The sequence below is a fragment of the Shewanella sp. NKUCC05_KAH genome, from assembly GCF_019345585.1.
GTDB classification, from domain to species: domain Bacteria; phylum Pseudomonadota; class Gammaproteobacteria; order Enterobacterales; family Shewanellaceae; genus Shewanella; species Shewanella oncorhynchi.
On the sequence record NZ_JAHKQZ010000007.1, the window covers coordinates 115,344 to 173,014 of the forward strand.

Genomic DNA, 57,671 nt, shown 5'->3' on the forward strand with positions numbered 1-57,671 from the left:
GAAGCCACTAATCAATGCATGTAACTTCGCTAGGGACGCCGGGGATTTCCAAAAGGGAAATAGGCGCTTTTCCCCTTTTGGTCGGGTGTGGGGTGAAGCCTCACGACGTTGATTTTGACTTTGATTTAAAAAATAAAAACTCGGAGGGGCTTATTAGTAATATAAAAAAGGTGTGACACTTAGCGTGTCACACCTAGATAATTAATTCTTAAATTATAAATATCAACAACAAATAATTAGAAGCGATATTCAACACCGATACTGGCTTGATTAAAGTCTGTATCTGTTTTCCCGCCATTGGCGACGCTATCGACATTAATATCTGCATCATACCAAGTGTACTCAGCATTAATTAAAAATCGATCTGTGACTTTAAATGCCACACCGGCGCCGGCGAATACACCTTCGCCATCGTCATTGCCAGAAAAACCGACGACGTCATAATCTGTCGAATACCATAACTGACCACCTTTAGCATATAGCTCTACTCGGTCTGCAATGGGAAGCATGACTTTAAGGGCTGCCGTGTAACCATCGGTTTCGGCATTGGCTAAACCATTACCATAATCACCAAAGTTAATGTAACTACCTTCAAGAGCAAGGTATTTATTAAACTTATAACCAACAAGGCCCTGCATTACATCACTATTATCATCAAAATCATCATCGCCATCGACTTTTAAATAACCGTAGTTAGCGCCGACATAGATTCCGTTTTCTGCGGCATCACTGTTGCTCATGTTATCAGCATGAGAATATGCACTAAAAGAGGCTAAAGAAATAATGGCAGCTAAAGTAAGAATGGGATTTTTCATAAAGTACTCCTAGTTAATTATTTAAATACACTAAGGACATTACAAAAATAATGCCAACCTCGCAAAACCACACTCAGATCAATACGCAATGAAAATAATAACCATACTTATCAAAACCATATATATATTTCAATCTTTTAAATTAGAGTTAACTATTTTTATAAAACACATGAAACTTTTTTCATACTTACACTAAAGCCATGCTAATTCTGTCTTAATGTATTTATTGCCTGTGAAATTGTAACTATTTCATAGGTAACAAAATAAACACACAAAATCATTACATTTAATTAATTCCATTATCATTTATATTGTGCGACTTACTTATTAAAGCAAGTTTATTAAAGCAAGCTTTAACGGGAATACTGTGCGGCAGCGTTATGAACAAGAGTTATGGATGACGAACAGATTATTAAACATGGACGTTATTTGGCAAGGAATATCCAAAAGGGGAACTGGTACCTTCCCCTTTTGGTCGACTCTTGATGAAAAACAGAAGTGAAGCCCACTACTTTAATTTGGCTTTACATAAAAACAGACTGAAAGAGAAGCGAGATTTAACGAGTCACAGTCACATTATGAGCAGACCTTCTGTTACCAACCTTCAACAGAAGGTCAAATCTTCACGCAAACAAACAGCGCGTTACCTGATGCTAAATCCCACGGGACAATTCTTTCATAATCGTGTTCGAAAACATGCACTTCAAAATAAGGTGCTAACAGTTCCTGCAGCTCAGTGAAGCTGGTAGCGACCATAGCATGTTGGTCTTGCCATTGCTCAATACTGTGGACTTCTTGTAAACCCACTTCTTGCAAACCTGCGGCGTGTAACCCAGCTTCCAGCGAGCCTAAGCCTTTCATATCAGAGACAGGTAAAGGCGAGACCTCAGCAAACGGCTGACTGCTTTTGGCAATACTCAACTTTAATGACTGTTTCTCACCTTGCCCACTGTAATGCCAGCCGGATTCGAAGGCGAAATGACTACCATCAAACTCGGCAAAATGCTTAACCGAACTTGTGTTATCGATTCTGTGCTTATCGACAGTATTAAAACAAAACAGCCCACCGTCATTAAGTGCGCTATGCACACTGGCGATACAGCTTTTAAGGCGTTCGATGCAAGCACTGTAATGGATGGAATATAAAAAACAGGTAATCAAATCGACGCGCTCTTCTAAATAAAAAGCCGTCATATCTTGGAGGTTAAACTGAGCTTCAGGACAACGACGCATGGCCATGTCTAGCATAGGCTGATTGATATCTAGGCCACTGCACTGATAACCAAGGTCGATAAAATGCCGCACATGTGGACCAGTGCCACAGGCTAAATCAAGATGTTGCTTACCATTATTGCCGAGGAACTGATGCAGACGATGGATGCTCGCGCTCTGTTGCTGGTAGTTGATATCGGAACACATTAAATCGTAATAACCGGATAAATCGGTATAGAGCGCGTTGGAAGACATAGTAGCGAATAGGTAACAAGGGCAATTTTAGGTGGCGCATGATATATCAGTTAGCCGATATCAGAAACAAAGAATTATCCATCGAGTCTTAGCACGTGTTATCACTCTAATCGTGCAACGATATCAATCCACCTAACCATTTACTTTGGGGCGTGAAAGCCCAGCTCTTCATAGGAACTTAAATATTCGAGTTGTGGTTTGGCAAAATAATACCCCTGAAAATACTCAATCCCTATTCCAGCGAGATAATTAAGTTCGGCTTCAGTCTCAATGCCTTCGGCCAAAACTCTTGTATTAAGCTCTAAACAAATACGCAGTATTTCATCCACGGCTAACTGCTTTTCTCTATCAAGATCGATATCACGGATCAAGGTCATATCAAGTTTTAATACTTGAGGGCGCAGGGCTTCGAGCCAGCTTAAATCAGCAAAACCACTGCCAAAATCATCGATTGCCGTGATAAAACCACGCTTAGCATAGCTCTCGAAGATACGGACTAATTTTGCCCGATCGACAATTTGCTCGCCCTCAGTCACTTCGAACATGATGTTGTGAATATCAAACCCATACATGTCGGCGGCTTCAATCGTCGCGCGGATACAGGTCTCAGGGTTATATACGGCATTAGGTAAAAAGTTGATACTGAGCATCTTATCGAGTCCCAGCTTTGAAGCGGTTTCTATCGCTTTAACACGGCAAGCCTGATCAAAATAGTATTTATTATTTTCATTAATCCGCTCAAACACCCACGCAGCCCCTTCACCATCAGGGCCTCTGACCAGAGCTTCATAACCGCTAATCTCACGACTAGGCCAATGGATAATAGGTTGAAATGCCATTCGAATTTCAAATCCTAATGACTTACCACTTAAGCAATCCATGCAAGTTTGTTGCTTTATTCGAGCGGGAAAATCCATAAACGGCCTCCTAAACATTAACCTTACTAGTGTGAGGATAAATACTTAAATTTGCCAGTTTTTACTGTTCATCATCCTAATAAAATCCATCACATATAGAGTGAAGAATGCTATTTCCAAAAATATAAAACGATTGTAAACGGCATAAAAAGTAAAGAATCCGCCTTCTTAGAAGGCGGCTTTGACTTGCCCCTGGAAGGGGCTATTCCAAAAACTACATCATCTGCAACGACAATTGAGCCTCATGTTCCTGATCTTGTTTATCTTGATGGCGCACATATCGTCTAATGATTTCTTCATTAACACCTACTGTATCTACAAAATAACCTCTGGCCCAAAAGCTATTGCCCCATAGCTTTTTACGTACATGAGGGAGTTTATTGAATAGCCTTATCGCACTTCTTCCTTTCAATACTCCCATCAGCGTTGATACTGACAGCTTCGGCGGGATTATGACTACCAAGTGAACGTGGTCTATCTGAACGTTTAATTCTAAAACCTCACAACCCTTCATATTGCAAAGGATATAAATTGACCTGTATAACTCCTTACCAAGGTTTCCTTTTAAAATTTTAAAACGGTACTTCGGAGTCCAAACAATATGATATTTGCAACGCCAATAAACATGTGATGAACTTCTATAATCGCCCATGCTTTTCGTTTCCTCTTACTTGTGGTGAATAAGAAGTCTCTTTTAGCATGGGCGTAATTCAGGCTATAGCCTCAAGGAACAATCACCACCGCCAGAGGCGGTGGTTTTGGGATGACAATAAAATGGATGAATTCCAATAGGAGCTTCATCCATCACCATAGGCCTCTGACTGATTTACTTCAGTTTATAAATCACTTCAACTCTATCTTCTATGCTCACTTGGCCGTACTGATAGCTCTCGGCGGCGCCCATGGCATCGGCTTTAGCGCTCATGCGTAACATGACCGGTTGCACAGGGCGTTGATCGTAATAACGGATCTGCCAGATCTTACCGAGGTTTTCACCAAAGCCTTTAGCCAAAGATTCGGCTTTTTGTTTGGCATCCACAATCGCAGCTTGACGTGCTTTGGCGACGCATTCAGCTTCTTTACTCGACTTAAGGGCGATGTTATTCACCCGATTCATGCCTTCTTCTAAAGCTGAATCTAAGATTGCATTCAAGCGGCTTAAGTCTGTTACCGTCACGGTAATTTGGCGACTGGCAGTATAACCCGTCAGCTCAGGTGCCTTATCCTGCACATACACATATTGCGGTTGAAGATTTAAATTCGCGCTCTGGATCTGATCTTTAGTCACACCCGCTGCGGTGAGACGGGCGATAAACTTAGCCACGGCGGCATCGGAATTGTCTTTGGCGGCTTTAGCGGTTTTTTCGGTCACAGCCACTTCCACATTCACATCCGCCATATCAGGCTCGACTTGGATTTGGCTCACACCCATGGTTTCAATATGCGGGAAATCGACCTCAGCGGCGAGTACCGCTGGCGCCATAAACGCGCTAGAAAAAAGACCACCCGCCACCAATACCGCTAAAAGAGAATTTTTCATAACTTACTCCAAAATAATGTGCTTATACCTAAACCACTTCAAATAGAACGCATATTCAAAACGAGACGGCTAAAACGACTGTGTCGCTTATTTAGCGCTTAGGCTATCAGTAAAAAGTGCCAATACTTGTGCCAATATGTAACAGCATCAAGAAATTGTCTCTTGCCCCTATAAACGCGGCCAATTTTAAAAAGGGTTAATTTTTCTGAAAAATGTTTAGCGCTTTTTATCCAGATGAGTTCGACCTTGGATCTTTGGCTTGTCTTCCTATATCCACACCCAAAATAGGCCTTAGGGTTAACTGGCATATTCAGCGCCCCAGTTGTACACTTTTCAGCCAAAGCTACTGTACCTTTTAATCACTTCAGGTATAATCCGCCAACTTTTTTAAGGCGGCTTATACCTCAGCGAGAAACCATGACAGTTGAAACTTTTAAACCCAAGCAAACGACCACGCTTGATATCCCAGTCAAAACATTAGAAGCAGCAAGCACTAATGCTGTTGCCACTGGGAATCGCATCGGTTTCGTGTCTTTGGGCTGCCCAAAAAACCTCGTGGATTCAGAGCGTATTCTGACTCAGTTACGCATCGACGGCTACGAAGTCACTAATAGCTACGACAATGCCGACTTAGTTATCGTCAATACCTGCGGCTTTATCGATGCTGCGGTGGAAGAATCTCTGGATGCTGTGCGTGAAGCCTTAGAAGAAAACGGCAAAGTGATCGTCACTGGCTGCCTTGGCGCCAAAGAAAACCAAATCCGCGAAGTGCACCCAGATGTATTAGAAATCACTGGTCCACACAGCTACGAAGCGGTGTTAAAGCACGTTCACAAATATGTGCCTAAGCCAGAGCACAACCCTTTTACCTCGTTAATCCCACAAACTGGGGTTAAGTTAACGCCTAAACATTACGCTTATTTAAAGATTTCAGAAGGTTGCGACAACCGTTGTACTTTCTGCATTATTCCTTCGCTACGTGGCGACCTCGACAGCCGCCCAGCGGGCAGCATCTTAGATGAAGCTAAGCGTTTAGTGGAATCAGGCGTACAAGAAATTCTAGTTGTAAGCCAAGACACCTCGGCCTACGGCAAAGACAAAGGCGGTCGTACCGATTTTTGGAACGGTATGCCAGTCAAGCAAGACATTACTAGCCTAGCGCGTCAACTGGGTAAAATGGGCGCTTGGGTGCGTCTGCATTACATCTATCCCTACCCATGGGTTGACGATTTGATCCCGCTAATGGCGGAAGGTTTAATCCTGCCGTATTTGGATATTCCAATGCAGCATGCTAGCCCGCGCATTCTCAAGATGATGAAGCGTCCAGGCCGTGTTGACCGTCAGTTAGAAGCGATTCAACGCTGGCGTGAAATCTGCCCAGATCTAGTGATCCGCTCAACCTTCATCGTCGGCTTCCCAGGTGAAACCGAAGAGGATTTCCAAATCCTGCTCGATTTCTTGAAAGAAGCTCGTCTCGACCGCGTAGGTTGCTTTAAATATTCTGAAGTCGATGGCGCTGTCGCCAACACCATAGCCGAGCTTATCAGCGAAGAAGTGAAAGAAGACAGATACCACAGATTTATGGAACTCCAAGCCGAGTTCAGCGCCGAGCGTTTAGCCCGTTTCGTTGGCCGTACTTTAGATATTCTGATTGACGATGTCGACGAAGAAGGCGCCATTGGCCGCAGCTTCGCCGATGCACCTGAAATCGACGGCATGGTGTTTATCAATGGTGAAACTGAGCTGGAACCCGGTATGTTGGTTCGTGCCCGCATCACCCATTCAGATGAACACGATCTGTGGGCTGAAGTGGTAGATGCTGACTCCCAAGACTAAGCTGTTCTGATACAGGACAGGCTATGACTCAAAAAGCGAACCTCTGGTTCGCTTTTTGTTTTTTATCATTCGATGCACCGTAAACATTAACACTGCGAATGCTTCAGCATCCTTACTCCACTGTTTTACCTCACTATTTATTTCACTTATTTATCAACGGCTAGGCTGTGACGTTATGAATTAAGCATCGGGTCCCAACATCTTATTGGCATCGACCCACAGCTCGAACTCTTCTGCCGTGACAAACTCAAGTTCTAATGCCGCTTGGCGCAGTGTCTTGTGCTCACTATGGGCTTTTTTAGCTATCTTAGCGGCCTTTTCATAACCGATATGTTGATTCAGTGCCGTCACTAACATGAGTGAGTTTTCCACATGCTTAGCAATTTGCGGCTCGTTCGCCACTATGCCGACCACGCAATGATCATTAAACGATTGGCAAGCATCCCCCAATAAGCGCCCCGATTGCAGCACATTGGCGATAATCATCGGCTTAAACACATTAAGCTCAAACTGACCATTGCTGCCGCCAATCCCAACGGCGACATCATTACCCATGATTTGCGCACACACCATAGTCATAGCCTCGACCTGAGTCGGGTTCACTTTTCCTGGCATGATCGACGAACCCGGTTCATTTTCAGGCAGTAATAACTCACCAATACCACAACGCGGACCAGAACCTAACATCCTAATATCATTTGCGATCTTCATTAAACTGACCGCCGCCAATTTATAGGCCGCCGACAGAGCGACCAATTCATCGTGGGCAGCAAGGGCAGCAAACTTATTCGGCGCCGTCACAAAGGGCAAACCCGTGAGTTTTGCGATATTGTCCGCCACCTTAACGGCGTAATCCTTGTGTGTATTCAGCCCAGTGCCGACGGCGGTCGCACCTAAGGCTAACTCGGCCACCCGCTTAAGACTGTGCTCAATACCTTCGATGGCATGACTTAACTGCGCGGCGTAACCCGAAAACTCTTGGCCTAAGGTTAACGGTGTTGCATCCATAAAATGCGTGCGACCGATTTTAACGATTTGCGCAAACTCCTCGACCTTCTTCTGTAAACTCTGCTGCAATAACCTCATGCAGGGCAAAACGAGCTCAACGGCTTGGCGATAGGCGGCAATGTGCATGGCGGTGGGAAAGGTATCGTTGGAGGATTGCGAGCAGTTAACATCATCATTGGGGTGCAAGCATTTAACCGCATCGATAAGTTGCCCACCCGAGAGCACATGGCCGCGATAGGCAATCACCTCATTGACGTTCATATTGGTTTGGGTGCCCGAGCCCGTTTGCCAAATCACTAAAGGAAATTGCGCATCGAGTTCGCCTGCAATCAGCTCATCGCACACTTGGGAAATCAGTTGAGCTTTATCTTGGAGCAAGACGCCAAGCTGTTGATTGGTAATGGCGGCGGCTTTCTTTAAATAGCCAAAAGCGTGGATCACTTCGACGGGCATAGATGCCTCAGCACCAATACGAAAGTGCTGCCGCGAACGCTCGGTTTGTGCGCCCCAATAACAATCGACGGGGACTTTCACCTCACCCATAGTGTCGTGTTCAACTCGATATTGCTGTGCCATGTGCATCTCCTTCGCTAAAACGCTCTAAGCGTTCACCATACTCGCTCAGGGCGAAAGTACAATTAACCTCCAACAAGGAGTATCAATAATAAGGCTGATTTAAGCGTAAAGATTGGCGTAAAGGCAGGTGGAGGAGCATGAATTGGTAGGATTTACGAGGCACTAACACAGCAGACTAAAACAGCGAACTAAAGCAGTAAAAAAGCAGATTAACAAAAGCGCAGACCTAGAAAGTCAAAAAGGGCATCGCCCTTGTGCTGATGCCCCTTTCGGTTTTGTGCTTTACGATCGTATGATCCTTTGCCCTTTTTCGCTTTCTCGGTGCGGGTCCTAAACAAGGGACTCGTCACTAACGCTTTGAGTGCGTTGTCGGTAATGGTGCCTCGACCACTTTCGTGTTCTAAGGGCATATTTTGCGGTTTTTGCTTAGTCATTTTATGCCTCACTGCTTAATGAAAGTTAAGCCCATAGCCTAACAGCGCAAACTATAACGCAATCAAATCAGATGTACAGAGTTTGTGCACTCCAACATAAAAAATGACTTTGACTAGTAGGAAAGTATGATAGATTATTCAAATAAAAATAATATATTAGCTTAATAATCAATAAGATTTTATTAATAGGTTTAGTGAGTGGATTTTGCCATAACCTTTATTGGCACTCAGGTTACACTTTGTAATCGACAGATAAGGAGATCAATTTGACATCCGCGTTAGTCGCTCAATCTTGGCTCGGTGCACTGCTTTTACTGATAACGCTTCAAGCCCCGCTTGCCAGTGCTTTTTCCAGTTCAGATTCCTGCGTGATGACTATGGGGTATCGCACCAGCGAACGCTTACCCTTTATCGGAGACGAGTCCAATAACACGGGATTTTATCACGAACTCTACCAAGCGGCGGCGAACAAGATTGGCTGCAAACTCAATGTGGTGCGCGCACCTAAATTACGTATTCTGCGGGATCTCAAACTCGGCAATATCGATTTTTATCCCGGCCTTAATTTCACCGAAGAGCGGGCTCAATACGCGCATTTTATCCCCAATGGACTTTCACAACGTGCGATTGGCATTAGCCGTGCTGGCGCCGCCGATATTCGCTCCATTGAGCAGTTAGCCCATAATGAAATGACCCTCTTAATCGCTCCCGGCAGTTACGACTTTGGCGGCTTACCCGACAAAATCAAGGTACGCAAACCGCCTGAGTTAACCGTCCCTAAAGCCTTGGATTATTTACTTTCAAACCAAGGTGACTTTTTTATTTATGATCAAACCACTTTGTATTATTACCTCAAAAATCGTGACCAAAGCCAGTTTAAACTCCACTATCACTACAGCGAATTACCGCAGGAAATGTACCTCGGTTTCTCGAAAAAAAGCCGCCACTACCGCGGTAAACACAACCCCAACTATCGCGCCGATATCCCCATCAGCCCAGATAACAGTCCCACAGTGTTAACACCAGATTCTAAAGTCTTTGAATTTGCCAAAGCACTCGCCGCCATGGATTCCCAAGGTGAAACTCAGCGCTTGTATAGCAAGTATTTTGGCTAGCTTAAATCACAAAAAGTACCGCTAACGCAGAGTTCTATTGGACCTCTTATCAATTGAGGTACCAATAAAGAGCTAAGAGAATCATGCCTAACTGATTAAAAAGTGGAAAACTTGTCTTCTGCTCAAGCCATATTCTGATGTTTTAACTCGCTTTGTTACCCTCTGCGACAATATGCCGCACCTGCCACACTGAGATGCTCTTTATAATGCAGCGCAATTAATCCAAGTGAATGGAAGACAATAAGATGGCTGCAAATTCTGCGTATTTATCTCACCCGTTTAAAACTTCAGTAATTTCCTCATCCCTCGCAATCGCCATGGGTTTATCACTAGCGCCACAGGCCATGGCTGACGACAGCGAATTAGCCAATATTGAACGCTTAGAGGTCCATGGCCAACAGACCGAAAACCGTAACGCCTTAGGTTCGGCTGAAAATCTACTGAAAGGGCAAGGAGTCGATTTCTCCGAAGCGGGCGGCGTATCGGCCCTACCTATCCTCAATGGCATGATGGGCGATCGCATCAAAGTGCTGGTCGATGGTGCGGACATTACTGCCTCCTGTGCAAACCAAATGAATCCACCGCTGTCCTATATTTCCGCCAATCAAGTCACCGCAGCCGAAGTGATTGCGGGCGTATCGCCAGTCAGTGCCGGTGGCGACAATATTGCGGGCGTGATTAAGGTTAGCAGCCTTAACCCTAAATTTGGTGAAAGCGATAGCATCAAGTGGAATAGCGGTGATATCTCAACGGGATATCGCAGTGTGAGCGACACCTTGCTACTCGGCACCAATGCCACAGTTGCCAGCAAAAATGTCAGCCTTAGCTATCAAGGCGCCTATGAAGATGCCAACAGCTATAAAGATGGCAATGGCGATAAAGTCATAGATACTCTATACCGCGCACAAAACCATGCACTGACAGCCGCATGGCGCGATGAGACTCAAGAAGTTGCCATCAAATTGACCCACCAAAATATTCCATTCCAAGGTTTTGCTAACCAATATATGGATATGACGGATAACAAGAGTTACGGTGCCCTCGCCCGTTATCAACTCAAACTCGACGATGACGGTGAATTCAGTGCCCAAGTAAACTGGCACGGCGTGAAACACGAGATGGGCTTTTTCACCCCAGAAAAAACCGGCAAGATGCCAATGAACACTGAAGGTGATGACTACAGCTATCAACTACACTGGCGTTTGCCAATGGGTGATGACAGCACCTTACTGGTCGGCCAAGAATACTATAGCTACCAGCTCGACGATGTTTGGCCTGCGGTGCCTGGCACTATGATGGCGCCCAATGACTACATCAACATCAACGATGGTGAACGCCGCCGCGCCGCCGTTTATGGCGAATGGCAGCAAGATTTAAGTCAAAGCTGGTGGTTATCGGCGGGCGTTCGCTTTGAGTATGTCACCACCAATACAGGTGAAGTCCAAGCCTATAGCAACATGCCTATGATGGGCATGCCCAATGTCGACGCAGAAGCGGCAAAAGCCTTTAATGCGATGGACAGAAAACGTGATGATAATCTTATCGATGCCACCTTACTGGCACGCTATCAATTATCGACCAATCAACAACTTGAGTTTGGTTTAGCCCGCAAGAATCGTGCACCTAATCTGTACGAACGTTACAGCTGGGGCCGCGGCACTATGGCGACCACTATGATAGGTTGGTATGGTGATGGTAATGGTTACGTAGGTAATCCGGATCTTAAACCAGAAACCGCCCATACCCTGAGCGCAGCCTACAAATATAACGATGATAGCTGGCAAGTCTCGACCACAGCTTGGTACACAGCTGTGACTGACTATGTCGATGCCGAAGTCATTGGTAGCTTCAATCGCACCAGTTCGCCTGATGGCAAACGCAATATTCTCCAATTCACTAACTTAGATGCCAATCTCTATGGCGCACGTTTTAATGCGCTCTACCAGTTTGCCGAAACCAGCACAGGTAAATGGCAAGTGTTAGGCAAAGTGAATGTAACCCGTGGCGAGCGAGATGAAGGTGATGAACCTTTATATCAAATCAAGCCGTTGCAAACTGAGCTGGCACTGCAACATCAGTTAGGTCAATGGGAAAACAGTCTTTCATGGCAATGGGTTGCGACCAAAGATCGCGTAGATGACCGCCGCCTTGAAAATGAAACCGACAGTTACTCCTTGCTCAATTTGAACAGCAGTATGAAATGGCAGGATCTGACTGTCACCTTCGCCGTGAATAACCTGTTCGACAGCTACTATGAGCTGCCACTGGGCGGCGTAAGTGTAGCGGAATTTAAGGCCGATAATACCTATGGCTTTAACCAAATTGCCGGTGCAGGTCGCTCGTTCGAACTCAGCGCAAGCTATGCATTTTAACGACTGATTTTAAAGGCACTGTTTTTAACAACATCGTTTTTAACCACATGGTTTTTAACGGCGCGGATTTTTAGGCCGAACAGCTCTAATCCGAACGTTAAACAAAAAGGGCAAGCAGATTAAGTGATTAATCGCTTGCCCTTTTTATGCTCAAACCACATTCATGCTACCAAGACTAAAATACTAGCACTAAAGCACTGAGACGACTTAAGCGCGCTATGCAGCACGGCGAAACGAGTGAGACTATGGATTAGTTACCCGCAATCTTCATTTCAGATAACAAGATACCGCCGGTACGAATCGATGAGCGCAAATCAAAATCCTTACTCACGGCTTGCACGCCACGGAACATCTCTTTTAAGTTACCCGCAATAGTGATCTCTTCCACTGGATATTGGATCTCACCGTTTTCAACGTAGAAACCCGCCGCACCACGGGAATAATCGCCCGTTACCATGTTCACGCCTTGGCCCATGACTTCGGTCACAATCAAACCTGTGCCCATGTCTTTCACCAATTCGTCGAAGGTTTGGCCAGTGTGGCCGAGCGTCCAGTTATAAATACCGCCCGCATGGCCCGTGTTGGTTAAGCCTAACTTGCGCGCCGAGTAACTGGTCAGCAAATAGGTTTCTAACATGCCGCGGTCAATAATGCGTCTGTCTTGGGTCGCCACGCCTTCACTGTCGTAGTTCGCGCTTGCCAATGCGCCCAGTAAATGCGGCTGCTCTTCGATATTAAACCAATCGGGGAAGATTTGGGTGTTGATCGAATCCAATAAGAAACTGGATTTACGGTATAAACTGCCACCGCTGATCGCTCCGATAAAGTGGCCGATTAACCCTGTGGCGATATCTGGCGCTAATAAAATGGGTAAACGCGTCGTAGCGATCTTGCGCGCACCGAGGCGGCTTACTGTCTTCTCGGCGGTCTTTAAACCTACCGTTTCAGGTGCAAGCATCTCGCTGAATTTACGGGCGATAGTGTAATCGTAATCCCGTTGCATATTGCCTTCGCTATCTTCACCGATCACGCTGCAACTCAAGCTATAACGCGAGCTGCAATAACCGTTTAAGAAACCGTGGCTGTTGCCATACACTTTAACCGCAGTGTGAGCATTGGCACTGGCGCCGTCGGAATTATTGATACGTGGATCGGCATCGAGCGCCGCAGTTTCGGCGCGGATCGCCAGTTGCGCTAACTCATCGGGGGAAATATCTTGTGGATAATACAGTTGAAGATCGCGGATCTGATTTGCCATCAAGGCTTTATCGGCAAGACCACTGAATGGATCGGGAGAAGTATAACGGGCGATATCGTCGGCCGCTTTCACCGCTAAGGCGATGGCCTCTGGACTTAAATCCGACGTCGATGAACTGCCCTTGCAACCATCGCGGTAAACCGTAATTCCTAAGGCACCATCTTTATTAAATTCAACGGTTTCAACTTCTTTTAAACGGGTAGAAACCGACAAACCTTGTTGTTTACTGATCGCCACTTCGGCAGCGTTCGTTCCTAATTTGTTGGCATATTCCAGCGCCACGGCCACCGCATCTTTCAGCGCGCCCAATTCACTATCGATTCTGTTCAAAGACACAAAGCTACTCTTTCGTTGTCGGCAATTGCCGTAGCATAACAAACACAAATCCCATTCACATTAATTATTAGTGCCGGACTATGGGCTAAGGCACATTCACCTAGGCGATTTTTGGCTGGAGATGTTATTATTAGCCAGTTATTTACTTGAGGTTTTATCTATATGAAGATTGTTGGTGATTCAGAACATTTTAAACAGCCCTACGACATAGATGAAGATTATGTCAGCAGCAAAACAACGGACAAGCGTGATAGCGAAGCCGTGCAAAAAGTCGGTATGGAGCTTGTTTCACTGAGCAAGACTCAGCTAGATAAAATCGAGCTGGATGAGTTTTTGTACGACGCTATCCTGCAAACACGCAAAATCAAAGTCAATACTGAGGCGTATCGTCGCCACATGCAGTATATCGGCAAATTGATGCGTAATTTTGATATTGAGCCAATCAAGGCTTCACTCGCTATCGTGTTGAATAAAAACAACAACGAGACCGCTAAGTTACAAATGTTCGAAAAAATGCGTGAACGCTTACTCACCCAAGGTGATGATGAGATTCAAACTGTCGTCGAGCATTATCCGCAATTAGACAGACAAAAACTGCGTACTTTGGTGCGTCAAGCCACCAAAGAACTGGCCAAAGGCCCAGAATCAAAATCATCTAAAGAGCTGTTTAAATATCTACGCAGCGAAATCCAAGACTAATTAACTTCAGCCCCACAAGGATGTTGCTTATGCGACTTAGCAAAACGTTATCGGTATTTTCTTGGGCATTACTGGGCGCATTAGCGCTCAGTGGTTGTAATGGCGCAGCTGATGGCACCGACACTGGCGGAACAACAGACAGCTACAGCTTAACGCTGGGCTATAAAACTGTAGTTAACGGCAAGTGCGCCGATGCAACCACCAATTTAAGCTTTGCCTCCGATACGAGTTTTTGTGCCGTCGCTACCTTAAAAAAGGGTTCGAGTAAACTTAGCGGCCAACTGATTAGCTTCGCTGCGACCTTAGGTACTGTTGCGCCAGCAACAAAACTCACCAATGCAGATGGCGTTGCTGAAGTCATCATTTCTAACCCGACATTAACAGCGGAAGCTGGTACGGTAACGGCGAGCTATACGCCGCCTGATGCAGACGCATTAACTGCAAGCCGTAACTACGAGTTCGTTGGTTCAGGCAATGGCAACACCATTGAAACACCCAAACTCAGCGCCAGTATTTTAAGCAGCTCAGCCTTAGTCACTCGCTTTAAAGTCGATGAGTCGGTGCAATTACAAGCCATATTGCTCGATAGCGAAAGCAAAGGTATCGAAGGCGCTAAAGTCACCTTTACTGCAGGTTCAGCGGCGCTCAATCCTGCCAGTGCACTGACCAACACTCAAGGTATTGCGCAGGTACCCTATACGCCAAGTGCAACTGAATTAGGGGCAAATGCCTTAACGGTCACGGTGGACTATCAAGGTCAATCGCTGCAAACCAGCAGTTTGTATGAAGTGTTGAGTAAAGATGCCGTCAATCAAGAAGGCACGCTGAAACTCGGCTCATTCAATGGTGCAGTCTTTACCGAAGGTCAATTGGCGAGCACCTTAACGGCCGATGCCAATGGCAAATATAAAATCAGTGCAGGCGGTAGTTTTGGTGTAAGTGCAAGTTTAGTATTAGAGGCCAATGACGGTACTATTACCCGAGTCCAAACACCCTCTTCCATCAGCTTTAGCTCAGATTGCACCAACAGCAATAGTGCGACACTCGATACCCCAGTTACGACTTTATCGGGTAATGCGAGCTCGACCTTCCAAGACACAAGTTGCAGTGGCAACAGTGAACGTAGCGACCAAATCATCGCCACGACAGTGGCTGGCAACCAGACGCTAACGGCGAATTTCCCGTTCACACTGCAACGCCAAACGCTTGCTAGCTTAAGTTTTGAGTCGGCAGAGCCTGCACAAATTCGCATCAAAGGTGCGGGCGGCACAGGTTCAAGCGAATCCTCTTTAGTCAGCTTCAAAGTCACCAGCGCCAATGGCCAACCCGCAGCGCAACAGAATGTCAGCTTTACCTTAGATACGGTTGTCGGTGGTTTAAGTTTTGCCAATGGCACTGCGAATGCGCAAAGCCTGACTAACTCCCAAGGTATCGCCAGTGTGCGCGTATTATCCGGTACAGTACCCACGCCAGTGCGCGTAGTCGCTACTGCAGTTGATACTGATACTAAAGAAGTCATCACTAGCCAATCGGAGCAACTGACCGTCAATACCGGCTTGCCGCAACAGCTTGGATTTAGTTTAGCGACGAGTAATGCCAACCCTGAAGCGGGTAATATTGATGGTGAGAAAGTCACAGTGACAGCAAGACTGTCTGATAGTTTTGGCAACCCTGCGCCCAATGACACAACAGTTAACTTTACCAGTGAAGGTGGCCAAATAGAGCCAAGCTGCTTAACTCAAAATGGTGTCTGCAGTGTGACTTGGACATCAAGCGATCCAAGGCCTCAAAACCATCGCATAACAGTATTAGCCTACGCTTTAGGTCACGAAACCTTTTTCGACACCAATGGTAACAACCAATTTGATACAGCCGATGGTAGTGCCATTGCAAAAGCTTGCTTGATAAATGGCGTTCCTGTGGCTTGCAGTGGTAACGGCTTAGATATTGAAACCTTTCATAGCTCAGGCTTTAGCGATCTGCCGACAGCCTTTCGCGATGATAACGAAAACTTCGCCTATGATAGTGGTGAACGCTATTTCGATAACCTCGCTAGCGACACCTATAAAGGTGCCGATGGCAAGTTTAATGGCCCTCAATGTCAAGGCGCACTCTGCGGGACAGGACAAGCGAATAAGACTTATGTTCGTAAAGCAGTTGTGATGATAATGTCTGGCTCAAAAGCTTATTTCTCCCTATGGCAAGATGGTGTCAAAGTATATGAAGATCGCCTAGGTCAAAATATTCTCAACAATCTTGAGTCTTTAACGGCAATTCCTGCAGGGCAAACATCCGAATTTACCGTAAAGTTCTACGACAGTGCCGATCAAATTATGCCCTCTAGTACAACGCTTAATATCGATGCGGATAAAGGGGAATTGCTATCAACGACCTATACTGTCCCTAAAACAAATAGTGCAAATGCAGGCTTGACGGACTTTTCCCTCAAGAATACTGAAACCGCTAGCAGCCAAGTGGTACTAACTGTGAATACACCAAGTGGCGTTGAAACCTTGCTTAAGTTCAATGTGTTGCTGCAATAATAACGAACTGATAGATAATAAAAAGACCCGCGAATGCGGGTCTTTTTATTGGAAGATTTTATTAGAGGATGACAACCCACGCCCCTTCGATCTACTACACATCTTTAGTTATAGCTGTGCATCTATGAGCCATGACTCTCACTAATTTTATAACTCTTAATTTTATAGCTCTACTGCACGGCGTAAACGGAAACTCCGTAAAGCCAAATACAATGCTCCCACAGCCGCCCATATAAGCCCCAGCTCTAATGATTGTGACTCTAAGTTCACCCAAAGCACACCAATAGTGCCGGCGCCACACAAGGGTAATACTAAGTATTGTAAGTGGTCTCTAAAAGATTTATTACGCTGCTCCCTTAGATAAAACTGCACAATCACGGATAAATTCACGAAGGTGAACGCCACTAAAGCGCCAAAATTCACTAAGGCTAAGGCCATTTCCAAATCAAATGAGACGGCAGACAGCGCAAGCGCACCCACCAACAAGACATTAAATGCAGGGGTTCGCCATCTAGGATGGATATAAGCAAACCCTTTACGTGGCAACATATTATCCCGCCCCATCACATATAAAATCCGTGCAACCCCAGCATGGGCAGCCATACCGGATGCCAATACGGCAACTGTGGTCGCGACTAATACGATGGACTGGAATAGATTACCACCCACATAGAGTGCAATTTCAGGCAATACCGCATCAAGCTGTTGAAAGCGGGAAATATCGGGGAAATAGAGCTGCAAAAAATAAGACACTCCAACAAAAATCACGCCACCGAGCAAAGCCGTCAACACAATCGCGCGAGGAATAACACGTTGAGCATCTTTAGTTTCTTCAGTCAGTGAACTTAACCCGTCAAAGCCGAGGAAGGAGAAACACAGAATCGTCGCCCCTGTGAATAATGGCGCCATCGCCATATTATCGGCATAAAATGGTCGCACACTCGCGACGACACCTTCGCCTTCACCGAAGGAAATGCTATAGGCCATTAGACCAATGAACACCACAATAATGGCGATCTGTGCAAACACTATCACCCCATTAAAGTTCGCGACGAGATCAATCCCCTTGAGATTAAGCAAGGTCATTATGGTCACAAGAGCGAAAATAAAGATCCAAGGTTCGACGCTGGGAAACATGGCGGTTAAATAGATTTTTGCGAGCAACATATTGATCATTGGCATAAACATATAGTCCAGCAGCGATGACCAACCCACCATAAAACCAACATTCGGGTTAAAGGTTTTTTGAGCATAAGTGTAGGCTGAACCCGCATAGGGATATTTACGTACCAAATGACCGTAACTAAACGCGGTAAATAAAATCCCCGCCAATGCGAATAGATAAGACGTAGCCACATGGCCAGAGGTGATCTCGGAAACAATACCAAAGGTGTCAAAAACGGCCATCGGCGTGAGATAGGCAAGCCCCATCACCACCACTTGCCATAAGTTGAGGGTCTGCTTCAAACCTAGATTTTGTTGGCTCATCAGCACACCCCCATTGTACAGGGTTGAACACCTAAGCACGCATCTGCAATTAGTTTTTTCTTGCGGCTAACCGTCTGCACTCTAGGTTTAATGGCTAACGCAACAACTTGATTTACAACAACTACCGACAATCCGGTACACAACAGCCCCATTGGTCTTTCCTCAGTAAAATAGGTTCAACTGAACCTCATATCATTTCCGGATGTTTACCGGCCTCAATTGTTTTAAAACACATACGCCATAAATAAAAAATAACCGAGATACTGAGTATCTCGGTTATTTTTTCGGCGCGCATTCTCCCCCAAAACCAACAAGAAGACAACCCAATAAAAATATTAAGTGATCCGCAATCTGTGATGGCTTAGTGAAAAACGACAGAATCCAAGTACAAGACTTGATATCAGCTCACGATCCTTAATCTGCTTTAATCAGAACCAATATCTCCCTTTGTCGATACATTAGAAGAATCACCAGCAGCACTGCGCAGCAAGGTTTGTAATTGTTGTAGCTCGAGTCTGATGGCTTTCAACTCCTCGTGCATTTGTCTTTGTTCCTGCTCCAAGACTTGTTTGTCCCGCTCACGCTCTAATGCATGCTCTTCGTCACTGAAGGTTTGCATGGTATTGACGATAATCGCAATAAACAAATTTAGCATAGTGAAAGTAGCCACCAGAATAAATGGCACGAAAAATACCCAAGCATAAGGGTAAACTTCCATCACTGGCCGCGAAATTCCCATAGACCAGCTTTCAAGCGTCATTATTTGAAATAGGGTATAAAACGAATCAGCAATGGTGCCAAACCATTCCGGAAACGTACCCCCAAAGATTTTGGTGGCGATCACCGCAAACACATAATAAATCAACAGTAATACCGTGGCGATCGATGCCAATCCTGGAAGTGATCCCAACAGAGCTGACACGACCCGTTTCATTGATGGCACAATTGTTAACACTCTCAGCACCCGCAACACCCGTAGCGAACGCAGTACAGCCAGAGGCCCAGATGCAGGGATCAGTGCAATCACTATCACGGTAAAATCGAACACACTCCAAGGGTCTTTAAAAAATTTCCCCCTGTAGGCATAAATCCGCAGCAATAACTCCACGACAAATACACTCAGCAACACCTTATCAAGACTCATCAACAAAGTACCGTATTGCGCCATCAGGCTGGCTGAGGTCTCCATACCTAACTGCACCGCGTTGATTAAAATCAATGTCAAAATAAAATGACCAAACCAGTTTTGCTCAACCAAGCTAATCACTCGTGCCTGCAAACCCGTTGGTGCGTTAAGTAAAGATGTACTCATGTCGACTCCTATAATCACAATTGCGGCGATTGTAGCGAGTGCGCTTTCAGATGCCCAGTTTTTACGGTGGGTTAAATAACAACAGGGTTAAATGCAGTGGATTGAGCAAGATTTAGATAATATGAACAGCAACTTTTATGAGGGGGTGGGTAAAACATCATTACGTCCTCAGTAAACGATTAACACTCGCCAATAAATATAAATCTAAGGTATCGCTAAAAACTAATGGGTATCAATCAGCAACAACTTCGTTCTTCGCTTAATCCCTAACATCGCTAGGCCGAAAAAGACCGCAAATAAGCCCCATAGTTGCAGCCATTTTGGCATCACACTCGCCCAACTTGCACCCATTTGATTGAGTTCTAGCATACCCATAATCGCGGGTACGGCAGGAATAAACTGTGAGCCGAGTACTAAAGGTTCTGGGATCAGTGCTATCGGCCACACAAAACCTGACACGAATAGAATAGGCATAGAGATCAGCAGTAGCACTTGGGTGGGTAAATCGCGGCGGGTGAACAAGGTACTCATGGCAACACCTGCAGCGGCGGTAGCCAGTAAAAACGGCAATAACCACAGCGCAACTAAGCCAAGGCTCGCTTGAATACTCACGTTATACCAGTGATAACAATAGCCCACATAAAAGCTGGTAAAGAAGATATAAATCAACATGAAAGCAAGAATACGACCACAGACTAATTGCACCGGTGACACCTGCTGCCAATACCCTTTATGCCGCCATTGCCCAGCCCCTAAAATGCCAGTACCTATGAGTAAGGTTTGGTGCAAAATCAGCAAGAACAGTCCAGGTACTACATAGGGCGTATAACCTAGGCTCTGGTTAAAAGCAGGCACACTGTTAAGATGAAGCGAGTTTAAACTCTCTTGGGCCTGCTTAGGATTTTGTCCTTGAGCAAGCATGCCAATCAATTGCACTTGTTTTCCCGCATCCATTCCAGCGCTAACTAAGCCTTCAACAACCGCGGAATAAATCAAAAAGTAACTAGCATCACCGCCATAGCTTAGCGTCACACCTTTACCGAGCAATAAATCGCGGCGGAATCCTTCAGGGATCACGAGTAAGCCGTGGGCTTTACGCGTCTCAATAAAACGCTTCGCCTCGGTAATCGAACCGACTTGACCTATGACTTGAATTTTTGCGCTGGCATCGGCATGACGGATCAATTGACGGCTTAGGGAAGAATGATCTAAGTCCACCACGATCAGTTGTTGCTCGGTCGGCACTTGATTCAGATAGGGCAAAGGATACAAAACCGAATAAAATAGTACACCGCCAAATAAGGTCACAGCGATCGCTTTATCGCTAATAATGGCCTTAAATTCAGTGAGGATCAGTCGCCACAGACTGAGCTGACGTGGTGTGTTTGCGTGTTCGCTATTGGATAAATTCATCCTATTGCCCCTTCGCAGATATAGCTGCGTCCGAGTCATAAACCGTCACTGAAGCATTGGTGTTAACTGTGGTAGGCAGTAATTTACGCGACAGGAAATATATCAAAGGTATCAGACAGATAAAGCCCCAATAACTGGTGATTTGGCTCGCCACACTTGGCCAAGTGGCGCCATAACTCACGATACTAACATGGGACTCAATATAATGGCTCGATGGCATGATAAGTCGCCACCACTGGGCTAATTGCGGCATTTCGTGAGTCGGGAAAGTAATGCCCATAAAAGCAAACGCTGGCGCAAATAAAGCGGTACAAAAGCTGATGACCCGCGCACTGTCACGCATCACTACAAATATTAATAACACTAAGCTCCAGACTGCCAATAACATGACTAATTGCGCGAGCAATAATAGGGCTAAACTCCCCGCCATCGGCAGAGCAAGATACAAATACAGCCAAGCTAAAATAAAGCCGCCCTGCAGCATCAATATCGGCGTAAACAGCACCATTTTCGCCCACACCTTAGGCCAAAAATGTTCAGTTAAGAGATTCGACATGCCATCGGCCTGAGTGGTCGGCGCTAAATGCAGCTCTCGATTTAAGCTGTTTGCCATCACTAACATAGATAACAACTGCCACAGCGCAATCAGCACTGGCGGTACTAAGAAACCTATGTAGTTGTTATTTCGGTTAAACAAGGCTGTTGTTTGGCTTTTGACTGGGCTTAAATTCACTGCGACTTGGGATTTCGGTGTACCATTTGCGAGCTGCTTTAAACCCGCCACTTGCTGTAATCCGTCGCCTAAACTCAGCTGAATTTGGCTTGAGAGTAACTTACCCACCAGCAAAAATTGACTGTTGTAGCGCACATCAATTGTAGGCTTATGGCCTGTAAGTAAATCCTTTTTCATATCATAGGGAAAAACCACAATAGCGTAGACTTTCGCCTGTTGCATCGCGCTTATCGCCGAGGATAAGTCGGTAAAACTTTGCGGATCGGTAACTGGGTTTGCCTTAAGCTGACGGGTCAACATGCGGCTCAATTGACTATGATCTTGGTCAACAATCGCCACGGGCAGTTGCCTTGGCAGACCTGCACTGAACAACCACCATAAGCATAAAATCCCCAGTAGTGGAATATAACTTATCAGCGCTAACTGCCAAGGGTCATGCCATAGGGCACGCAGCTCACGACGAACTAACGCTGTGAGCAACGCCATAAAGCTTATGCTCGATGGCTGTGATTCGCCCTTAATCATGTCCGCCGCGTTGGCGTGAGGCGTACGTTCAGTCACGACTTTTACTCACTGCGCAGCAGCACAGACATGCCGACACGCAGATCGGTAATCGGCTGGTTTGGACGCAATTCCACCTCAAAGGTACGCATATCAAAATCATGGCCACTTTCAGTCGAACGCCAAGTGGCAAACTCACCCATCACACTGATATGGGACACAGTAAAATCCACATCCTGCCCGAGTGCCGGAATCGTTAATTGAATTGTTTGACCTTTTTTGAAACGTTTAAGTTGGTCTTCTCGCACTTGGAACACGGCCCAAGCATCCTGCATATCAATCAAACTGACAATCGGAAAACCACTGGGTGCCAATTCACCCGCCTGTAACAGCACGTCGCTGATCTCACCCGATTTAGGTGCGCGCATTTGGCTATCTTCCATAATGGCGCTGACTTCTTTCACTGCACCTTCAGCCTTACGGGCATTACCTGCTGCAGCCACTTTGGTTTCCGTCCGCGCGCCTTCTTCTGCCATTTGATACATGGCTAAGGCAGCTTGTTCTGTGTATTTTGCAGCTTGCCATTGGGTAAAGGCTTCATCGCGTTTTTGTCTTGCCGCCACACCTTCGTTAAATAAATTTTCGACTCGGGTATAAGTGGTTTTAGCGAGCGTTGCCGCCGCCTGCGCCTTGAGCCATTGCTCCTTGGCTGCCATCACTTCTTGACTGCGAGCACCGTTGTTGGCTTCTAGCTGCATCGCCTTAGCGGCATCACGGCCACCTTCGGCCTGCATTAACTTTGCATCTAGCTCAGGACTGCGGATCGCGAATAATAAATCCCCTTGGGCCACACTATCACCGCGGCGCACGAGCACTTGCTCGACTCGGCCTGGCACCTTGGACGAAACATTGTACTCACGGGCTTCAATCTGGCCCTGCAACAAACTCGGCTGCGGGCTATAAGCGAGCTTAAGTCCATAGGCTAAGATAAGGCCTAATGCGACCAACGCCACAAGGGCAAGTATTCTGTTAGCGCGCATTGTTTGTCTCCTGCACTTGGGTAGGGGCTGTGGTACGACCGATAAATTCATCTAGTTGACCACTAATGGCCATTAATCTGGCATAGGCTTGCACGTAACGATAACGGGCAGCCAATTGCTGAGTTTTCACTGCGCTCAGTTTCAGTTCCGCATCGACTCTGTCGATAGAGGTTGAAAGCCCTTGATTAAAGGCGACTTCCCTAAGACGCAGGTTTTCAATAGCAAGTTCGAGCGAAGTATCGAGCGCCGTCACTTCTTCCTCGGCCTGTAATAATTGGCGATAGCTTTGATCCACCAGCAGGCTCAAGTCTTGTTTAGTTTGTGCCTTGGTATAACGAGCTTGTAAGAGTGCACTTTTCGCCGCTTCGACCTTACCGCTACGACCATCGCGGCTGATCAGTGGCACATTGACCCCAACCCCAACCATCCAGTCAGGTGTGATGCTCGTCAAGAGTGTGTCTTCTTCATACAAGGTGTAGTTACCGAAGAGGAAAACCGTTGGATGGTATTTACCTTTTTCCAACGCTATTAAACCGTTCGCTTGCGTTTCTTTCGCTTCGAGCAATTTGAGCGCCGGATGTTGACTCAGAGTAATTTGGCTGAGTTGAGCGAATGAAGGAGCCTGCGGCAATACAAATAAGGGAGAATTTGTGCTCACCTGACTTTGCTGTAGCATACGTGCCAGCGCGATCACTGCCATTTCGTGTTGCCGACGAGCACTGCCTAAATTGACTTTAGCATTATCTAGGGCGACCTGCGCATTGAGGCGCTCGACCTTAGCAATTTGCCCTTCGCGCTCTAGTGCTAAAGCATGATCAACATGCTTAGCTAACGAGCCAACCAGATCAGTCTGAGTATTCACCAATGCCAACGTCACATCGACAGCGTAATATCTATCCACCAGCAAGGTAAATAAATCACGCGTTGCCAATTGTAATTCTTGTTGCTTCTCGGCCACCATAGCCGCGTGTATACCTTGAGCCGCAGTGATCTGTCCGCCCGTATAAATCGGCCACATTGCCTGTAAGCTGGCGCTAAAAATATCTTGTTCACTTAAGGGCAGCGGCGGAATACCCGCAATAATGCCGCCAAGCGATGGCGGGATAGAAATCACAGAATTTAATTCTTTCAGATCAAACTCAATCGGTTTATCCAAATGAATATAGTTACCGCGAATGTCTAATGAGGGCAAATTTAAGCTCTCGCCCGCCTCTTGTTCACCCTTAGCGCGGTTAACTTCCTGCGATTGCGCTTGCAACTTGTCGCTCACCTTCAGCACTTGCTGCCAAGCATCAGTAAAGCTAATCGGCTGAGCATAGCCAGCCGAAGGCAATGATAATAGGCACAGCAATACCACACGTGATAGTTTCATTAACACCTCTAGAGTAGTTACTCTAATTTCCTTTGCGAATGATAACATTCATGGTGGGCAGCGACTAGAACCCATAAGCGTAAGGTTCTAGGTTTTATGCTGTTCCGCCCACGGTAAGCTTATCGAGTTTTAGGGTCGGTTGACCCACACCCACAGGCACACTTTGACCATCTTTACCACAAACGCCCACACCTTGATCTAAAGCCATATCGTTACCGACCATAGAAATCTGGCTCATAGCCTCAGGGCCATTACCGATTAAAGTGGCCCCCTTAATGGCTTGAGTCACTTCACCATTTTCAATCAAATAGGCTTCGGATGCTGAGAACACAAACTTACCCGAAGTGATATCGACTTGGCCACCACCAAAATTAGGGGCGTAAATCCCCTTCTTCACTGACTTAATAATCTCACTGGGATCAGACTCACCGGCCGTCATATAAGTATTGGTCATACGTGGCATAGGCAAATGCGCGTAGGATTCGCGGCGACCGTTACCCGTTGGCGCAACACCCATTAAGCGAGCATTGAGTTTGTCTTGGATGTACCCCTTTAAAATACCGTCTTCAATCAATACGGTTCTTTGGGTTTGTACACCTTCATCGTCGATGCTGAGTGAACCACGACGATTGGGCAAGGTGCCATCGTCGACCACAGTCACTAACTTAGACGCAACTTGCTGACCAACCTTGCCGCTAAAGGCACTGCTGCCTTTACGGTTAAAGTCGCCTTCTAAACCATGTCCAACCGCTTCGTGGAGCAATACACCGGGCCAGCCATTACCTAATACCACTGGCATTTCACCCGCAGGTGCATCGATGGCATTTAGATTGACCTGCGCTTGACGCACGGCTTCGCGGGCAAAGGCGAAACACATAGGTAAACCAGTGTCATCGCTTGCCATTAAAACACCGTAGTCATGACGACCACCACCACCGGCGCCGCCACGTTCACGTTTACCGTTTTCTTCCAAAATCACGCTACAGTTAAAACGCACCAGAGGACGGATATCGGCCGCAAGAGTGCCATCACTCGCAGCAACGAGGATTTCTTCGTGCACACCAGCAAGGCTAACCACCACTTGAATAATCCGGCTATCTAGACTGCGAATAAAAGCATCGGCTTCTTTCAGCAGGTTGATTTTTTTGACTTCTTCCATCGCCGCAATCGGATCTAAGCTGTCGTATAACGCCAATGCTTTTTGACGTTTAAAGGCTTGTACCTGAGTCTGCTCACCCGCACTAGCAATGCCACGGGCAGCCTGTACTGCAGCGCTTAAGGCGGCAGGAGTGATGTCGTCGGCATAGGCAAAACCCGTTTTCTCACCGCTGATGGCCCGCACGCCCACACCGCGTTCAATATGGAAACTACCGTCTTTGATGATGCCGTCTTCCAGCACCCAAGATTCGTGGCGACTACCTTGAAAATAGAGATCGGAATAATCGATTTTGTGCTGATGTATGGTGTTTAGATAGGTTTGCAGGCCATCTAACGCTAACCCATTCTTCAATAAACTTTGCTCTACTTGTGCTAAAAATGGCATCTATGCTCTCTTTGACCCCAAGGGATCTTGATATTCTGAGTGTAAATTCGGTGTACTAATTCTATGTGTTAATGCTGCATATCGACTCAAACGCAAATTCAGCATTTCAACTCATCTGCTGGCTATTGGCGCATTATTTCAAGCTTGGTTCAAGGAAACGATTATGCTGCATGACGGGCATTTTACTGCGAATACTGTGCAGTTCGGTTAAGTCGACCTCTGCCTGTACCCAACCTGTACCGGTTTTGAGTTCAGCCAAAATATTCCCCCAAGGACCGACTATCATGCTCTGCCCCCAGGTTTCTCGGCTCCCTTCATTATGCTGCCCCCATTGCGCCGCTGCGAGAATCACACATTGGGTTTCAATCGCTCTTGCCTGTAACAATACTTGCCAATGGGCTTCCCCCGTCACCTTAGTGAAGGCAGAAGGAACAGTAATAATCTCAGCCCCCGCAAGGCGCATCGCCCTAAACAAGTCGGGAAAGCGTAAATCATAACAGATGGTTAAGCCAATTTTGCCAAAAGGTGTATCAATAACACTAATGTGATCACCGGGGCAGAAGGTTTCGCTCTCGCGATATTGTTTTGTACCATCGGCAACATCCACATCAAAAAGGTGCAGTTTATCGTAATGCCCTAAAGTATCACCTTTATCATCAAACAGATAACTGCGGCTATAGACACGACCATCCTCAGCCAACACCGGAATAGTCCCCGCGACCATAAACACCCGATACTTGGCGGCCAGTGCACTTAACGCCGATTTGAGCGGACTCTGATGGACATCGCCCGCATAAGCAAGTTGCTGACTTTCATGGCCACCAAACAGTAAACTGCATTCGGGTAACACGACTAAATGGGGCGCATCGGCATCCCGTTTGAGTTCGTTAAGCTGCGATTCGATAAACTGCAGATTGGCGCTGACGTCGCGACTGCTCTGACATTGCAACAGGCTGATGTGCATTCTGCTCTCCCTGAATTTGCTTAATCGGTTCTACTGCTGGTTGATTCTCTGGTGTGGCAGGCGTGTTCGGCGCTTCAGGCGAAGGCGTCGCTTGAGGTTGCTCCCGCTTTAAATCGAGCGCTTTAATTTGATCTGTTGCTGGCTTTAGCTCTTCTGACTTTGATTCTTCAGATCTGGCCTCTTCAGGCTTAACGTCTTGTGGCTCGAGCGCTTCTGGTTGTGTTGCTTGAAGCTGTTGCTCAGATTTAGCGTTGCTTGGTTTGACTTCAGTTGACTGAGCTTCAGTTAACTTAGTTTCAGTTGGCTTAGCTTCTGTTAATTGAGCCTCGGTCGATTTAGTCTCTACCGGCTGAGTGATATCGGCGTTATGACTCGCGGCTTCGGTCGGCACCGCTGGGCGCTCAACGCCAACCACAGGTAAAATAGATTCTGGAATTTCAATCTCTTTACTCTTTCGCTCTAACTCTTCGACCACAGGCTCAGCCATAGTCCCAGTCACCCGAAAACGAATTTCTGAAATCACTTCAATCACAGGCTCAAGCACTTTTGTTAGGGCAAAGGCCCCCAGACCCAGTGTCCAAGCGCTGGTACTGAGCAATACGACAGTCGGCACACTTGAGGCCAACTGCGGCACAAAGCGGATATCGTAATTCAAACTTTCAGTGGTGAGATCCGTATAGCCACGCACCTTCATATTACCCGCGATGGCATCCATTTCAGTGTCAGTGGTTTTCACCACGCCATTATCAATCTGCAAATTGCCATTGAAAGAATTGAAATACATGCCCTGACCGAAGACATCGGTGAAATCCAGCGACAGTTTACGCACCAAAGAATCTAAACTGAACAGGGAGAAAATCCGTGCGCCCTTGTCACTCACCTGAGATAAGTGGCCTTTGCCTAAGTTGAATTTCACCTTGCCATTTAAGGTTTCGAGGGAGAAGGCATAGGGAGCACCTTGCCAAGATAAGTCCGCATTAACCTTCAAGGGGGCTTCATTAACGCCAGGCTCTATACCCAATTGAGCAGATAGATAACTAAACTGAGTGGCATTTAACTCAACACTGAGGTCAGTTTTATTCTGTCCAGCCAGTTGCTGCCAAATGCCACTGCCCTGCAAATTGACATTGGGCGTAGTCAAAGACAATGTTTGAATCTTATATCCTGCCGCTTGTGGGCTCGCCTGCAAAACAAGCTTTCCAAAGGATTTATCGAAAAAACGAAAATCTTCCACATTCACTGCCACGGGCGGTAAGTTAGTGAGCACTTGATCACTGGCAAAATCGGCATCCGTGTTCGACTTTACCTTAGGTGAAAAATAAAATTTATTCGCCACAACTTTGAGACCTTGAGTTTTCCAATTTGGATAGAAATCGATCCAACCGTCAAATTCGTTGGCAACGGTATTAAAACGCCATCCCGTCTCGTTAGGCTTAGCATTAAGCCTAAGCTCCGTCAGTTCTTGCCCTAAAAGATCGAGCCGACCGATATGAGAATCGATACTCGCCACCGCGGGGAATAAACTTTTATGTGGAATATCATCAACTAAAATGCCCGTTTTCGGTATTTTCTCTTGACCAACAAAGGCATTAATCACAGGTAACCATTCGGCTAATTTGGCCTTACCGAGATCGATTTGAATATGACCTTGTTCCGTATTTCTGGCTTCATCCTCATCAAATAAACGCCCCAATAACAAGTCAAAATAACTAAAATTTGCACCTTTATCGGCATCAAAACCACCGATAAACTCGGCATGACTGGCAAGTTTGACATCGAGCGTCGCATTATCTTGATCACCAACAAACTCAGCGACTAAAGGTCGTGGTTCATTTTCGGGTTTAGCAAAGTATCCTGGAAGTAACAGTTGCGTCCCCAGCATATCCGAAGTCACTTTGGCTTGGATTTGATAACCTTGCTCAGTAAATAGCATAGTCATAGCACCGTCCCAACTGATTTTTCCTTGATAAAAATCACTCAAGGGATTGTGCAATTCATCGGGGAGACGGCTGAGATCCCAACGACTTTTCAGCGAAAGATTAAGGCCAAAATCTTTACCTTTAGGCTGAGCGTCGAAAGTTAAACTGAGCGGTTGTTCGAACAAGCGCGCTTTAATGCCTTTTCCTGTCACAACCTCATTCGCAAAGTCGACTACACCAGTCACGCCATGAAGTTGAAGCCCTGGCTGAGCAATATATACAGGCGTATTATCAAAACGGATTTGACCACGAATATCTTCAGCTTCACCTTCATACAGTGGAATGCTGATGTCTAAAGTGCCAGTAACAGCACCTTGCACTTGCACGACATCTAAGGTTTTGCCTACTGAGCTCGCCAAAGGTGAGGCTTGTAACACCTTAGTCGCCGCACTGCCTTGAGTAGCCAGTTCGGCTTCAATCCTTAGCAGCGTCTGTTCACCAATGGCGGGAATAAATACATGGGCACCTGTGGCATCCACATTCATCAGTTTGCCTTGGTTTAACCAAAGATCCATACGGGTATTTTCAAACAAAGCGTTAAGGGACAGATCTGTGACCGCTGGCCAGTCGGGTTGAAACTGAAATTGGGCATCTGTTAAGGTAAATGCTGCCTGAAACACGCCGCTATTATCGTCGAAGGGAAAACCACTTAACGAACCACGCCAAACAACTTGCGCATCTTGGGTCTGACCCGCTTTAAGCCCAGTATCCAAATACTCAGCCAGTGATTCACCCATCGCCTTATTGGGGAAATACTTGTCGGCATTAGCCACATTGTTGATACGAACATTGGCCGCCAGCGCCATGTGTGCAGCACCGCTAAAGTCCAAATTCAATGCCGCATCAACACCGATATCTTCGTTTTCAAGCTGCAACTGAGGCACATTTAAACTCAGATGTTCAGTATCGAATTGACCATCAATTGGCGCACCATTGAACACTAATGGCGCCGAAAATTCATCACCAAAATCAAGAGTGTACACTTGTTCAGGTAGAGAGAAATACAACGTCTTATCTTGCCAGCGCAGGTTCACATCTACAGGATGAGTATTGGGAATACCGTCAACCTTCTGCCAATGCAACTGCTTCACTTCGGTACTGGCGAGCAAAGGCTGGTCGGCTTTTTGATACAGGCGGATTGGTCCAATATTCGCCTCGGGAGCTAACGCATGCCATTGACGTAATACGGCTCTATCGACTCCAGGAAATAGCGGCAGCAGCGGCAATAGACTCTGAGTATTAACTTGATTCACATAGGCAAATAATTCATCGTTTTGACGCTTCGCGGCCAGCGTTAATGCCGGCCAATGCTCACCATTGGTGACAAAATCCAGTCCTGAACTTTGCACTTCCCAACCCGTCTCCTTTGGCTGCCAGACAATATCGCCCGCTTGAATTTCAAATTTCTGCGGCTCTTGCTTTAATGTCCATTGCAGCCAGCTCGGCTCAAAATGAACCATAGCAGAACTGATGCTGCGGTCGGCAAACGTAAGCCAAGCCTTAAGATTGACAACCCCTTCTAAGGGTAACTTTTGAGTGGAATCATAGGGATTAGGCTGACGTGAAGCCCATTCACCTAAATCCAAAGAGTTAGCCGCCAAATAAATCTGCCCAGTCAAACTGTCGGGATTTGCACCATCGCCCTTGATATCTAACTGTAATCCGAGAGACTCATGCTTAGAGGCATTATCATCGAGATACAGTTCCCCTGCACCGCGGTGACGTTCACCCTGATTGCGCCAGTTCAAATGACGGATATGGATCGGGCGAAACTCTTGGTGCATGCTCAGCAATTGCACTGTGGCATTGGTTAAGGAGAATCTATCGAGTTGTTTGAGTAACAGGGCATAAAGCCAATCGAGTTGCGGGGCTTTATTAATTGTGGCGGGATCGTTCTCGGTAAGCTTATCCATGTCTAAAGCGACATGGACACCCTCAAAATTGACATCTTCGATTCGTGGGGTGAGCGTGAGCAGCGATTGCCAAAAATCTAACTTCACTTGTACGTTCTTGATCATCAAGGTCACAGGCAGTTGTTCCTGTGGCGGGATCACTAAGTCATCGATGTTAATTGCAGGACCAAATGCCTGCCAATGGGCGGATAACTCCCCCACTTGCACATCGACTTTATATTCGCTTTTTACGTAATTCACCAGTTGCTGGCGAACTTCATCAACCTGCGGTAATAAACCACGGATCAAACTGACGGCAAGCGCAAACAAGACCAAAATAAGCGCCAGAAATTGCCAACAAAAACGGCTAAATTTTTTTGCAGTAAAAAACGTAGCCACTACATCATCACCACATCGTATTTGTGCTGTGAGTACATAGGCTCATTTTGCAAACGGATGCGTTTACCTATGTAAACCTCAAGTTCAGCAATAAGATGATTATCATCGGTATGCAGACTTTGATACACGGCAGGCGAACAATACAACAAGAACTCATCAGCATCGTAGGCACGGTTTAAACGGATTATTTCGCGAAAGACCTCATAGGAAACCGTCTCGACTGTCTTCATGCTCCCCGTGCCATGGCAGGCCGGACATTCGCCACAGACGACATGCTCTAAACTTTCTCGGGTACGCTTACGGGTCATTTCGACTAGACCTAACCCCGAAAAACCACTCACATTGGTTTTCACCCTGTCTTTAGACAAAGCGCTGGTTAAGCTACTAAGAACACGAGCCTTATGATCCGCCGTCATCATGTCGATAAAATCGATAATAATGATGCCGCCGAGATTACGCAGACGTAACTGCCTCGCTATCGCTTGGGTCGCTTCGAGGTTGGTATTAAAAATGGTTTCTTCAAGATTCCTATGCCCCACAAAGGCGCCGGTATTGATATCCACAGTCGTCATGGCTTCGGTTTGATCTATGATCAAATAGCCACCAGACTTGAGCTCGACTTTACGGCCGAGTGCACGTTGAATTTCGTTCTCCACATCGTAGAGATCAAAAATAGGCGCAGGTCCTGAATAGTGCTCAATCTTATCGGCAATCTCTGGCATAAACTCCTGCGCAAAAGACTGCAACTCGGCAAAAGTGCGGCGAGAATCCACTTGAATACGGTCCAGCTCAGTACCGACAAAATCACGCACAATGCGCACAGGTAAGGCTAAATCTTGATACAGGAGCGACACACCACTGCGTTTACGTCGCTCACTCACCTTTGACCAAACTCGGCGTAAAAATGCCGCATCTTGGGATAACTCATCTTCCCCTACGCCTTCGGCGGCGGTGCGGATAATAAAACCACCGTCATCATCAACATAGGGCAAAGTAATTTGTTTGAGGCGACTGCGTTCTTCTTCTAGTTCAATACGCTGGGAAACACCAACATGGCTAGAACCTGGCATAAAGACTAAATAACGGGAAGGCAGCGTGATATCGGTCGTTAGGCGTGCGCCCTTAGTCCCCAGCGGATCTTTAACCACTTGCACCATAATGTCTTGCCCTTGACGGACTAACTCGGCGATATCACGAACAACGAAATGACCTTTCTCAACATCGGCGACACACTCAGTGTGCGGTACTATGTCGGACGCATGTAAAAAAGCCGCTTTATCTAAGCCAATATCGACAAAGGCGGCTTGCATACCGGGTAACACACGGCTGATTTTACCTTTGTAAATATTACCCACTAAACCCCGTTTCATCCGGCGTTCAATATGGACTTCTTGCAGCACACCATGCTCAACTAAAGCAACGCGCGCCTCAGATGGAGTTACGTTGATCAGTAATTCTGAACCCATCTTGCGCTGTATTTTATTTGGATTTAAGCGACTGGTATTCACGACTCACCCCATTCGGGAAACTAGATTAATTAATCGAAGTTACAAACTCTCTAAGCATGAAAACCGAATAAAGGAACAAGGTCAACGTCATTGGAGTACTCGATTCAGAGCCCTAAACGCCAATAAGGTTCATTCTAACCTCAAGCCAAAATCGCAATATAAGCAACCAGCAGCAGTTAAATAAAGCCAACTTCGGCTAACAACTCACGCGTTTCAACCAGAGGTAAACCTACAACGCCAGAATAACTGCCTTCAATTGCAGCCACAAAGCAACCGCCGAGCCCTTGTATGCCATAACTGCCCGCCTTATCCATGGGCTCTTTTGAAGCCACATAAGCCTCAATGTCAGCTGTCGATAAAGCGCAAAAACGCACTTGTGTTTCGACTAAGCGCACTGAGGTTTTTAAGGTTGAGTCAGACTCGCCTGCTTTGTAGGTCAGTGCCACAGCCGTCATCACAGTATGCGTTCTGCCAGACAGTTCACTGAGCGTTTGCTTAGCATCGGCCACATCCAGCGGTTTACCTAATATTTGATTTTCAAGCACTACGATAGTATCAGAACCTAATACAGCAGGCTGTGACATATCTGCGCATAATGCCAGTCCAGCTTGGGCTTTTTCAGCAGCTAAACGTCGTACATAATCCCTTGGCGCTTCGCCCTGTTGCACAGTTTCATCAATATCAGGTGCCACTTGCGTGAAACTAAACTCAGGACGACCGAATCCAATCTGTGCCAATAATTCTTTGCGACGTGGCGAAGTTGAAGCTAAAACTAAATCCACAGTTAACGAACCTTATAATGACGTCGAACCCGACGTAAAATCCAAAATATCCAAGGCCAGATCACTAATCCTGAAATCGCAGGTAAAAATAGATCCGTTTTGAAAACCGCCTCTTGCATCACAAATTCCACCCAGTAAATCACTAAGTGATAAATACAAATCAGTAGCATGATCACTAACGACTGCTGCCATTGAGGGAAGTTTCGCAGACGCTGGCAATGCAAGATAGCAATATAAATAACCAAAGACATGGCTAAAGAGCGCACACCTAAGGTGGCTCCCAATAAAATATCTAATACTAGGCCTAAAACCCATGCGGTTAAGATGTTGTATCTGTGGGGTAATGCGATAGACCAATAGAGAACAATCATTAATAGCCAGTCTGGACGCCAAGCATCAACAGCACTTGGTAAAGGCATGATCTGGCTGATCACGCCGATAAATAATGTCACCCAAACAATAAAGCGCCCATTGGCGGCCTGAAAACTCATTAATGCACCTCAGCCACAGGAGGAGTGGTTTCCGTTGACGGTTTGGTCGCAGGCGCGGTCACAGGTTTAGAAGCCTTTGCTGGCGTGACACTTCCGCCAGCAGGAACAGCGCTATCTGCTTTTGGTACATTATCGCTCGATGAATGATCCGCAGCAGGCACGGTAGGCTGACTCGGTAAAGTCACACCAGAATCGGGGGATGGCCAAATCAACAATAAATAACGAATACGATCTAAAGCCGCTAAAGGCTGGGCGGTAACTCGAGCGTAACTTTGACCATCTTCAGTCAACACTTCCATTACCCGCGCGACCGGATAACCTTCCGGGAAACGATTCCCTAAACCTGAGGTGACCAGCAAATCGCCGACACGAATGTCGGTACTCTTGGCCACATGGCGCAGCTCTATTTCATCTAACTCACCCGTACCATTGGCAACAAGGCGCACATCATTACGGGTGATACGCACAGGTAATCCGTGTGATACATCGGAGAGCAATAACACCCTACTGGTCATTTCACTGACTTGTACCACTTGGCCAACAACCCCTTGGGCGTCGACCACAGGCTGCCCAACAAATACACCACTGCGTGAACCATGGTTTAACACCGCATAGTGATGGAAAGGATCGCTAGCCACCTCCAATACTTCAGCCACCATTTTGCGCGAATCAAGGTAGGCTGGTGAGCCCAACAGTGCGCGTAAACGTTCATTTTCTTGGCGTAAGTGTTCGAAACGCTGTAAGCGTTCACTCATCAGCAATTGCTGCCTGAGCAGCTCTTTATTCTGCAACGCTAACATATTGCGGGTGGCAAAACTTTCAGACGACCAGTCAAGCGCAACACCGGGCACGCTCGCTAAATACTGCAATGGACTAAAAAAAGAGGATAACGATTGCCGTACAGGATCGAGGCGATGATTAGCCACGAGCAAAGCCACCGACAAAATAATTGCCAGTGTCAGACGGAATTGGTTTGAAATACCACGAACAAAAATTGGCTTCATAGGAAAGCTAAGGCGGTGATTAACCGCCCCATACCGAAGTTAAATTAGGTTTCTTCGGAGAACAGATCGCCGCCGTGCATATCAATCATTTCGAGGGCTTTACCACCGCCACGTGCTACGCAGGTCAATGGATCGTCCGCCACCATTACAGGAATTCCGGTTTCTTGCATTAATAAACGGTCTAAATCACGCAATAAAGCGCCGCCGCCAGTTAACACCATACCGCGCTCAGAAATATCTGAAGCTAATTCTGGTGGAGATTGTTCTAACGCCACCATAACAGCACTTACGATGCCAGATAATGGCTCTTGTAAGGCTTCTAAAATTTCATTGCTGTTCAGTGTAAAGCTACGAGGTACACCTTCTGCCAAATTACGGCCGCGGACTTCGATCTCGAGCACTTCATCGCCAGGATAAGCAGTGCCGATAGTGTGCTTGATACGCTCAGCCGTAGCTTCACCAATCAAACTCCCGTAATTACGGCGGACATAGTTGATGATCGCATCATCAAACTTATCACCGCCGATACGGACTGAAGACGAATACACTACACCATTAAGTGAAATAATCGCGACTTCAGTGGTACCACCACCGATATCCACCACCATAGAGCCGGTCGCTTCAGATACCGGTAAACCCGCACCAATCGCAGCTGCCATTGGCTCTTCAATTAAATACACTTCGCGAGCACCAGCGCCCATGGCTGATTCACGAATAGCACGGCGTTCTACTTGAGTAGCACCAACGGGCACACACACAAGCACGCGTGGACTTGGACGAAAAAAACTATTGTTGTGCACTTGTTTAATAAAGTGCTGCAACATTTTCTCCGTCACATAAAAATCTGCAATAACACCGTCCTTCATTGGACGGATAGCTTGGATATTGCCAGGCGTTCTGCCTAGCATTTGTTTAGCTTCTGTGCCGACCGCGGCAACAGATTTCTGACCGGAGCCACTACGCTCACCACGTATAGCAACAACAGAAGGCTCATTGAGGACTATGCCTTCGCCACGAACATAAATTAATGTGTTAGCTGTACCCAAATCGATCGATAGATCATTAGAAAAAATGCCGCGTAGCTTCTTAAACATGTAACTAGCCTGTATTCTGTGGAGTCAGAAGAAAAGAAAAATCAGCTAACTTTATCAATGCCACCCTGATTCCACAAGACCGAGGAGGTTAACAATCGCTAATGAAGTGATTTTTTTTCAAATCGCCACGTAAAAAACAGTATTTAAGCGGAAAATACTGTTTATTGACGAAAATATCAGCAACAAAAAACGAGTAAACACACAATTCAGCAACAAATATCAAACTAAGGCATTGCATTTAGAATCTGTTACAAGCGTTTTCGTCGACTTCTAATAAGTAAAATGGCAGCCCATTTCAAGGGAAAGCCTGAGTTCAATTTAATGAGAGAAATAACTCAGATTAGTTTACCTCACGCCAATAGATTATTTTGTCATGCCCTCGATAACGACCAAAATACGCACTTGCCCGCGGTTCAGTGACCGCTGTTGGCGATACGCCATTCCAATTCCAGTACCATTCTAGCCATGTCGGCACATCCAAGGGCGCCGTCACTTGGCCGCGGTATGGCAACCCACTTGTTGTAACGGCTTGCCAGAGCAACTCAAATTTGCCAGCTTGGAATGTTGCAGTCCCGCCAGAACGCACAACACTTTGTCCCGCCACTAAGTCGGGATCAAAATTGTAACCAAGAGCGGAATTATCAACCTGCGAACCCAAAGCATACACTGCCGTTGTGCAGCTATCGGCAGTATTTAAGGCCCAGCTGCTGCCATTCCAATATTCGGCTCGAGTCGGCATACGCAGTATTTCTGTCTCAGGACCATAGGTGTTATCCATCACTACACGGCCATGACGAAGGGTTTGAGTGCTGATTTTCTTAGCATTACAGTTAGTGCAAGTACCTGTTGATGCCGCATCCATGTCTGGTGAGGCCACATAGCTGTAAAGCCCATTCGGCCGAGGATCGTTATCCATCAATTGCACGCCAATATCGAGCAGCTCGAAGGGACCATCCTGATACAGATTCGTCGCCACATTTGGGGTCACCCGACTAAAGTTAGCTTGGTAAGAAGCATCAACCGTCGCCACACCTTGATTCCAACTATCAGCCTTTATAGGTAAGGCACTTAAGCGACTCTGTAAATCAACACCATTATTGTTGTTTTCTCCCACCAGTTTTGCCGTGGCAAGGGAAAATGGCGGGAAATAGTTTTTCGTTATATCCCCCGCGATATTTAAAGCACTGAGCTCCATCGACATAGGGAACAGCTGATCCATATAGCTAAAGCCGCCACAGGCAGGTATGACCGATACGTTACTGACTAAAAATCTATCGGGCACAAAACGGCCAATATTAGCTGAATATCCAATTGGAATATTTAAGCTGCTTGCCGTCCCTAAATAATTTGGGCTAGCCTGCGCTGCAATTTGGAATACTCCAACTTCGCTGATGGTCTGATTGCTGATGGTATTGAGATTATTGGCCTGCGCCGAGTGGCTGTAGGATGCCACGCCTAACGCCCCATCAAGTCCGCCGTTGGCAATGCTTGGCGCAACGACTTTACTGGCAAGCTTCATCTGCGCATCACTAAAGTTAGGCGTGGATAAGTTGCCCGAACAAAAGTCCGGATCGCCATCTTTTTCCCATGCCATCGCTTGCACCGTCATGCCGAAACTTTGTCCGGCTTTACGGTAAGCATTGCAGCTCATATTCGTACTTGGGCAACTGGCACTGGCGTCCACCGGCTTAACACACAATCCCGCTGGTACGCTGACAAATTGGTCTGAACCTGCCATGGCTAAGCCCTGTTCATCACCAGTACCTGCATATTTTGCATCTAATTGTAACTTACCCGCATCGGGATAATTCACTGAAATACTTGCCTGTCCGTTAGTATCAAACACCAGATTAACCGCCGTAGGCGAGGCGCTCGAACTGCCAATTGCTGTATTGTTGATAGTGACGGCTTTAGGTGAGATAGGCGCGCTTGGCGTTTGGTAACTGCTCCAGAAATTCAGCGTTTTGGTCTGGCTTTGGAAACTTGGGACACACTGCTTCGTCACATCGGATTTTTTCACCGCTTTGACTAACACTTGCTCGGGGCGATTCGCACGCTTATCGGGTACATCGAATACAAACCCACTGTCGGCAAAGGTGAGTGAACAATTGTTTTCACTCAAGCCACCATTACCAATACGGCAAAGGGTTTTGCTTAATGGTTTGGTGGTGGGATTAGAGCCCTTCACGCCTAAAGTCACTACACCGGGAGTATTTCGCCTCAGTTGCAGTTGCGCCGTGCCACCGCTAAAACTCACTTGATTACCGCCAACCCATACGCCATCTGCCGCAGAATCAGGTAATAAGGTTGCGCTAAGAGGTGCAGTAAAGAGTTGACTACAGCTCGCATTTGCACAGGCTCTAATCGTTACCGTCTCAGCATTACAGGTCAGACCTTGACCCGTATGATCAAACTCAAAATGATCGATCTGAGCACCAATAGGATTTGATTTTAAAGCACAAATTTGCACGTTATCGATTTCGTGGTTGTTATTTGAGCCCCCCGTTGAGCCCGTTAAAGACAATAAAAAATCACTTGGAATGGCCGCCTGACCATTTTGTGCTGCGGCGTTAAATGCGGGAACTAAAGTCACAAAACCCGAACCTGTATTACGCTCAATTTTCACAATAGATTGATTCGCGGCTTGCGAATCAATTGTGATTTTATACCTGTGCGCAGGCGACACATTATTGCCGTCTACCGCAGGCGATAAGCAACTACCGTTCGTATTAGTAGTGCCATTACTACAAGCGCCGCGTAAATAATTATACCCTGACGTGCCGACACCCGAACCGCGAACCGCAACGGACTGGCGTCGCTGGCCGACATTAGAACTACCGCCTTCACCGGAGAAGTTGCCGAACTCATCAATACCAAACCCAAGCCAACCACCCGCGAACCCATTAATACCAGGTTTATAACCGTAACCCAATGGACCGCCAAAAGCGCCAGGCTGCGGCGTTATAGAAGCATCCGATAACACTACCGCAATGCCGTCGGCACCATTGCCACCATAGGCATAGTGATCAAACTGGATCTCCACTAAGTTAGCTTTTCCAGGAAAGAGTCTTTGATAGGTAGATGCCGTAGATTGGTCAGATTTAGCTTCGGTTAAGCGTAATCGACCGCCTTGGATAGAAGGGGTAAATCCTCCACTACTTTTAGAAACAACCCAGTCATTACTCAAAGTGCTTTGGGAGAAATTATCGTTAAAGCATTGTAAAACAGGTGCAGGATTACAATTTGGAACAACATCAATCTTTGCTGCATTATCGTCAAATTTAATACTACTATTGCCACCTAAACTAATATTTCTAGCAGTAATAGCTCCTTCCAAAGAGGAACTCCCCTCTAGCACCGCATTCCCTTCAGCAACAACATAGGATTTAAGATATGCCCCTCCATTGAGAGTGAAATTTGAGTAGCTATAAATGAGAAATTTTTCTGGTTGCCCAACTGTGTTTAAGTTGTAATGCCTATAGTTATTTTTAATAAAAAATGACACGGTACCAGTTGATGGGAATACCAGAGTTACACCGTCATTAATAGATAAATTCTCAATCCAATATTGTCCAGCAGCCAGCTCAATACGGCCCGAAGTAGCAGTAAGCGACTTCATCTTATACACGCCATTATTGCTAACGAACCGAATTGTTTTATCTGAACCTCCATCAAGAACAATATTATTATACTCACCTTCAGTTACATTAATTCGCGTATTATCCCACGTGGGGGGCCCAACATTGTCAGGGCTTGAAGAAGTGCACTGAGAAAAATCAACACGATTAGAAGGTAAAGTTGCAATATAGTCTCCAGAACGACACCAACGATAAGAGTTGTTAGATGTTACACACAAATTGTCAAAGCTGTTTCCTCCTTGAAAATAGTTATAAGTTGGCAAGTCACTATACCAACGACCTGCATTATTAGGGGCATTGTATAAATAAGAACTGTTGAAGGTAATTGAACCGTTTCTATCGTAATTGTTTACACCTTCTATAAAGGTTTTAGTCCAATCTGCTTTTGCCAAATGGGATGTAAATGCCGTGATTAGGAGTAAAAGGATTAATGGGAATTTGGCCATTATTTTGTTAAATACCATTTTTGATAACTTAGTTCCCACGGGCTTCTACCTCAACTTGTCGGCTAACACGGGTCTCGCCGCTTTCACATACCGCTTTACTGTTGATTCGATATTGGGTGGTGGTACCTACCGCATAGGCTTTGCACGTCAAGGTCACAGTGCAGGCATGGAAACCTGTTACATTAGGAGGATTCCAAGTGCTCGTTGCAGGGCAAATGCCAACTGAACCATTTAATGGGAATAATGTTGCCAATGCGGCATCGGCGCCACTGTTCGCAGCGGCGAAGGCTCGCGTGCCCCACACTTCTTGGGTTAATCCAGTATCCCCGTCTTCCACTATATTGATCAGAGCTGACGCCAGTAGAAACATCACAGTGATCACAAATACGCCAATAATCAATGCACTGCCGTGTTGACGCGCAGGCAGAGCGTGAGAGGACGATCTTGATAGTGATGATCTGGATGCTGAGTTACGCCCTACCGAGCGACAATGTGAATTAAGGGACATTGATCACCTGCACTTGATGTCGATATTGGAACGTCTCACCATTTACATTAAACCGCAGTTGTAAATGCACCATAGCATTATTCACTAGGCTAGATGGCGTTAAAATCAGCGGTAAATCAGCACCATTATTTAAAACATTTGCCACACTTTGCGCCATTAGCACGCCCGTGCCCATAGTGGCAGGCATAGCGGCAGGATTTGGCTGAACGGCATTAAAGTTATAACCAGCATAACGCAATAATTGTAATTCATTGCCGCTTGGCCCCTTTTCAAAGCAATAGCTCACTGGACTCGAACCAAAATAGATCCTTTGCCGTGGTGATGCTTCGGCAAAACGTGTTGGCGCAGTAAAAGTCAGCGTCACTTGATGCTCCAAAGGGGAAGGCGCAGTAGCAATCGTTTTAACCTGCGCTCGCTTTTGTCTCGCGCTGCTATACACATCGGCATCAATCAAGGGATAGATCCAAGCGAATTGATTCACACGAATCGCACTCACCGTATTATCTAGAATAACTATCCCAGTGCTCGCGGCAGCAGCAGGCACAATTGGCATGGTTAGATAAGTCGTGCTGGCTTCGATAGGCACAAATTCAATACATTGATAGGTTAGCGAATCGGTATTAACTCGCAGGCTATTAGGCAAGGCACTACGCAACTCACGGGTCACTCGCTCAACAGCAAAACGGCTCTGACTTAGCACTTGATCGACTGAACTCGACTCAACAAAAATCCGCGTACCAAAAATAATAAAACTACTTACCCCGACCACGAGAATCCCCAGAATCAAGATAACAGTGACCATCTCGACCAAGGTAAAACCTAGTGTGGATTTTTTATTAACCGTAGATAAAGGTGAGGCCATCAGTAATTACTCCTCACCATATTGTAAGTAATCACTTCGTTGTCGGGCGTAGTCACATTAATCGTCACTAGCTTAGTATTGGACACTGCGCCATAGGCAACTGTGACGCTTAAGCGATAGTTAGGATAAGCATTTGCATAGGTTTGGGTCGAATTGAGCATAGTCGCGGTTTCATTTAAGCCGTTGTAATCATCCACATCGTTAAAGTTGTTTCGACTCTCACCGAACTCAGGGCCTAATGACGTTGAACAATTACTCCCTAGCGGACTACCACAGGCTGGCGTGCCACCATTGGCATTGGTGTTTTGATCGTAACGTTTACCCCAGATTTCATTCATCACCGAATGTGCAAGCTCAGCACTGCGTACTCTATGTAAGGTACTGGCCGCACGATCAGCTTGGGGGAATAACATGCTGGTTAGCATCACTATTGCAATGCCAATCACCAGCATGCCAATCACTAATTCGATAAGGGTAAAACCCTTCTGTGGTTTGGCTTTTTTGGATGCTTTTACTGATACTTTGCCCAATAGCAACCGAGGATTAATTCGCATAAATATAGCCCTCGGAGGATATATTAATCATCACAGTGTCATTTGCGGTCACGCGAATACAATCACCATTACAGCTTGGAAAAAGTCGGCCATTGATATCGAAATCAAGGGTAAAGTTGCTGCTGTTAGTGCTCACTAGCACTAATTGAGCACCACCTTGAAAAGCTTGGGTATAAAGCGGGTTTGGCGATAATGCGGTACCAGAACAAACCGCCCCATTTCGGGCAGAGAATTGACTCACTTGATAGCCAGTGCCAGAAACAGTTACACGAAAACATCTGTCGGTATTATTGAGCGCTTTTTGCTGTACTTGACGCAGCTCGCTAATGAACTCGTTACGTAAACTATAGGCACTGTAGGAAGACTGAGTAAACAGGCGTGGCAGTACAACCACAGCAAGAATTGAAATCAAGATGATGGTCGTTACTAATTCTACTAAAGTAAATCCGGCCTGTTTTGACATAGAGAATTTAAGCATCACTCGCGTTAATTGCTGATTTCATGTACTAGGTTCAGTTTCTGCCAACTATATGATTAACGCAAATAAATGTCGGAAAACCCTTGGCTGGCTCATTTATTTAAAATCATGTAAGAACCGTATTTTATCTAAAAAAAAGGCCTGCTAGGCAGGCCTTTAAGTATTAATAGACTTAACAGCCTGTTACTACAGGAGTCACTGTAATTGGACCGTATGAAGTCAGATTATTAATGTATTGCACGTAACATGTACCAGGAGCAGTTGCAGCTAAAGGACTAATTTGTCCTCGTGGATAGAAATAAATGCTCTTACTTGCACTATCTTCCAGATAGATCCACTCACTTGATGTTCCGCTAGCAGCAGCATTAATATCCAAAGCATTTTCCAAGGAACCAGTCCATACAGGTGTGGCATGACCATAATTAATCAAAACTGTTTTGCCTGTAGCAACAGTAACTAAAGTAGTTGCTGAAGCGGCAACAGTATTATTACCTGCAATTAAAGACTTTGAGTTGATAAGCGTATCCGCACCTTTAATCGCAGCTTCTAGACCTTTAACGGTTGAAGCTCGAGCATCTGATTGTAGATTGATAAATTTAGGCGCCGCAGTCACAGCCAAAATCCCTAAGATAATAATAACAACTACTAATTCAATTAATGTAAAACCATTTTGCTTTTTCATTCTGCGAAACTCCATTAACACGCGGTAGCTACAACTAAATACACAGGTAATGTAGTGCTAGTTGCAGGTGTATATTCTAAACGGCAGGCATCAGTGTCTTTCTTTCCCTTAGGAACAATAATAAAAGATGTTGCACTCTTGTACACAACACCAAAGTCATTCGCTGTACCTACAGTGTCAGTCGCCAATGCATCAAATTTCATATCCAAGGCTTTTTCAAGGTTAGTTTGAACAACTGCAGAACTAGTCTTGCTATTCAAGTAACCAAAATCAGCTGTTACTACAATATCTGCAGCACCATTTTTACCAATAACAACACTTTCATCAGCAGCTTTACCCAAGCCTTGGATGGCTGCCTTTGAATAAATAAGAGTATTTGCACCTTGCAACGCAGCCTTAACGCCTTCGACTGTCGACTTACGGGCATCTCCTTGCAAATTTATAAACTTAGGTGCCGCTGTGACAGCAAGAATACCTAAAATAATAATAACTACGACCAATTCAATTAAGGTAAAACCTTGTTGTCTTTTCATTCTTAATTACCTATTCAATAACTTTACAAAAAAGTTGATTAACTTAAGCATGACGCTTTAGTTTCTATGGTACAAATGGCGTTTGGGTGAAACTTAATACTCTGCCTGTGCCTGGGTTATACACTATTCCCTTAGCACCTACCGTTGTTAAATCAGGGGCAGGAGTGGGTACACCATTCGTTTGATTTAGCACCAGTGAAGCCACTTGGTGATAAACACATAAATCTAAACCTGCGACGACTGCGCCAGCAATTGAGTTAGCACTGCCGCCTGCGGCGTTAATAACACGAGCGGTATAACGTTGATTACGTGCATCTTGGTTAAATAATACGTTACGTGGAGCACTCTGCAACACAGTGTTAAACACTTCTTGGCAACTGGCATTTGTCATAGCTGTCGCACTGGTTACTGAAGTTCCCGTTGGATAGCCAAAACGTGTATCGACATTTACTGTGTTACCGTCGAGGATAACGCTGCTATTTTGACGCCCATCAACTTCCCACTGAGAACGCACAAAGCTAACTGCAGTCGATAAACCACCCGCAACACCGTCAACACTGGCATCTTCAGCATCATCGGTGACATTTAAGAATCGTGGGATCGCCGTTGCGGCGAGCAAACCCAAAATCACAATCACAATCACAAGTTCGATTAATGAGAACCCTGTTTGCTTAGTTTTCATATATATGTCCCCAGACCTCAGAAATTTTATTCTAACAGTTAAATCAATTTTAAAAAGCCATTGAGTTAACAATATTTTACGGAACAGTCAAAAAAATGACCCTGCCAGAGTTCAGTTGATAGCCTAAACTATCGCCATTTTTAGACCGATAGTGGCAGCTATTATCCTTAGCCAAATAATCCGCCTCTAGACCTAAATTATCAGTTTCAGCGCCCATTAACTCTTGCCACAAATCTTGGCAGCCTTGATCATTTAAGTGCTTAGGTTGTGGCCATCCTAAATCATTGATATCGACAACACTCGACTCAGTTTCTGGGGAGGGATTATCAAATACCTCCCAGTTCAACTGCAATTGCGCCGGCTTACCCAAAGACAACCACTGGGAACGCACCATCACCAGCACATTTAAAAAACGGGTGTGTTCCACTTCCAATCCACGAACCGCTATTTGCGGTAGCGTAAAAAAGTACTTAGCTCCGATCACCGCCATGATAACCAATACAATTCCAATGGCGATCATACGTCCATAGATACGTAATAGATCGCTTTCAGCCTTTTGCTGAGTCTGCATTTAACCTCAGTCCTACGTATAAGATAGGAAATAAATATTATCCATATCGCTTACTTACCGCCTTTGACCACATTGAGCATATCCCACATTGGCAGATATATCCCCAAGGCCAACACTAAGACAATCACGGCCACAAAACCGATCAAAATTGGCTCCAATTTCGCGGTGAGGTTCTTTAAATCATAGTCTACTTCACCCTCATAGAAATCTGCCGCATCATTGAGTAATTGATCGATTTGCCCCGTTTCTTCCCCCACAGCCACCATTTGCAGCACTAGTGGCGTAAATAACTTGCTCTGATTCGATACCCTCAGCATAGAGTCGCCAGACTCTATGCCACGGCGCATACCGACTATCTTGTCGTGCATATAGGCATTATCTACCGCGTCGGCCACTAAACTTAAGGCCTGCGTCATCGGTACGCCCGCACTGAGCATCATAGAGAAACTGCGACAATAACGGGCTAACGTCGAACGCTCAATAATCGACCCTACGGCGGGAATGTGTAACTTCCACTTATCCCACTGCTTCTCGCCTTTTTCCGTATGGTGCCAGTAACGAATGCCAATAATAGTGCCAATCAGCGCCACCAACATCAGCGCCCAATAATTCACGAATAGATTTGATGTACCAATCAACACTTTTGTCGCCCACGGCAAGTCGGCGCCAAAGCGAGAAAACATCTCGGCAAACTTAGGGATCACCATGATATTGAGGATCACCATAGCGAGCGCAATCGCAATCAATACAAACATGGGATAACGCATGGCCGATTTAATTCGTCGCCGCGTCTCTTGCTCACGCTCGATATAACCTGAAAGTTGAATGAAGGCATCTTCTAACTTACCCGTGTTCTCCCCTACGTGCACCATAGAAACAAACAAAGAATCAAACACATCGGGATGTTGATTCATGGATGATGACAAGGGGCGCCCTGCGGTGAGCTGCTCAGAAATATCATTAAGCGCATCTTTCATTCGCTGGGAATGCGCCGTTTCAGATAAGCCTGCTATTGCCCGCAAAATAGGAATGCCAGAACGGGTCAAGGAGTACATTTGTCGGGTAAAAATCTGTAATTCTTCTAACGCGACTTTGCCACCAAATAACTTAGTCAGTGAGAACGACTTAGCCACTTTGGCGACTTTGACTTCAAGGGGGATAATGCCACGCGCCAATAGCATGTCAGCAGCGGCACTTTCCGACGCGGCATCCAATTGTCCCGTAACGGATTGACCTTGACCACTGCGTCCACGGTATTGATAAATTGGCATAATTACGCCTCAACGCCTTGTTGGCTGATAATATCCTTCGACAAAGGTATCTGAGATTCACTCACGTCTTCCACCAACTTAGCGACCTCTTCAATCGTCGTCATGCCTTCGCTCAGATATTGCAAAGCAGACTCAGCGAGTGGGGTGAAGTTAGGACTCTGCAACGCGGCTCTGGCAAAATCCTGCGGATTACCAGTACGCATAGCATCGATCATCTTTTCGTCTAGCTCGAGGATTTCAAAAATACCAATACGGCCACGATAACCACTGCCATTACAACTCTGGCAACCCGTGCCAATTCTAAAATTCGCATGGGTAAAATCTTTGCGGCTCACACTACTCAGCCAGGCTTTTTCCTGCGGTGTCGGTTGATACTCTACCCCACAGTTATGGCAGACACGGCGCACTAAACGCTGGGCAATAATCACCCTTAAGGCACTAGCAACTAAATAACTCGCAGCGCCCATATCGAGTAAACGCAGCGCACTGGTGACCGCATCGTTGGTATGCAAGGTCGATAGCACAAAGTGACCCGTTAATGCGCCCCTAAGACCAATCTCCACGGTTTCTTGGTCACGCATTTCCCCCACCATGATGATATCAGGGTCTTGACGCAAGGTGGTGCGTAATACATTTGAAAAGTTTAAGCCAATCTTATGGTTAACTTGTACTTGGTTGATCCGCGGCAATTGATATTCGACCGGATCTTCCACCGTGATGATCTTACGGTCGGCGGTATTGAGCTCGCTCAAAATACCGTACAAGGTGGTCGTTTTGCCGCTACCCGTTGGACCTGTGACCAGTAGCATGCCGTGGGGACGTTTAATCTGTTTACGAATACGCGCCAAAATAGCAGGCGGCATACCGGTTTCGTTTAAGGTCAATAAACCCGCCGATTGATCGAGTAAACGCATCACCACAGATTCGCCGTGGTAAATCGGCATAGTCGACATACGCACATCGATATGATGACCTTTGATTTCCATATGGAAACGACCATCCTGCGGCAAACGTTTCTCGGAAATATCGAGACCCGCCATCAACTTAAGTCGCAATACTAAAGCGGCAGCAATATTAACTTCATTCAGAATCGTTTCATGTAGCTGACCATCGATACGCTGGCGAATACGTAAGGCTTTATCACCGGGTTCGATATGAATATCCGAGGCGCGCATTTGCACCGCATCTTCAAAAATCGACTGCAGCAACTTAACCACTGTGGTTTCATTGTCACTGTCACCCGACGTGAGGCTGGCTAAATCGAACATCTCATCGGCGGCGTATTCTTCTTCGAGCTTACCGGCGATCTGAGCAATTTGGTCTGTACGGCGATATAAGTTATCAAACGCTTGCAGCAGTTGCTGCTCGGGCGCTACCGCTAACTTCAAACGCTTAGGCGCGATAAGCATTTCGAGGTGGTCGAGCGCCTGCAAATCCGCGGGGTCGCTCATTGCAACCAATACGCTATCGCCCCGGTCTTCAACCGCTAAAGCGCGGAAACGTCGTGCTTGCACCTCAGGAATAAGATGCACCACTTCCGCAGGGATTGGCATTTTACTGATATCCAGCAAAGGCACATTCAATTGTTGCGACAAGAACTGCAGTAACTGATGTTCGGTAATCGATTGCAAATCAATCAGAGTACGACCCAGTTTTTTGCCCGTATTGCGCTGCTCGGCCAACGCCTGTTGCAACTGCGCTTCAGTAATAATGGCTTCTTGAACTAACAGATCGCCCAAACGCATTTTTAATCTGGGTTTCATTGGCTATCTCCTAGCTGAGTCAAACGTTGTTCAATAAAGGCACTCGCCTGCGCCGATAAGCCTCTATGGCCTAAAGCAGTCCGATAGGCTTGGCGTGCTTGGGGAAATTGCTGCTGCGAATCGAGCGCATAGGCCAGCCCCATCCACCATTTAGCCTGTTGAGGTTCTTGTTGCAATAATTGTCTATAGGCTTGTTCTGACAACGAAAACTGCCCTAACTTTTGCGCCAAATCCGATTGTGCCATCCACTTTTGTCTCGCCAACGGATGCGTGTCAGGTATGTTGGCTAACGTCGCTAATGCGAGATCAGCCTGACCTGAGGCTTGATGAACCCGAGCAAGCAATAAGGCAAAGTCTAACTGCTGTGGGAATAACAGCATGCCTTGCTGTAACACTTCACTGGCTTTGGCTAATTGACCTTGCCCATAATGCAGCGCAGCTAACTGCTTGCGCGCTTCATGCATACTGGGATCAAAGCCTAATGTTTGCTCATAATAACTAATGGCATCTTTGAGTTTGCCATCCCTTTCAGCCTCACTCGCTAAGGTGAACCGCTTCTGCGCCAGCTGCTTTGGGGTCAACTTCACCTCAGTAATCGCCATTTGCCCTTGCTGTTGGGGCGTGAGTCGATTAGTGCCTGCATCAGCTTTAACTTCTTGCTCATTGCTCGCGTTAAGTTCATTATCGGCGGCAACACTGGCACGTTCTGACATCATTAATGCAGAGGGTGCGGCAGCAGTGACCTCGGCGCTTCGCACACTCGATGTCACACGATTTGACTGTGAATGGCTTGGCTCGCTTGACGTATCGACTAGGTCATCTGCGAGTGCTGAGCTCTCATCTTGTTGCCGTTGTGACTCTTGTTCAACATCATGTTCTGATTCAAATTCTTGCGGCTGATTAAGTACAACGTCGTCGACACTGGGTTCAAGCTCTTCATTCTTAGTCGTAAACTCCTGCGTAGTCGCAACGTTAAGCGGTTCTTCGACGACTTCGACGCTTGCTGAAGGCTGTCTCGAGGTAATCTTGTCTACCTGCACAGGCTCGATTTGAGTCTGAGTAGATTCATTTTGCCCATTTGCTTGAGCCGAAATAGTCGCTTCAGCAGGCTTTGCCATGAAAAGTTGCCAGCCATAAACCGCGCCGCCACCGAATAGCAATGACACACCACAGAGCAGCAGCCCGTTAAACGGAGCCCGCCTGCGAGCTAAATATTGCACCTGTGGCTGAGCCACGTTGCTGAGCTCATGCCCCTGCTGACGTCTGTCGAGATCCTGCAGCATCTTGTTGATCACGCTCATACAACACCCCTGAAAAAGTGTTGTAATCCCAAACCGAAAGCCACTGTCATCAAAGTGAAAAAAGGCAACCATTTCCACGATAATAATCGGCGAACACTTGCATCTTCGGTGTCTTGAATTGCAGCTTTAACGTGGGAGGTTTGCACACGAGTAGCGCCTTCGCCGAAACTCAATAACAAGGCTTTATGGGCAAGAATATTGATCAATCTGGGGATCCCTCGGGACGCATAGGCTATCTGACGTGTTTCCCGTGATGTAAAGAGTGGTTCGCCCGCACGCCCAGCGATAGCTAACCGGTGGCGAATATAAGCATCGGTTTCATCCCATGTCAGTGGGCGAAGGTTGTAGCTAAAAGTAATACGCTGTCTTAATTGCCTAAATTCTTGGCGTTTAAGCCTGTCATCGAGCTCGGGTTGCCCAAATAACACTACCTGTAATAATTTACGTGTCTCGGTTTCCAGATTAGTGAATAACCGCAGCGCCTCAAGACTGTCGTCCGGCAATGCCTGCGCTTCATCGAGTACCAATACGATGGCGTGACCGTGGGCGCTCAAGGCTAAAAGCTGCTGTTGAATAAGTCCTGTGAGTTGCTGCTGGTCGATATTGCTGGTGTATTTAAGGCCCAGCTCACTCGCTACCGCCCAGCGTAATTCAGCAGGAGTGAGATAAGGATTAGGCAAATATGCGCAATGAAACTGACTCGGCAATTCGTTAATGAGCTTGCGGCAAATCAACGTTTTACCTGTCCCCACTTCCCCTGTCACCTTGATAAAGCCTTCGCCCGTTTGCAGCGCAGTTTGCAAGACTTGCAAGGCTTCCACATGTGGCGACAGGCCGAAAAAAAATCCGGTATTGGGTGTTAGTGAAAATGGAGGTTGGCTTAGGCCAAAATGCTTCTGATACATAGAAGCTTACTTTGTCTCCGGATACCAACGATCTAATAAGGTCTTAGAACGTTGCAGCTCCGTTTTCCAAGTATCGACACCGACTATCGTAGGTTTTAACAGAATAATAAGCTCGGTTTTCTTCTTCTGCTTACTACGGTTTTTAAACAATTCACCTAGGAAGGGAATATCACCCAACAAAGGCACTTGTGATACCACTTCGATGTTTTCACTCTTCATCAAACCACCAATCACCACCACATCACCGGAAGCAGCGCGGATGACAGTATCAGACTCACGAATTTCACTCTGAGCTAAGGGTAATTCAAGCAATTCATTACTCACTTTGATGTTTTTTCTCTGCTCTTTTACATCAATAACAGATGGATGCACATGCAGTAACACATTGCCGTCACTATCAATTTGCGGCGTAACGTCTAAGGCAATGCCCGAGAAAAACGGCGTAAGCTCGACTTGCGGAGTCGTCACAGGTGTTGTTCCCGCAACTGTGGTCGAAGAAACGTCGGTGACAAAGTACTCATCGGAACCCACTTTAATTACGGCTTTTTGGTTATTCGATGCAGTGACCCTTGGGCTAGACAGTACATCTACATCACCTTGGGTATCTAATAGGTTGATCATAGTCGTAAAGTCAGAACCTTTAATGCTCAACGAGGTGACACCACCCATAGCCGAGGTGATTTTATCACTTAAACCTGAGCCCGCTGATGTACCAAAATTCACATTAGTATTGCCAACATGTCCCAGCACATTATCCCATTGGATACCTTGCTGATAACCATCGGATAATGTGACTTCGAGGATCTTCGCTTCTAAAATCACTTGGCGCTGCAAATGACTTTCTGCGGAATTTAAGAAAGTACGCACTTGGCGTAATTCACTAGGAAAAGCACGAATAGTCACTAAACCCGCCTGCGGCGTAACAACAACCTGACGACCGCCACCCGTTTCGCCGATTATCGAGGATAATGTCTCTTTCAACTCTCCCCAAAAATCTGTCTTAGTACGCGAACGGATAAAAGTACCGTTGCTACTATCGCTACCGCCATTACTACTCGAGTTATTGCCATTACTGCTGTTCGAGTTATTGTTATTATTCGAGCCGCTATTGTTTGAATTGTTATTGTTCGAATTACTGTTGGAATTATTGCTATCCGAAATCCGTCCTGAACTCACTGACGTCACAGATAAGCCATCGCGTTCCATGTAGAGATAATTCAGCGGAAACGTCTCGGTACGCATCCCAGCAGGAAACACTCTTAGGATGCGACCTTCGCGACTCACTTCGTAGCCGTAGATATCTTCAACCACTTGAATTGCTTCAGTTAACGTCACACCTTTAAGGGATAATGAAATCGTACCTTGCACGTCAGGATGTACGGCAACACTCAGCGGTGTACCTTGGACTAAGCTTGGAAAAAATACTTTAGCATCAACATCGTGGGCTGATACATCGAAACGACGCTCAGTTTCCAATGTGGGGGTCAAACCTGATAGCAATGCGCCTGAATTCAATTCCCGCTGAACCGCATCCGGCATAGTCGCAGGCGGTGGCGTCGTTGATGCCGTTGCCGTCGCCATTGAGGCCGCTAATTCCGCCTTACTCGCCTCCGGCTGTGGCCTATTTGTGGTCTGACACGCCACAAGGCAAAGTGAGAGCAGAGGTGTAAAGTATTTAATCGCTTTCATCTGAGGTGTATTCCCTATCTCTCTGTTATTGCTTGAAACAATGTCAATTTCCGTCCATCGGACAGCGATACATAAGTGGGGGTAATTTTAACAATACTCAGCCCCTGAACGCTGTCGCCAACAGACAATATCTTGTTATTTATCACAGCATAAGCCGTGTTTCCTGAGCTTACTATGCTGTTAAGTACAAGCGCCTGATCCTGCGTTTGACTCGCATGACCCTGCACAGCAAAGCCTTTACCGGGCAAAGTCGGGTCGCGCAGCGATTCAGCAGACACCATAGGGCTACTAACCAATAACAACACACTGATAATATAAGACTTATTTAGAAACACTGATAAAGTCCTTATTAATACTCAAGGTATAAAGTTCAATCTCAACGGTCGCTTTTGGATATTCCGCAACTTTATAGTCGAGACGCTTCCAATAAAGTTTATCTGGCATGGCCTCAACGGCTTCCACAAAGCGCAACACAGAAAAATAATCGCCCTCTAGACTCAAGCGAATACCATGGCTATATAGATTGAGTTTTTTATCTTCACCCACGGGTAATAAAGGGATGGGCGCTATCGACATAAACTTAATTAATTTAATCCCTTGCACTTGTCCTAGTAAATTACCCAGCAACTGCGGCATATAGTCTGCCGGCACCATATCCACCATCTGCTCATCGAGCTGGGCATCTAGGGCTTGATTCTGTTGCTGCAACAGCACTAAACGCTGTTGGTAATCTTGATTGGGATCTAACGCTAAACGTTGCTGATACAAGTCAATCTGCTGAGCCGAAATCGCGTTTTCCTGATCTAAGGCTTTTAGTTGTTGTGAAACAGCCACATGGGTTTTCCACAGGGACTCTAAGGGTAAATAACTCAGCATGCCGACCACGGCCAGAATGGCGACTGAGATCAACACTCGCTCACGGCGACTTAGCGCATCAAACTGTTGTCCTAATTGGGCTAACTTTTGCTTCATTGCGCGGCTTCCTCCTTGTTATCGCTTTTCAAGGTAAAGGCCAAAGGTTTATCTTCACCGCGATCCATGCTCATCGACGAGAAAGCTTGCCCCTTTAAAGTCTGCGTAGTTTTAAGTTTGCCAATCCACTGCGGAATGCTTTGAGGATGGTCGGCAAAACCTTCGAACATAAAATCTTGCTCATTAATGACGATATGACTAAGCCAAACACTCGCATCCGACACGACGGCTAAATCTTTAAGAACTGGCGCAAAACCACGGCTAGTTAAAGAAGTCCTAAGACTCAATTCTCCCATGAGTAATTGCTTCAGCTCTAACTGTTGTTTCGCTAAATCGACTCGCGCAACAAGATCGGCATCGGGTTTACGCGCAGCAATTTGTGCTTCTAATGCCTGTTTTTGGGTATCGAATTGCTGCTTTTGTTGGGCAGCCAACTGCTGGGCCTGTTGTAACTCACTGACTTGCCAGTAGCTATAACCACCTAAAACCGCAAATAAGCTCGCAAAAACCAAGGCGTAAGCACTTAAACGCGCAAAGGTTAATCTTTGCTTCGGGGGTAATAATGAAGGAGTGTAAAGATTGACTCGGTATTTAATCACTCAGTACCTCGATAAAATTCAGCAAAGGCTAATCCCGCCATTCGCGCGCCAACACAGCTTTTATCAATGACATTCACAGCTTGATTGAAGTTTGCCGAGACTAACTTAGCTAAAGCATCCACGGCACCATCCGCGAGGAGTTCGATAGAAGATACCGGAGCCTGTCTCAATTGACTTTCAAAATAATCCATAGAACGCTGAATTTCTAAGCTTAAATTGTCTGCCATGCCATAACTTAACTCATCCGCTTGAGTCTTATCCAATTGAGTAAATCCGCGCACGCGACGCTGCATATACAGCTGACCTTGCTTAACCACAGTCAGTAGCAATTCTTGACCGGGATTATGGCTTACCACCAGACGCGCTTGGTTGTCATCATTAAATAGGTTAGTCACGGCTAACTCTTCGATACTAATACCGAAAAGTTGTAAATCTTGTTCATGAATGGCCTGCACCATACTCACTAGCTTAGCTTTATCCACCACCACAACATTGATTTTATTACTCGGAATGGGTGACTCAAAGTAATCCAAATGGATTTGCGGTACAGGTAGCGTGACCATGTCTTTAATTGACCACAGCAAAGCTTGGGATAACTCGACAGTATCGACATTCGGTTTATCAGTCAGCAGTAATTGATAAAGGCCGGAAGCCAAAATCAGCTGTAACTGTGCATTGGGAAAGGATTTAGCCACAGCAGCAAACGCCAATGACCAGTGATCATCTTTCAGCTCAAAGGGTAGCCACTGCTCAGCATTTTCTTTTTGGGCAGGTGCGTAAACCCATAATTTATCGGCGCAGACATAGACACCAAGGCTAGTCGGTTCTGTTCTCTTCTGCCAAAAGGCTAATCGACCTATAAGACTTTTTTCCATAAAGATGCCTATAACCAACTGAATTTAAAAGCTTGAGTAGTCTCTTTCGCACAAACTTCCTGTCACTCCACTCTCCAGTGCTCCTTGACCTATGACCTGCTCGATACAGAATAAAAACCGCAAACGTCATATTTTTGGCACTGGCTAGTTTAGCCGCAAATGCTCGTATTTTATAGATAAATACGTGAATAATAGGATCTATTTGTCTCTAAGACGACATTAATCACCCAAACACTGAACTTCCCTTACTTAGCCTCTATGGGTTCACTGAAATACATTCCCTGCGCTGCGCCAACACCGAGGATTTGCAGTGTCTGCCACTCTTCAAAGACTTCTACCCCTTCGGCGCAGACTTGTACTTCCGTTCGATATAAACCGCCAATCAAACTGCGAATAAATAATTGGTTTTCTGGTCGTAAATGAATATGACGCACGATGGATCTGTGTAATTTAATTAAATCAAAATGACATTCGCGAATGTAATAAGTACCGACAACCTGCTGACCCACATGATCGACACATAATCTCGCGCCCATTTTACGGATCATATCTAATTTAGGCTGCAACTTTTCTTGATGTTGAATAACGATATCTTCAGACACTTCGAAAATCAGTCGCGTGGTGAGATGGCGATATTCTAATAGCGTCGTTTTTAGCCATTGAGTGAAGGCTCGGCTCATTAGCGAATCCAAACTCAGATTAATACTGTATATCTGCGGCGCTGATTTCTTAACTGTTTGAGCATTCGATACGCCGTCTGCTAATTCATTCGACAATAATAACAATACCCGCTCAATAATTTGCCGTTCAACCTGTGGCATTAAGCCACATTTATTCGCCATAGGAATAAAGAGTGTGGCACGGATTAACGCCCCCTGATTATCCCGAGCCCGCGTAAATATCTCTTTATGGTGCTCATTACCATCAGAGTCGATTATGGGTTGGCTAAAGGGAAAAAAGCGCCGCTGCACTAACGCGTTTTCTAAAAAGCTTCGCCAACGCACTGAGCCTTTGGCAAATTCTTCATCAATCGCGCCTTTGTCGTACATAAACCAATTACTATTACCCTGTAATTGTGCCGCCCTCAAAGCCATATCGGCTTCTTCAATTAACTGAGCCGCATTATCGCCTGCGGTAAAATAAGCGCATCCGAGGTGGAAAAAGTTATCGCTATTCTCAACATCAGGCAAAGGCTGGCTTAGACATATCTTGAGTAATTTGCTGGCAAATTGATCCGCTTCAATTAAGGAGATTTGCGGCACGACTATGGCAAATTGATTATGGGAACGACGGGCAAAAATACTATTAGCTTGAGTTTGCAGTAATTGACTTATCGCATTAACTGTCGAGTTTAATAGCTCTTTCGTCACTGCTTCACCTTGGGATTGCTGCAATAAATCCAGATCATCCATTTCTAATAAATAGATTACCCCGTGGGCAAGCATAGCCTGATTATGACTAAGGGCGTCGAGACGATTATTCAAAAAGAGTCGGTTACCAATGCGCGTTTCCGCATCAAGAAAGGTATTAGAACGGATGAATTTGTCGAAACGCCCCCGCTCCTTTTGTGCGTCCTGTAACTCTTCTAACAACTTAGTCAAAGCACGGTTAATCAGCCTTGGTTTACCATTTCCAGGGGTAGCGAGTGCTTGCTCATACTTACCTTGCAGAATCAATCGACTGCGTAAGGCTAATTCTTCAATGCCATCGAGCTGCTGTGAAAACCATAAATAACCAAAACGCACTAAGGCAGCCACGGCTAAGATACCGACCAACAAAATCAGAATTTCATACCAACTGAAAGTGTAATGTTCAAAGGGCTGAGTCAAGGTTAACTGCATACGCAAGCCAGATATCGGCTCTAGCACATGGTCATACACCATCGCATTTTGCGTAGAAAGGTTGCCTTCATAGGTAAATAACACTTCATCTTTCAAGGTCAACCGAAAATTAACGGCATTGTAAGCAAGCAGCATGGGTGGCAGCCAAGCTTCCAAATCCCAATCGGGTTGGTGTTGATATTGGTCCACTAACATAGTTTCGAGTTCAACTACTTTTTGCTGCTGAAATTTATAGGTCAGCTGCACGAAACTCATCATAGCGCTCAGCAAAAATACGAAGGCGATAGCGGCTAATGACATTAACCAAAAGCTGGTTAATTTTGTAGTTAACATTCGGGTGAATTTCATCTATCCGCTATCCTGCAGGATTATTATAATTATTTGTGCGATTTTAACAGAAGTTCAACAAAAGTTGTCCGTTGATTATTCAGTAGCATAACCTAAAAGGCAACTAAGACGCTGTGACTTTAATGTCCACTTAAAAACAAAAAAGAGGCTAATTAGCCTCTTTTCGATGTTTTTACCACTTTTAGCCTAGTCGGCGTATTTAGGTAAAGTGGTGATCGCAGCCACACCAGAGTCGATAGCCGCTTGTGCAACCGCACGGGCAACATTTGGCAATAAACGTGGGTCCATAGGTTTTGGCAGCACATATTCAGGGCCAAAACTCAGCGACGTCACATTAGGATAAGCCTTCAATACACTCGCAGGCACAGGCTCTTTCGCCAGTGATGCAATTGCATGAACTGCCGCAATTTTCATCTCATCATTAATGCAAGACGCACGCACATCCAATGCACCACGGAAAATAAACGGGAAACACAATACGTTATTCACTTGGTTTGGATAGTCGCTACGACCCGTACCCATGATCAAATCACTACGCGTTGCATGAGCAAGTGCAGGTTTGATTTCAGGATCTGGGTTAGAACACGCAAAAATCACTGGCTTATCGGCCATCAGCGCGACTTCTTCTGCACCAATGACGTCAGGACCTGATAGACCTAAAAATACGTCTGCACCTTTAATAACATCAAGAAGCGTGCATTTTTCGGTATCATTCGCAAAGA

Annotated in this window: 47 protein-coding genes (1 of these 47 only partly in view); 5 read left to right on the top strand and 42 right to left on the bottom strand. The window is 46.0% G+C overall.

Annotated features, from left to right (window positions below; translation table 11 throughout):
- Positions 1–236: 236 nt before the first annotated feature.
- The 5 genes from KO533_RS08660 to KO533_RS08680 form a co-directional block, all read right to left on the bottom strand.
- A complete protein-coding gene (locus KO533_RS08660) occupies positions 237–815 on the bottom strand; it encodes a porin family protein (protein WP_105251308.1) in 579 nt (192 codons plus the stop codon).
- Positions 816–1,430: 615 nt separating this feature from the next.
- The gene (locus KO533_RS08665) at positions 1,431–2,282 is read right to left on the bottom strand and encodes a class I SAM-dependent methyltransferase (protein ID WP_105251307.1); all 852 of its coding nucleotides are present in this window, start codon (positions 2,280–2,282) and stop codon (positions 1,431–1,433) included.
- A 140-nt stretch (positions 2,283–2,422) separates the two neighbouring features.
- The gene (locus KO533_RS08670; RefSeq protein WP_219253710.1) at positions 2,423–3,199 is read right to left on the bottom strand and encodes an EAL domain-containing protein; all 777 of its coding nucleotides are present in this window, start codon (positions 3,197–3,199) and stop codon (positions 2,423–2,425) included.
- A gap of 214 nt (positions 3,200–3,413) precedes the next feature.
- Positions 3,414–3,851 carry an IS200/IS605 family transposase gene (gene tnpA / locus KO533_RS08675; protein ID WP_219253712.1) on the bottom strand — a complete coding sequence of 146 codons (438 nt, stop codon included), beginning with the start codon at positions 3,849–3,851 and terminating at the stop codon, positions 3,414–3,416.
- 174 nt (positions 3,852–4,025) lie between these two features.
- The gene (locus KO533_RS08680) at positions 4,026–4,739 is read right to left on the bottom strand and encodes an oxidative stress defense protein (protein ID WP_219253714.1); all 714 of its coding nucleotides are present in this window, start codon (positions 4,737–4,739) and stop codon (positions 4,026–4,028) included.
- A gap of 417 nt (positions 4,740–5,156) precedes the next feature.
- Between KO533_RS08680 and rimO the strand changes: the two genes are divergently transcribed.
- A complete protein-coding gene (gene rimO, locus KO533_RS08685; RefSeq protein WP_219253716.1) occupies positions 5,157–6,575 on the top strand; it encodes a 30S ribosomal protein S12 methylthiotransferase RimO in 1,419 nt (472 codons plus the stop codon).
- Between the two features lie 180 nt (positions 6,576–6,755).
- Here rimO and fumC read toward each other — a convergent pair whose 3' ends face one another.
- Positions 6,756–8,159, bottom strand: a complete 1,404-nt coding sequence (gene fumC / locus KO533_RS08690) for a class II fumarate hydratase (RefSeq protein WP_219253718.1) — start codon at positions 8,157–8,159, stop codon at positions 6,756–6,758.
- A 209-nt stretch (positions 8,160–8,368) separates the two neighbouring features.
- Positions 8,369–8,593 carry a ribosome alternative rescue factor ArfA gene (locus tag KO533_RS08695; RefSeq protein WP_219253720.1) on the bottom strand — a complete coding sequence of 75 codons (225 nt, stop codon included), beginning with the start codon at positions 8,591–8,593 and terminating at the stop codon, positions 8,369–8,371.
- 266 nt (positions 8,594–8,859) lie between these two features.
- Between KO533_RS08695 and KO533_RS08700 the strand changes: the two genes are divergently transcribed.
- Together KO533_RS08700 and KO533_RS08705 are read left to right on the top strand one after the other, a co-directional pair.
- A complete protein-coding gene (locus KO533_RS08700) occupies positions 8,860–9,708 on the top strand; it encodes a transporter substrate-binding domain-containing protein (RefSeq protein WP_219253722.1) in 849 nt (282 codons plus the stop codon).
- 245 nt (positions 9,709–9,953) lie between these two features.
- On the top strand, positions 9,954–12,080 hold the full coding sequence (locus KO533_RS08705; RefSeq protein WP_219253724.1) for a TonB-dependent receptor: 2,127 nt from the start codon (positions 9,954–9,956) through the stop codon (positions 12,078–12,080).
- 250 nt (positions 12,081–12,330) lie between these two features.
- Here the strand turns inward: KO533_RS08705 and pmbA are convergent, their stop codons facing one another.
- Entirely contained in the window at positions 12,331–13,674 is a 1,344-nt protein-coding gene (gene pmbA, locus KO533_RS08710; RefSeq protein WP_105251299.1) for a metalloprotease PmbA, read from the bottom strand.
- Between the two features lie 162 nt (positions 13,675–13,836).
- On the opposite strand from pmbA, the gene yjgA reads away from it, so the two are divergent.
- Together yjgA and KO533_RS08720 are read left to right on the top strand one after the other, a co-directional pair.
- On the top strand, positions 13,837–14,373 hold the full coding sequence (yjgA, locus tag KO533_RS08715; protein ID WP_105251298.1) for a ribosome biogenesis factor YjgA: 537 nt from the start codon (positions 13,837–13,839) through the stop codon (positions 14,371–14,373).
- Positions 14,374–14,402: 29 nt separating this feature from the next.
- On the top strand, positions 14,403–16,916 hold the full coding sequence (locus KO533_RS08720) for an Ig-like domain-containing protein (protein WP_219253726.1): 2,514 nt from the start codon (positions 14,403–14,405) through the stop codon (positions 16,914–16,916).
- 162 nt (positions 16,917–17,078) lie between these two features.
- Here KO533_RS08720 and KO533_RS08725 read toward each other — a convergent pair whose 3' ends face one another.
- The 34 genes from KO533_RS08725 to KO533_RS08890 all read right to left on the bottom strand — a co-directional run.
- The gene (locus tag KO533_RS08725; protein WP_105251296.1) at positions 17,079–18,404 is read right to left on the bottom strand and encodes an APC family permease; all 1,326 of its coding nucleotides are present in this window, start codon (positions 18,402–18,404) and stop codon (positions 17,079–17,081) included.
- A gap of 424 nt (positions 18,405–18,828) precedes the next feature.
- On the bottom strand, positions 18,829–19,716 hold the full coding sequence (locus KO533_RS08730) for an ion transporter (RefSeq protein ID WP_219253728.1): 888 nt from the start codon (positions 19,714–19,716) through the stop codon (positions 18,829–18,831).
- A gap of 222 nt (positions 19,717–19,938) precedes the next feature.
- Positions 19,939–21,129, bottom strand: coding sequence for an ABC transporter permease (locus KO533_RS08735; RefSeq protein ID WP_219253730.1), 1,191 nt, complete (start codon positions 21,127–21,129; stop codon positions 19,939–19,941).
- Between the two features lies 1 nt (position 21,130).
- Positions 21,131–22,348 (bottom strand): ABC transporter permease, encoded by a 1,218-nt coding sequence (locus KO533_RS08740; protein ID WP_107404873.1) that lies wholly within the window; start codon positions 22,346–22,348, stop codon positions 21,131–21,133.
- 80 nt (positions 22,349–22,428) lie between these two features.
- Positions 22,429–23,403 carry an efflux RND transporter periplasmic adaptor subunit gene (locus KO533_RS08745; protein WP_107402716.1) on the bottom strand — a complete coding sequence of 325 codons (975 nt, stop codon included), beginning with the start codon at positions 23,401–23,403 and terminating at the stop codon, positions 22,429–22,431.
- The gene (locus KO533_RS08750) at positions 23,393–24,775 is read right to left on the bottom strand and encodes a TolC family protein (protein WP_219253731.1); all 1,383 of its coding nucleotides are present in this window, start codon (positions 24,773–24,775) and stop codon (positions 23,393–23,395) included. The genes KO533_RS08745 and KO533_RS08750 overlap by 11 nt, the downstream gene beginning before the upstream one ends.
- Positions 24,776–24,869: 94 nt before the next feature.
- Positions 24,870–26,318 (bottom strand): metalloprotease TldD, encoded by a 1,449-nt coding sequence (gene tldD / locus KO533_RS08755; RefSeq protein ID WP_113940074.1) that lies wholly within the window; start codon positions 26,316–26,318, stop codon positions 24,870–24,872.
- A gap of 133 nt (positions 26,319–26,451) precedes the next feature.
- Complete coding sequence (locus tag KO533_RS08760) at positions 26,452–27,282, bottom strand: carbon-nitrogen hydrolase family protein (RefSeq protein WP_219253733.1); 831 nt, start codon at positions 27,280–27,282, stop codon at positions 26,452–26,454.
- Complete coding sequence (locus KO533_RS08765; protein ID WP_219253735.1) at positions 27,206–31,552, bottom strand: YhdP family protein; 4,347 nt, start codon at positions 31,550–31,552, stop codon at positions 27,206–27,208. The genes KO533_RS08760 and KO533_RS08765 overlap by 77 nt, the downstream gene beginning before the upstream one ends.
- Complete coding sequence (gene rng, locus KO533_RS08770; RefSeq protein WP_168825804.1) at positions 31,552–33,018, bottom strand: ribonuclease G; 1,467 nt, start codon at positions 33,016–33,018, stop codon at positions 31,552–31,554. Before rng ends, KO533_RS08765 begins: the two co-directional genes overlap by 1 nt.
- Before the next feature lie 218 nt (positions 33,019–33,236).
- The gene (locus tag KO533_RS08775; protein WP_198573065.1) at positions 33,237–33,842 is read right to left on the bottom strand and encodes a Maf family protein; all 606 of its coding nucleotides are present in this window, start codon (positions 33,840–33,842) and stop codon (positions 33,237–33,239) included.
- Between the two features lie 2 nt (positions 33,843–33,844).
- Positions 33,845–34,333, bottom strand: coding sequence for a rod shape-determining protein MreD (gene mreD, locus KO533_RS08780; protein WP_105251286.1), 489 nt, complete (start codon positions 34,331–34,333; stop codon positions 33,845–33,847).
- A complete protein-coding gene (gene mreC / locus KO533_RS08785) occupies positions 34,333–35,337 on the bottom strand; it encodes a rod shape-determining protein MreC (protein ID WP_219253736.1) in 1,005 nt (334 codons plus the stop codon). The genes mreD and mreC overlap by 1 nt, the downstream gene beginning before the upstream one ends.
- Before the next feature lie 44 nt (positions 35,338–35,381).
- Positions 35,382–36,431 carry a rod shape-determining protein gene (locus tag KO533_RS08790; protein ID WP_105251284.1) on the bottom strand — a complete coding sequence of 350 codons (1,050 nt, stop codon included), beginning with the start codon at positions 36,429–36,431 and terminating at the stop codon, positions 35,382–35,384.
- A 340-nt stretch (positions 36,432–36,771) separates the two neighbouring features.
- On the bottom strand, positions 36,772–40,515 hold the full coding sequence (locus tag KO533_RS08795; RefSeq protein ID WP_219253737.1) for a DUF6701 domain-containing protein: 3,744 nt from the start codon (positions 40,513–40,515) through the stop codon (positions 36,772–36,774).
- Positions 40,516–40,543: 28 nt separating this feature from the next.
- Positions 40,544–41,023: an MSHA biogenesis protein MshP gene (locus tag KO533_RS08800; RefSeq protein WP_173247166.1), complete on the bottom strand. Its 480-nt coding sequence runs from the start codon at positions 41,021–41,023 to the stop codon at positions 40,544–40,546.
- Positions 41,013–41,885, bottom strand: a complete 873-nt coding sequence (locus tag KO533_RS08805; protein WP_173247169.1) for a type II secretion system protein — start codon at positions 41,883–41,885, stop codon at positions 41,013–41,015. The genes KO533_RS08800 and KO533_RS08805 overlap by 11 nt, the downstream gene beginning before the upstream one ends.
- A complete protein-coding gene (locus KO533_RS08810) occupies positions 41,885–42,439 on the bottom strand; it encodes a type II secretion system protein (protein WP_173247172.1) in 555 nt (184 codons plus the stop codon). Before KO533_RS08810 ends, KO533_RS08805 begins: the two co-directional genes overlap by 1 nt.
- Entirely contained in the window at positions 42,429–42,917 is a 489-nt protein-coding gene (locus KO533_RS08815) for a type II secretion system protein (protein ID WP_173248708.1), read from the bottom strand. The genes KO533_RS08810 and KO533_RS08815 overlap by 11 nt, the downstream gene beginning before the upstream one ends.
- A gap of 172 nt (positions 42,918–43,089) precedes the next feature.
- Positions 43,090–43,599, bottom strand: a complete 510-nt coding sequence (locus KO533_RS08820; RefSeq protein ID WP_198573059.1) for a prepilin-type N-terminal cleavage/methylation domain-containing protein — start codon at positions 43,597–43,599, stop codon at positions 43,090–43,092.
- A gap of 14 nt (positions 43,600–43,613) precedes the next feature.
- On the bottom strand, positions 43,614–44,132 hold the full coding sequence (locus tag KO533_RS08825; RefSeq protein WP_198573058.1) for a prepilin-type N-terminal cleavage/methylation domain-containing protein: 519 nt from the start codon (positions 44,130–44,132) through the stop codon (positions 43,614–43,616).
- A gap of 64 nt (positions 44,133–44,196) precedes the next feature.
- Positions 44,197–44,814, bottom strand: a complete 618-nt coding sequence (locus KO533_RS08830; RefSeq protein WP_219253738.1) for a type II secretion system protein — start codon at positions 44,812–44,814, stop codon at positions 44,197–44,199.
- 76 nt (positions 44,815–44,890) lie between these two features.
- Complete coding sequence (locus KO533_RS08835) at positions 44,891–45,385, bottom strand: MSHA biogenesis protein MshF (RefSeq protein WP_219253739.1); 495 nt, start codon at positions 45,383–45,385, stop codon at positions 44,891–44,893.
- 50 nt (positions 45,386–45,435) lie between these two features.
- Positions 45,436–46,656 carry a type II secretion system F family protein gene (locus tag KO533_RS08840; RefSeq protein ID WP_126491075.1) on the bottom strand — a complete coding sequence of 407 codons (1,221 nt, stop codon included), beginning with the start codon at positions 46,654–46,656 and terminating at the stop codon, positions 45,436–45,438.
- A gap of 2 nt (positions 46,657–46,658) precedes the next feature.
- Positions 46,659–48,419, bottom strand: coding sequence for a GspE/PulE family protein (locus tag KO533_RS08845; RefSeq protein ID WP_113940085.1), 1,761 nt, complete (start codon positions 48,417–48,419; stop codon positions 46,659–46,661).
- Positions 48,416–49,720 carry a tetratricopeptide repeat protein gene (locus KO533_RS08850; protein WP_219253740.1) on the bottom strand — a complete coding sequence of 435 codons (1,305 nt, stop codon included), beginning with the start codon at positions 49,718–49,720 and terminating at the stop codon, positions 48,416–48,418. The genes KO533_RS08845 and KO533_RS08850 overlap by 4 nt, the downstream gene beginning before the upstream one ends.
- Positions 49,717–50,625, bottom strand: a complete 909-nt coding sequence (locus KO533_RS08855; protein WP_113940087.1) for an AAA family ATPase — start codon at positions 50,623–50,625, stop codon at positions 49,717–49,719. The genes KO533_RS08850 and KO533_RS08855 overlap by 4 nt, the downstream gene beginning before the upstream one ends.
- A 6-nt stretch (positions 50,626–50,631) precedes the next feature.
- On the bottom strand, positions 50,632–52,314 hold the full coding sequence (mshL, locus tag KO533_RS08860) for a pilus (MSHA type) biogenesis protein MshL (RefSeq protein WP_173247189.1): 1,683 nt from the start codon (positions 52,312–52,314) through the stop codon (positions 50,632–50,634).
- Positions 52,315–52,328: 14 nt separating this feature from the next.
- On the bottom strand, positions 52,329–52,649 hold the full coding sequence (locus KO533_RS08865; protein WP_105251271.1) for an MSHA biogenesis protein MshK: 321 nt from the start codon (positions 52,647–52,649) through the stop codon (positions 52,329–52,331).
- Positions 52,636–53,286, bottom strand: a complete 651-nt coding sequence (locus tag KO533_RS08870) for an MSHA biogenesis protein MshJ (protein WP_219253741.1) — start codon at positions 53,284–53,286, stop codon at positions 52,636–52,638. Before KO533_RS08870 ends, KO533_RS08865 begins: the two co-directional genes overlap by 14 nt.
- The gene (locus KO533_RS08875) at positions 53,283–53,885 is read right to left on the bottom strand and encodes a fimbrial assembly protein (protein WP_219253742.1); all 603 of its coding nucleotides are present in this window, start codon (positions 53,883–53,885) and stop codon (positions 53,283–53,285) included. Before KO533_RS08875 ends, KO533_RS08870 begins: the two co-directional genes overlap by 4 nt.
- A complete protein-coding gene (locus KO533_RS08880; protein WP_219253744.1) occupies positions 53,882–54,760 on the bottom strand; it encodes an MSHA biogenesis protein MshI in 879 nt (292 codons plus the stop codon). Before KO533_RS08880 ends, KO533_RS08875 begins: the two co-directional genes overlap by 4 nt.
- 245 nt (positions 54,761–55,005) lie before the next feature.
- On the bottom strand, positions 55,006–56,949 hold the full coding sequence (gene csrD / locus KO533_RS08885) for an RNase E specificity factor CsrD (RefSeq protein ID WP_219253746.1): 1,944 nt from the start codon (positions 56,947–56,949) through the stop codon (positions 55,006–55,008).
- Between the two features lie 186 nt (positions 56,950–57,135).
- Positions 57,136–57,671, bottom strand: the 3' portion of a protein-coding gene (locus KO533_RS08890; protein ID WP_219253748.1) for a malic enzyme-like NAD(P)-binding protein. The gene runs 709 nt beyond the window's last position; the window shows 536 of its 1,245 coding nt (coding positions 710–1,245); its start codon lies off the right edge, out of view; its stop codon occupies positions 57,136–57,138.

What these genes read in the sequence shown, in the direction of transcription:
- KO533_RS08820 (WP_198573059.1), bottom strand. Translation starts at nt 43,599, where the DNA reads ATGAAAAAGCAAAATGGTTTTACATTAATTGAATTAGTAGTTGTTATT.
- KO533_RS08740 (WP_107404873.1), bottom strand. Translation starts at nt 22,348, where the DNA reads ATGGCGTTGCTCACAGCGTTAGTTCGTCGTGAGCTGCGTGCCCTATGG.
- KO533_RS08815 (WP_173248708.1), bottom strand. Translation starts at nt 42,917, where the DNA reads ATGCTTAAATTCTCTATGTCAAAACAGGCCGGATTTACTTTAGTAGAA.
- KO533_RS08760 (WP_219253733.1), bottom strand. Translation starts at nt 27,282, where the DNA reads ATGCACATCAGCCTGTTGCAATGTCAGAGCAGTCGCGACGTCAGCGCC.
- KO533_RS08725 (WP_105251296.1), bottom strand. Translation starts at nt 18,404, where the DNA reads ATGAGCCAACAAAATCTAGGTTTGAAGCAGACCCTCAACTTATGGCAA.
- KO533_RS08835 (WP_219253739.1), bottom strand. Translation starts at nt 45,385, where the DNA reads ATGCAGACTCAGCAAAAGGCTGAAAGCGATCTATTACGTATCTATGGA.
- KO533_RS08695 (WP_219253720.1), bottom strand. Translation starts at nt 8,593, where the DNA reads ATGACTAAGCAAAAACCGCAAAATATGCCCTTAGAACACGAAAGTGGT.
- KO533_RS08680 (WP_219253714.1), bottom strand. Translation starts at nt 4,739, where the DNA reads ATGAAAAATTCTCTTTTAGCGGTATTGGTGGCGGGTGGTCTTTTTTCT.
- KO533_RS08750 (WP_219253731.1), bottom strand. Translation starts at nt 24,775, where the DNA reads ATGAAACTATCACGTGTGGTATTGCTGTGCCTATTATCATTGCCTTCG.
- csrD (WP_219253746.1), bottom strand. Translation starts at nt 56,949, where the DNA reads ATGAAATTCACCCGAATGTTAACTACAAAATTAACCAGCTTTTGGTTA.
- KO533_RS08800 (WP_173247166.1), bottom strand. Translation starts at nt 41,023, where the DNA reads ATGTCCCTTAATTCACATTGTCGCTCGGTAGGGCGTAACTCAGCATCC.
- KO533_RS08845 (WP_113940085.1), bottom strand. Translation starts at nt 48,419, where the DNA reads ATGAAACCCAGATTAAAAATGCGTTTGGGCGATCTGTTAGTTCAAGAA.
- KO533_RS08850 (WP_219253740.1), bottom strand. Translation starts at nt 49,720, where the DNA reads ATGAGCGTGATCAACAAGATGCTGCAGGATCTCGACAGACGTCAGCAG.
- KO533_RS08795 (WP_219253737.1), bottom strand. Translation starts at nt 40,515, where the DNA reads ATGGCCAAATTCCCATTAATCCTTTTACTCCTAATCACGGCATTTACA.
- KO533_RS08880 (WP_219253744.1), bottom strand. Translation starts at nt 54,760, where the DNA reads ATGGAAAAAAGTCTTATAGGTCGATTAGCCTTTTGGCAGAAGAGAACA.
- KO533_RS08730 (WP_219253728.1), bottom strand. Translation starts at nt 19,716, where the DNA reads ATGAGTACATCTTTACTTAACGCACCAACGGGTTTGCAGGCACGAGTG.
- KO533_RS08665 (WP_105251307.1), bottom strand. Translation starts at nt 2,282, where the DNA reads ATGTCTTCCAACGCGCTCTATACCGATTTATCCGGTTATTACGATTTA.
- yjgA (WP_105251298.1), top strand. Translation starts at nt 13,837, where the DNA reads ATGAAGATTGTTGGTGATTCAGAACATTTTAAACAGCCCTACGACATA.
- KO533_RS08670 (WP_219253710.1), bottom strand. Translation starts at nt 3,199, where the DNA reads ATGGATTTTCCCGCTCGAATAAAGCAACAAACTTGCATGGATTGCTTA.
- KO533_RS08855 (WP_113940087.1), bottom strand. Translation starts at nt 50,625, where the DNA reads ATGTATCAGAAGCATTTTGGCCTAAGCCAACCTCCATTTTCACTAACA.
- fumC (WP_219253718.1), bottom strand. Translation starts at nt 8,159, where the DNA reads ATGGCACAGCAATATCGAGTTGAACACGACACTATGGGTGAGGTGAAA.
- KO533_RS08735 (WP_219253730.1), bottom strand. Translation starts at nt 21,129, where the DNA reads ATGAATTTATCCAATAGCGAACACGCAAACACACCACGTCAGCTCAGT.
- tldD (WP_113940074.1), bottom strand. Translation starts at nt 26,318, where the DNA reads ATGCCATTTTTAGCACAAGTAGAGCAAAGTTTATTGAAGAATGGGTTA.
- KO533_RS08840 (WP_126491075.1), bottom strand. Translation starts at nt 46,656, where the DNA reads ATGCCAATTTATCAATACCGTGGACGCAGTGGTCAAGGTCAATCCGTT.
- KO533_RS08705 (WP_219253724.1), top strand. Translation starts at nt 9,954, where the DNA reads ATGGCTGCAAATTCTGCGTATTTATCTCACCCGTTTAAAACTTCAGTA.
- KO533_RS08825 (WP_198573058.1), bottom strand. Translation starts at nt 44,132, where the DNA reads ATGAAAAGACAACAAGGTTTTACCTTAATTGAATTGGTCGTAGTTATT.
- KO533_RS08745 (WP_107402716.1), bottom strand. Translation starts at nt 23,403, where the DNA reads ATGCGCGCTAACAGAATACTTGCCCTTGTGGCGTTGGTCGCATTAGGC.
- KO533_RS08790 (WP_105251284.1), bottom strand. Translation starts at nt 36,431, where the DNA reads ATGTTTAAGAAGCTACGCGGCATTTTTTCTAATGATCTATCGATCGAT.
- KO533_RS08830 (WP_219253738.1), bottom strand. Translation starts at nt 44,814, where the DNA reads ATGAAAACTAAGCAAACAGGGTTCTCATTAATCGAACTTGTGATTGTG.
- KO533_RS08810 (WP_173247172.1), bottom strand. Translation starts at nt 42,439, where the DNA reads ATGCGAATTAATCCTCGGTTGCTATTGGGCAAAGTATCAGTAAAAGCA.
- mreC (WP_219253736.1), bottom strand. Translation starts at nt 35,337, where the DNA reads ATGAAGCCAATTTTTGTTCGTGGTATTTCAAACCAATTCCGTCTGACA.
- KO533_RS08870 (WP_219253741.1), bottom strand. Translation starts at nt 53,286, where the DNA reads ATGAAGCAAAAGTTAGCCCAATTAGGACAACAGTTTGATGCGCTAAGT.
- rimO (WP_219253716.1), top strand. Translation starts at nt 5,157, where the DNA reads ATGACAGTTGAAACTTTTAAACCCAAGCAAACGACCACGCTTGATATC.
- KO533_RS08720 (WP_219253726.1), top strand. Translation starts at nt 14,403, where the DNA reads ATGCGACTTAGCAAAACGTTATCGGTATTTTCTTGGGCATTACTGGGC.
- tnpA (WP_219253712.1), bottom strand. Translation starts at nt 3,851, where the DNA reads ATGGGCGATTATAGAAGTTCATCACATGTTTATTGGCGTTGCAAATAT.
- rng (WP_168825804.1), bottom strand. Translation starts at nt 33,018, where the DNA reads ATGGGTTCAGAATTACTGATCAACGTAACTCCATCTGAGGCGCGCGTT.
- KO533_RS08805 (WP_173247169.1), bottom strand. Translation starts at nt 41,885, where the DNA reads ATGGCCTCACCTTTATCTACGGTTAATAAAAAATCCACACTAGGTTTT.
- KO533_RS08660 (WP_105251308.1), bottom strand. Translation starts at nt 815, where the DNA reads ATGAAAAATCCCATTCTTACTTTAGCTGCCATTATTTCTTTAGCCTCT.
- mreD (WP_105251286.1), bottom strand. Translation starts at nt 34,333, where the DNA reads ATGAGTTTTCAGGCCGCCAATGGGCGCTTTATTGTTTGGGTGACATTA.
- mshL (WP_173247189.1), bottom strand. Translation starts at nt 52,314, where the DNA reads ATGAAAGCGATTAAATACTTTACACCTCTGCTCTCACTTTGCCTTGTG.